Source organism: Flavobacterium sp. (genome assembly GCF_044348915.1).
GTDB lineage: Bacteria > Bacteroidota > Bacteroidia > Flavobacteriales > Flavobacteriaceae > Flavobacterium.
The window spans coordinates 1-53809 of record NZ_JBIKRX010000012.1; the positions used below are offsets into that span (position 1 = coordinate 1).

The window sequence follows — 53809 nt, forward strand, 5'->3', positions numbered from 1 at the left end:
CTGCATCTTCCTTAAATCGCTTGTTAAATGTTATTGAATTCACACCTATAAATTTCTCCCTTGTACTCATTTGACAAAGGTAATACTATTTTCGTTTTTGGGCGGCCTAAACGCCTATACCTATATTTAAATTATAAAGTAGTTTTGACAAACATAATAAATTTAAAGAAATTAAGAGTGCGTTTTCCCTTGAAAATCAGCTGAAAATGCGATAATTTAACACTAAATTGTACTATCACGTTGTAGTAAAAACGGCTTTAAAAAACAAACCCGATAAGTTTTTAAAGCCTATCGGGTTTAATTTATTTGAGTCAATCTGAAATCTGCAATCTAAAATCTGCAATCTATTCCTCCTCACGTTGTCCCATCATCATCAGGAACGATTTTAGGAATTCATCAATTTCGCCATTCATCACGCCGTCCACATTACTAGTTTCATAACCAGTGCGAACGTCTTTGACTAATTTATAGGGTTGCATTACATAATTTCGTATTTGAGAACCCCATTCGATTTTCATCTTCCCAGCCTCAATATCCGAGCGTTGTTCTTGTTGCTTTTTCAGCTCGATTTCATACAATTGCGATTTCAACATTTGCATTGCTCGATTTCTATTGTCATGTTGCGATCGCGTTTCCGAACATTGAATCTGAATTCCAGAAGGTTTGTGTACCAATTGTACTTTGGTCTCTACTTTATTTACGTTCTGACCACCAGCGCCGCTAGATCTAGCCGTTGTGATAACTATATCTGCAGGATTTATATCTATTTCTATGGTGTCGTCTACTAAAGGATAAACATAAACTGAAACAAATGAAGTATGTCTTTTGGCATTACTGTCAAATGGGGAGATGCGCACCAGTCGATGGACACCATTTTCACCTTTGAGGTAGCCAAAAGCATAATCTCCTTCGATTTCTAAAGTTACTGTTTTGATACCTGCCGCATCACCTTCCTGATAATTGAGTTCGCGTAATTTGTAGCCCGATTTTTCGGCCCACATCATATACATTCGCATCAACATCGAAGCCCAATCACAACTTTCGGTTCCTCCAGCTCCTGCTGTTATTTGCAGTACAGCACTCAAAGTATCACCTTCATCCGAAAGCATATTTTTGAATTCTATAGCTTCAATATGATTGTTAGTGATTTGATATTGGTCATCGAGTTCTTCTACAGTAAGTTCGCCTTCTCTGTAGAATTCGTAAGCCAATTGCAATTCATCAGTCATTTCGGCTGCTTTGTTGTAATCTTCAATCCATTTCTTTTTGGAACGAAGCGTTTTTACATACCCTTCGGCTTCCTTGGCATTGTTCCAAAAGTCGGGAGCCAAGGTTTTTTCTTCCTCGTTGGTAATCTCAATAAGTTTGGCATCAACGTCAAAGATACCTCCTCAACGCACCAAGGCGCTCCACAATACCTTTTATTTGTTCGGTAGTTGTCATAAATTATAGTAATTTTGTGGCACAAAAATAGAAAAAATATCGGTAGAGGCAAGTCTCGACTCGTCGCTAACATAAAATATAAAATTGCAATGCGAATAAATTTAGTCAGTGATACCGTAACTAAGCCAACGCAGGAAATGTTGCGGGCAATGTTTCGAGCAGAAGTAGGCGACGATGTCTATAAACAAGATCCAACAGTAATTGAGTTGGAAGCTAAAGTAGCCGAAATGTTTGGGATGGAAGCAGGACTTTTTTTTCCATCAGGAACAATGGCCAATCAAACGGCAATTAAACTGCATACGCAACCTGGCGAACAGCTAATAGCCGATAAATGGGCACACGTTTACAATTATGAAGGCGGAGGGGCATCCTTCAATAGTGGGGTTTCTTGCTGTTTGTTAGATGGAAATCGCGGAATGATTACTGCAGAACAAGTGGCTGGAGCGATTAATGATCCAGAATTCTACCATAGTCCGCTTACGAGTTTGGTTTGTGTCGAAAACACGACCAACAAAGGAGGAGGAGCTTGTTATGATTTTGAAGAGTTCAAGAAAATCCGAAAAGTTTGTGATGCTAATAATTTGAAATTCCATTTGGATGGGGCTAGGATTTGGAATGCTTTGGTGGCAACCAATGATGTTCCGCAGGAATACGGAAAATTATTCGATACTATTTCAGTTTGTTTGTCAAAAGGTTTGGGCGCGCCGATTGGATCCGTTTTGCTAGCTGATAAGGCCACGATTCACAGGGCTTTGCGAGTTCGGAAAATTCTTGGTGGCGGAATGCGTCAAGTGGGCTATTTGGCTGCTGCCGGAATTTTTGCATTAGATAATAATATCGATAGACTGGCTGAAGATCATAGACGTGCTAAGGAAATAGGAGCCGTTTTAGAAAAAAGAAATTGGGTTGCCAAAGTAGAGCCCATCGAAACGAATATCTTGATCTTTTCGTTGAATCCGCAAGTAAGTGAGGCAGTCGTGATGGAAAAATTACATCAAAAAGGAATTGCTATAAGTTCAATGGGTCACGGAAAATTGCGTATCGTCACGCATTTAGACTATCGTGAAGTGATGCATAGTTATGTTTTGGAAACCTTGGAAAAGTTGTAAATTACAAGTTCTACTAACCCATAACACTTAACCCTTAACGCTTAACTTTTTTTATTTAAACATTTCGTCCATTCCGGGAATCATTGGCATATCGACTTTGGCCACAGCATCCAATTCTGCTTGGTTTACTTTTGCCGCTTTTTCGATGGCTTTGTTTAGGGTTACAATCAAATAATCTTCTAATTGTTCTTTGTCTTCCAATAAAGAATCGGCTATAGATAAGGATTTTAATTTTCCGTTGGCGGTAAATGTTACCTTCAATGCTCCATCATTGCTTTGTTCGTCTATTAAAACCGAATCTAAACGTAATTTTGTTTCTTCTATTTTTCGTTGGGTTTCTTTCAATTTACCCATCATTCCCATTAAATCCATTTTTTTTAAATTTAGTTTTATACGATGCAAAATTAGTATATTGCAAGGTCTTATTTATTAAAGTTTTATTAAAATTTATAATCATTCTGAACTGACTTTGTGCTATTTTTGTAATGCATACTTCAAAAAAATAATTTTAAAAAATGTCTCAAAAAATTCAACCGCCAGTCGCCAAAATAATTCCGAAACTGATGGAGAAATTCGGTGATCTGAGAACAGATAATTATTATTGGTTGAATGATAGAGAAAACCCTGAAGTCATTGATTATCTGAAGAAAGAAAATGCCTATTACAAAAAAATGACGGCTCATACCAAGGCTTTTCAAAAAGAATTGTTTGAGGAAATGAAGAGCAGAATCAAGGAAGACGACGAATCGGTCCCTTATTTGTACAACGGCTATTACTATATTACCCGATTTGAAACGGGGAAAAATTATCCTATTTATTCTAGAAAAAAGGAAAGCCTTTCGGCCAAAGAAGAAATTTTGTTCGACTGCAATAAATTGGCAAAAGGACAATCTTATTTTCAATTAGGCGGTTTGAGTATCAGTCCAGACAATAAATTAGCTGTTTTTAGCACTGATGTCATTGGTCGAAGGATATATGATATTCAAGTGAAAGATTTAGAAACGGGTAAAATTTTAGCCGATAAAATTGAGAAAGTTTCGGGAAATGCGGTTTGGGCAAACGACAATAAAACTATTTTCTATTCAAGTCAGGATGAAACTACTTTGCGCTCAGATAAAATTTTCAAGCATAAATTAGGAAGCAAACAAGCGGACGATGTTTTGGTTTATTTCGAAAAGGATGAAACCTATAATGTTGAGGTAGCCAAATCCAAATCTAGAAAATATTTGGCCATTGAGTCAGGAAGTACAATGACAACCGAATACCAAATATTAGAAGCGGATAATCCCGATGGGAAATTTAGAGTTTTTCAGAAACGGGTTCGAGGTTTAGAATACAGCATCAATCATTACGGTGACAGTTTTTACATTATGACCAATGCGGATAAAGCCACTAATTTCAAGTTGATGAAAACCTTGGAAACCGCTACAGCAAAGGAGAATTGGACAGAGGTAGTAGCACACCGAGAGGATGTTTTATTGGAAGATATTGAAATTTTCAAGGATTTTCTTGTTGTAGAAGAGCGTTCCAATGGTTTGAATAAAATAAGAATTATGCCTTGGAGCGGAGAAGGCGAGTATTATTTGCCTTTCGAAAGTGAAACCTATACCGCTTACACTTCAACCAACGTTGATTTTAATACGGATATTTTACGGTATTCGTACCAATCAATGACCACACCATCTTCGGTTATTGATTTTAATATGAAGACCAAAACCAAAGAAATCAAGAAAGAGCAGCAAGTTTTAGGTGGGAAATTTGATAAAAATAATTACGAAGAGGAGCGTGTTTGGGCTACTGCCAAAGATGGTACAAAAGTGCCCATTTCGATGGTTTACAGAAAAGGATTGAAAAAAGATGGCAGTAACCCGTTATTGCTTTATGCTTATGGCTCTTACGGTCATTCAATGGATGCCACCTTTTCTACTACACGTTTGTCATTGTTAGATCGAGGTTTTGTTTTTGCTATAGCGCACATTCGCGGTGGGGAAGATTTAGGAAGACAATGGTACGAAGACGGCAAGCTTTTGAAGAAGAAAAATACATTTACCGATTTTATTGATTGCTCCCAATTTGTAATCGAACAAAAGTATACTTCGCCAGAACATTTATATGCCGAAGGAGGTTCTGCAGGTGGTTTATTGATGGGAGCAATTGTGAATTTAGCGCCAGAATTGTACAACGGAATTATAGCACAAGTCCCTTTTGTTGATGTAATTACCACAATGTTGGACGAAAGCATTCCACTTACAACAGGAGAATATGACGAATGGGGAAATCCAAATGTTAAAAAATATTACAAATATATGGCTTCATATTCGCCTTATGATAATGTGAAAGAACAGAAATACCCTAATATGTATGTTTCTACTGGCTTGCACGATTCGCAGGTTCAGTATTGGGAACCAGCGAAATGGGTGGCAAAATTGCGAAACCTAAAAGCAGATGATACTGTTTTATTTCTTGATACCAATATGGATGCTGGTCACGGAGGTGCTTCGGGTAGATTTGAAGCTATTAAGGAATTGGCAAAAGAATACAGTTTTTTATTAGATTTAGAGAAAATTGAAAAGTAATTAGAATATTTTTGTTAGATTTGCAAGGATTTAAGGTTGAATAAAAAAGAGTCCTTGATTAACTATTTTTTTATGAAAGAAGAAATTAATGCTTATAATAATATTTTAGAATTAATAGGCAACACCCCGCTCATTAAATTAAATAAAGTTACTGAAGATTTAAAAGGAAATTTTTACGCCAAAGTAGAAGCTTTTAATCCAGGTCATTCCACAAAAGATAGAATTGCTTTATTTATTATTGAAGAAGCTGAAAAAAGAGGAATCCTTAGTCCAGGCGACACAATCATAGAAACTACATCGGGAAATACAGGTTTTAGTCTAGCAATGGTTAGCATAATTAAGGGGTACAATTGTATTTTAGCTGTTACTTCAAAATCTTCCAAAGATAAAATTGATATGTTACGAGCCTTAGGAGCAAAAGTGTATGTTTGTCCTGCCCACGTTTCTGCTGATGATGAGCGTTCTTATTATAATGTAGCTAAGCGTTTGCACGAAGAAACAAAAGGTTCAGTTTATATCAATCAATATTTCAATCAATTGAATGTAGATGCACATTATAAATCTACAGGTCCGGAAATTTGGAACCAAACCAATGGTAAAATTACTCATCTAATTGCTTGCAGTGGAACTGGAGGAACTATTTCTGGGACGGCAAAATATTTGAAAGAAAAAAATCCAAATATTAGAATTTTAGGTGTTGATGCTTTTGGCTCTGTTTTGAAAAAATACCACGAAACTAAAGAATTTGATAGCGAAGAAATTTATCCTTACCGAATTGAAGGTTTAGGAAAAAACCTGATTCCTTCGGCTACAGATTTCGATGTTATCGACAAGTTTATGAAAGTTACCGATGAGGAGAGTGCGCATTCAACAAGAGAATTAGCCAAAAACGAAGGTCTATTTGTAGGTTATACTTCGGGAGCAGTTCTTCAAGCTATCAAGCAATATGCTGAAGAAGGTGAGTTTGACGCAACTAGTAATGTAATTGCAATTTTCCCTGACCACGGTTCTCGTTATATGAGCAAAGTATTTAGCGATGATTGGATGAATGAACAAGGTTTCTTTGATAGTATCAACGAAGAAGAAGCTCAAAAAATTGAATTCATAAAATAAATACAAGCATTAAGAAATGATAAAAGAGCCCTTTTGAAATCAAAAGGGCTTTTTTTGGCTTAAGGTTTTTAATACCAAGCATTATTATATTTTATCCAATCTAACCACTACGTTTGTCACGCTGTGAAGCGTCCCTGCTCTCGTGCATTGAGAATCCTACGGAGTGACAAATAGTCTTTTATTATTGGGCTATTTTATAACTGTTTCAAATCTAATTCAGCAGTTCTGGAGTATTGAGAATTAATTCTATTTTTTTGATAATGATTGTAATTTGATTCATTTGGGCTTCAATATTTCTAAAGAAGAGACTAATATCTCTATTTACCCAACTGTCAGAGATAACTCTAGCTCCAAGGCTAATTCTTAAAACTGCGCTTTCAATTTTAGTATCATATTTTACTTCTACAGCTTGTCCTATATGGCATTTTTGAGCAGCCAACCTAATAATTTCCAAGGGAGCAGCTTCAAATTGATTTGATAGATCAGAATTTAATAGGGTGTAGAGTTTTTTTACTTTGTCAACCGACAGTACTTCATTGTTTTTAAGAATAAAGAAAGGGAAAATGGTACGGATATTTCTAATACCGAATTCTTTACTAGAGTAACTATTGGTTTTGGTTTCGTTGCCATAAATTGGTTCCAAAAATGAGGCATCGTTTATCGAGTCTTCAACAAAATTGCAAAACATTTCAATACCCATATTTCGATACAGAATGGGAGTTTTATAATAGCGATCCATTTCAAACATAGCCGCATACCAACGCATATAGGAACCATAATTATAGCCATCAGATAAAGCATTTGAGCAAAACCAAGAAATGGGCCAATCCGAATGATTGTAGTATTGGGTTAAGCCTGCAGGTAAAGATTTCTTGACAGAATTAAGTACTTTGCTAACGTTTTTAGGGAGTAATAATGCACCAGAATAGGGAGGCCCTGTAAAGTATTTGCTGCCAGTTATGGTTACGCTATAGCCTTTGTTTAAATAATGTTGAATATCGCTTGGATCTAATCTCAGTTGCGATGCATCTACAATTATTTGTATGGATACCTTAGGGAGTTTATTCAGTTTTTTGATTAATTCGTCACTCGGTGATTGGTATCCTAATTTGGATTGATCCATCGTATGCAACACAATATGCCTGCCTTGTTCATTGGTTTTGTAAATGGCATCATAAACTTCCTCATCTAATTGTTGAGGGGATTTTAACGCGCCATTTTTATCTCTAAATGGGATTTTGATCAAATCGACATCCCTGAATCCTTCAATTCCATCTCCTTTTTTCACTGGGAAACTTAAAGCTGTCGTGTTTTCGAAATGACATCCTTTTAATGCCGATGCTACCCCGCTGCCCGTCTCATCCGAGGCTACCAAAACGTGTGTAATTTCTTTATCGGTAAAAATCTGAGTAATCGCAGCTATTTGCAAAGAAGAATCGGTTCCTGAGGGTGAAAAAATTATTTCAGATTCCTCACTAAGTTTGAATATTTTTTTAAGGTTGTTTTTTAATAATTCAGAGAATTCAATAGTGGCGTTTTTGAATCCATTTTTCAAACTGTTTCGGATTAGGATGCTTCTAACTTTATCCGTTTTGTCGAAAGCGAAATTAGAAACACTAGTTGCAGTCGACGAGGAAAATGTAAAAGCCTCCGGTCTCGGGAATGGACGGCAACCGTATTTGTTTAGCAAATCAATTTCGTCAATATTTAATCTAAGATCTCCACCGTCCATCAACAAATACTCGGTTGGTTTGGCCAGATTTTCAATAATGGTTTCCCAAGACTCATTAAACTCTTTGTTGGTGTTGTTTAATCCGTGTAATGATTTTAGCTCGGTATGGTTTACTATAGTTTCAATACTAAAAGTGGTATCGTTTTTAATTAAATTAATCAAAAAATAATCGAGGTTTTTTAATTTTTCTTTGTCATCCTTCGGTAATAACTTATAGAATATCTTAGTCACCTCAAATGCAGCCAAATCACAAATAGCAGTATTGTGCTTTTCACTATTTAAGGCTTTGTACCAAAGTTGCCATTCGATACCGTATCTTAAATAAACTAATGCTAATGCAGGTTTACTTAAAAACGATGTGCCAATTACGATAGATTTGTTGGGAACAATTTTAAAAATATCAGGTTCGGTTGTAGACGTGATGATTTTGATATTGTTTATTTTGGGTACTGTATTAAATCTCTTTAAAACACGAACCAAATAATTCACATTCTCTTTTTCAAACAAACTGGTTCTTTTGTATTGATTTTCAATAAGTATGTTATTTGTCATAAGCGTTTTAATTTATTGACTTTCATAGAATAAAGTCATTTCTAATGTAATTTTATTGACAATCAAATTTAAAGTTATTTTGTAAAGAAAGTAACTCGATTATCGTCTATTTACGCAATAATTATTGCCAGCGTGATGCGCCCATTTCATTTGATCAGCTTTCTGGTAACGGGGTCTAATTTCAAATATATGAGGAAGCTTCGTTTTGAGCATTTCGTACTCAATTAATACTACTTTCAGAGATCTTACCCTTTACAAAATCTAAAATTACAGTTAAAAAATCACTTGTGCAAGCTATTGTAAATCGGGTACGCGCATCATTTAATTTGTTCGTTGCCTTATCGTTGGGCAAGTAATTAAAGTTCCGCAGTTTTTTCTTATCTTACTTTAACAGGAAGATAATTGTGAAATCGCATACATTAAATAATTTGACGTAAGTAAATATAAAAAAAGCCTCTTTTTTGAAGAGACTTTTTATATTGCATTCTGAATGAGGATTACTCCTCCATAGTATGATATACGTTCATCACGTCATCATCTTCTTCCATTTTTTCGATTAGTTTTTCAACGTCGGCCATTTCAGCTTCGGTTAATTTTTTTGTGATTTGAGGAATTCGCTCAAAACCAGAAGAAAGAATTTCTATTTGTCTGTTTTCTAATTCTTTTTGAATGGTTCCAAAGCTATTAAAAGGAGCGTAAATTAAGATACCATCTTCGTCTTCAAAAACCTCTTCAGCTCCAAAATCGATTAATTCTAGTTCTAACTCTTCAGGATCAATTCCAGTAGCCGGAATACGGAAATTACAAGTATGGTCAAACATAAACTCAACAGAGCCTTGTGTTCCCAGTGTACCGTTGCATTTGTTGAAATAACTTCGAACATTGGCAACAGTTCTGTTATTGTTATCAGTTGCAGTTTCGATCAATAAGGCAATTCCGTGTGGTGCGTATCCTTCGAACAATACTTCTTTATAATTTGCTGTGTCTTTATCAGTTGCTTTCTTGATGGCGCGTTCAACATTATCTTTAGGCATATTCGCTGCCTTGGCATTTTGTATTACAGCTCTTAATCTAGAATTGGCGTCAGGATTTGGTCCACCTTCCTTAACGGCCATTACAATATCTTTTCCAATTCTGGTAAATGCTTTGGCCATTGCCGACCAACGTTTCATTTTTCTTCCTTTTCTGAACTCAAACGCTCTTCCCATTGCTAAATTTTAATTTTTGAACTGCAAAAATACAGTTATTAGTTATTTTTTCAAATGTTTTTTCATATTTATAACTCCCAAGAGATTGGCACCAACCGCAAGAAACCAAGTTTATTTTCCGTAATTAATTATGTCATTTAGGATATTAACGGCTTCCTCTATATAAGGATTGGTTTTGAGGTCTTTCATTTTATAATTATTTATTTCCTGCAGGTACTCGTCAGAATTCAATTTTACTTTATCGTAGGAATTGTTAGAAACAATACAGGGAGTTTCGGTCGCCGCGATCTTCTTTACTTTTTTCCACAGCGTGTCGATTTCGTGAACATCATTAAACACATTTTTAAAAGTGATTGGAAGAGGTGCTTTCGAACCAGAGTAAAGTGCATTGATTTCTTTATTTGTGGCAATAATTTCATTGAACAAGGCATTGTTTTTAGTTCGAGTACTGCTTTGGTCAATTATTTGGGGATAGTAATCTTTTCTAAACGGAGAAAATCTAGCTTTGGAATTAATTTGATCGTATTTCAAAGCCGTTTTGTAACTCGATTCACGAGGGCTAACACTGTCTAATAATATTGGAAAAGTAATATCTGGAATAATACCTTTTATTTGATTGCTATCGCCTGTAACTCGGTAGAATTTTTCCAATGATAATTTCACAAAATCTTGCTGATTATTATCCAAAGTCACTATTGTTTGCATAGATGCTTTTCCCAATGAGGTACTCCCTGCAACAATAGCGCGATTGTAATCTTGCATGGCACCAGTAAAAAACTCACTTGCCGAAGCTGAATTTCCATTTATCAAAATAATAATTGGACCATAATAAGCGCTTCCGCGATTGTAATCTTTCAGGATAGTTTGCTTTTTTCTGCTATTTACAATAACGGATAAGGGTCCATAATCGATTAATAAACCGGCCAATTTTATAGCTTCTTCCATCGAACCGCCGCCATTATCTCTAAGGTCTATGACTAAACCTTGAATTTTGTCTTGGTTGAGTTTTAAAACTTCGTTATACACATCGTTGGCGCAACCTTGAATGCTAAAGCCATCAAAATCGGAATAAAAATTTGGAATGTTGATGTATCCCGTTTTGATTCCTTTTTCGACTATGAAGCTGGTAACGGCATTTGCAGTAGCCTTCATTACTTGTTTTTTGAGAATGACATCCAGAATGTTTCCGTTTTTCTTTTGAATAGTCAACTCGATTTCCTCATTAGACTCCGAAAATATTAACTCACCAATTTTTTCCAATGAAGAGCAAGACACCAAATACGAGTCTCCATTTTTATTGGCTACTTTTAAAATTATATCTTCTTTGTCGAACTTCTTGGAACGAGCTGCTGGCCCTCCAGGTACTATTTCGTCTATAACAATTTCTTCTTTTTCGTTGAGCGTCACATTGAGCCCCAAGGACAAGCCGCTGGTGGTTAAATTTGACATAAAACTGGATCTGGCGTCCTGCGAAAAGTAATTGGTATGAGGGTCAAAATAAGTACAGAAAATATTCAATAAATCATTTTGAAGGCTAGAGCCAATACCGCTTTTACTTTCAAGAATATTGCTTATTTTGCAAATGTTATTGTCGAATATTTTTGCCTTTGCTATTTTTTCCAGTTTGAAAAAATTTTGGTTGAGAGAATCCAAATTGGGGCTTATTTTTGATATGTCCTCTAGAATATCAAACTTCATTCTTTTTTTCCAAACGCGCTCAAAATCCTTTGATTCTAATTCGAACGGAAACCGTTTTTTCGAAAATCTCACGGTGTCTTTGCCATTGTAATCTAGGACTTCAGGACGTATTTTTTCAAGAATATTTTTCTTTCTTTCTAAAGCAAATTGATACATCGAGACAAAATCATTCATAAATGAACAATCATTTTGGATAATATAATTATCGATATTGAGTCTGTGTTTGGAGAGTTTTTCGTATTCCGTTTTGGTAAATAAGTTTCTGTTATCGTCTAAGCCATCCATAAAACTGTCAAAAACATAGACCGATAAACTGTCGTCAACTGGTTTTGGATGGTAATGTTCACGTTGAATCAGGGTATTGATTTTGGAAAGTAATTCACAGGTTTTGGAGCTATTTTGAGCAAATAGAGAAAATGTCGATAAAAAGAGTAGGAATGAAAACTTTCTCATATGTGTGTCTATGAATACTATAAAAAACAAATATACCGCAGATTCGCAGATTTTTTTAGTCCGTTTTGTTGTTGTTTAATCTGCGAAATAGCGGTTGATTCCTAGCGGTATAGAATTATTATTTCTTATAAAAAGGCAATTTTACCAATTTGGCCGGAACGTCATTTTTTCTGATTCTGATAAAAATGGTACTATCAATGGCGCTGTTTTCGGTAGTAACGTAGCCTAAACCAATTCCAACATTCATAGAAGGCGACATTGTTCCAGATGTTACGATTCCAATGACATTACCAACCGCGTCCACTATTTCATAATCATGTCTTGGTACAGCGCGTTCTTGCATTTCGAAGGCAACTAATTTTCTTGAAACACCCGCTTCTTTTTGTTTTTTCAAGTTTTCGGAATTGGTAAATTCTTTCGTGAATTTAGTAATCCAACCCAATCCTGCTTCAAGAGGAGAAGTGGTATCGTTGATGTCGTTTCCATACAAACAAAATCCCATTTCTAAGCGCAAAGTATCACGGGCAGCCAGGCCAATTGGCTTTATTCCGAAAGCAGCTCCTGCTTCGAAAACTTTGTTCCAAATTTGTTCGACTTCGGCATTTTTGCAATAGATTTCAAAACCTCCTGAACCTGTATAACCTGTAGCTGAAATGATTACGTGCTCGATTCCTGCAAAATCCCCAACTTCAAAATGATAATAAGCGATTGCAGATAAATCGACTGAAGTCAACGCTTGCATTGCTTCGACTGCTTTTGGTCCTTGAATAGCCAATAGCGAATAGTCATCTGAAAGGTTTTTCATCTCAACACCCAAATCGTTCTGAGCAGAAATCCAATTCCAATCTTTGTCTATATTTGAAGCATTGACTACCAATAGATATTGTTCCTCTTTTATTTTGTAAACCAATAAATCATCTACAATACCGCCATCATTATTTGGTAAACAAGAATATTGTGCGAGGCCGATGGTCAAAGTCGCAGCATCGTTTGATGTTACTTTTTGAATCAAACCTAAAGCATTTGGTCCAGAAAGCAAGAATTCGCCCATATGGGAAACATCAAAAACACCTACAGCGTTGCGAACCACCTCGTGTTCTGCATTAACACCTTCATATAAAATCGGCATATTGTATCCGGCAAACGGAAGCATTTTTGCTCCCAAACTCTCGTGTATGTGCGTTAGCGCAGTATTTTTCATGGTCGATTGACATAAAATTATAAGTGGCTAATTTATTGATTATTTATGGAGTGACAAAGGTTTTTTGAGCGACTATTTTTTTATCGATAATTTTTATAGTTTGTTTGTGACTTTATTTATTCTAATCTGGATGAAGTATTTAACTATAAAATTAGTAAGATTTTTGAATTATTTTTTGTATTTTTAACGTACAAAATTGATTAAATGAAAGCCTTTATTTCCCTCGACAAAACTGAAATTCTAAGCAGATATAAACCCATAAATGAGCATACTCATAAAGGAATTCAAGGACATGCATTACTAATAGGAGGTAGTTACGGAAAAATAGGAGCAATGACCTTGGCTTCTAAAGCATGTTTGAAAACAGGTTGTGGATTAGTAACCGTTTTTTTGCCGCGTTGTGGCTATCGAATTTTGCAAATTTCCAATCCTGAAGTTATGGTTTTGACGGATATTGCAGTAAAATACATTTCTAAAATAATTTTTAATTTTGTTCCACAAGCCATCGGAATTGGACCTGGAATTGGGCAGGATATCGAAACTCATACAGCGATTCATCGGTTCATAAAAACCAATACAGTTCCGCTGGTGATTGATGCAGACGGATTGAATATTATGGCACAAAATAAAGAATGGCTGACTTTTTTACCTAAAAAAACTATTTTTACGCCACATCAAAAAGAATTGGAACGACTAATAGGGAAATGGGATTCTGAGGAAGATAAATTCGAAAGAACGATTGCCTTTTCAAAACAAAACAGTCTTATTGTGGTAATGAAAGGTGCGCCAACTTATATTATTGATGGCGATACTATTTATAAAAATACTACTGGAAATGCTGCTTTGGCCACAGCTGGAACTGGCGATGTATTGACAGGTATGATTACAAGTTTATTAGCGCAATCTTACGAGCCTATTGATGCTGCCATTATTGGAGTTTACCTTCATGGGTTAACTGCAGATATTGCTTTGCCAGAAATGGGTTATCAAGCTTTTATAGCTTCGGATATTGTCGATAATATTGGGAAAGCCTATTTGAGTTTGGAGAAGTAATGGTAGCTATTGAATTCTTTTTTCTAATACCATAAATTCCAAAGGTTCATTCGAAGTTTGACTAAAAACCTCGCTCACCGGAAAAGGTTCTCTCAGTCCAGTATCAACAAAGCCCTTGCGTTTGTACCACGAAATTAATTCTGCACGGACCGTAATTACCGTCATTACAATTTTATATAGCCCTAACGCCAAAGCAAAAACTTCAGCTTCTTGCATTAACTTTTTTCCAACACCGCTATTTTGCAACTCAGGAGAAACGGTCAGCATTCCTAAATACAGTTCATTTTCTTTTTCTTTCAATAAAACACAACCAATAATTTGATTGTTTTCCGTATATTTTAGAATAGTGTTTTTTGGGTCTTGGATAATTGCTCTTAACTCATCCTCGGTAGTTCTCTTTCCTTCTAAAATATTGGCTTCAGTAGTCCATCCTTTTTTTGATGATTCCCCACGATAAGCTGAATTAATTAGTTTATTTAATGCAGAAACGTCTTCGATAGTTGCTTTCGTAATCATAAAGTTACTAATTAAACGGTTTCTAAAAACGCCTTCAATTCCTCGTAAGTTTTGATTTTTACGCTTACTTTTTCTTTATTCAACACGCTTTCAATTTGAGTTGGAATCGGAAGTTTTACGTTTAATGCAGGTTCAACCACATCTAAAAATTTGATAGGATGTGCAGTTTCTAAGAAAATTCCAATGGCGTTTGGATGGTTTTTCAGTTCCTTTTTCAAGCCTAAATACCCAACAGCTCCGTGAGGTTCTGCGATATATCCATCGGTTTTGTAGATGGATTGCATTGCTTCCAAAGTTTCGGCATCGGTGTATGAAAATGAAGAGAAATCTTTTTTGAATTGTTCCACATCGTTGTTGTACATTTCTTGAATTCGGATGAAGTTACTTGGATTTCCTACGTCCATCGCATTCGAAATGGTTGCTTTGGAAGGTTTTGGATCGTAATTTCCTTTTTCTAAAAATCTTGGAACGGTATCATTAACATTTGTCGAAGCCACAAAATGTTCGATAGGTAATCCTAATTTTTTGGCAATAATTCCTGCACAGATATTCCCAAAATTCCCACTTGGGCAAGAGAATACCAAAGGTTTGTTTTGTGATTTTAGTTGTTTGTACGCAAAGAAAAAGTAAAACATTTGCGGCAACCAACGCGCAATGTTAATCGAATTGGCCGAAGTCAAATTGTGGTGTGCCAAACTTTCGTCTAAAAACGCTTTTTTGACCATATCTTGGCAATCGTCAAAAACACCATCTACTTCCAATGCTTTGATGTTTTGTCCCAAAGTGGTCAATTGTCTTTCTTGAATGTCGCTCACTTTGCCCGAAGGATAAAGAATCACTACTTCTACACCTTGAACCCCTAGAAAACCACTGGCAACCGCTCCTCCTGTATCGCCAGAAGTGGCAACTAAAACGGTGTTTTTATTGTCTTTTTTGTCTTTGTTGAAATAACCCAAACAGCGGGACATAAAACGAGCTCCCACGTCCTTGAACGCCATTGTAGGTCCGTGATACAATTCCAAGGCATAAATCCCTTCTTCTACTTTTACCGTTGGGAAATCGAAACATAAAGTTTCGGCTATGATTTGTTTCAAGGTTTCAGTTGGGATTTCGTCGCCTACAAATTGTTGAATGGCTTCGAAAGCAATAGCTTCGTTGCTCAGGTTTTCAATATTCTCGAAAAATTCAGGAGCTAAAGGCGTGATGGATTCTGGAAAATACAATCCTCTATCGGTGGCTAATCCTTGAATCACTGCTTCTTGGAAAGAAACTTGCGGGGCATTGTGGTTTAAACTGTAGTATTTCATTTTTTAAATTACGATTTACGATATTTGATATACGATATTGTAATTCTAACTTCGTATATCGTATTTCTAACTTCTTATATTCTATTTTATATTTATTCTTGTATCTTATTTTTTAAATCCATTCTGGAATGTAAAAACCGAATGATTTCTATTTCTTCTTTGTCAACGATACTATAAAAAATAATATGTTGTCCTGATTTGAATCCGTAAATTTCTGCTGAAATTTCAACATAATTTCTTCCTAAAAACTGATTTTCACTTAACTTTTGGCAATCCGAAAGTAATCCATAATAATATTTGTCTGCTTGGTCTTCTGACCAAACCTCGAATGTATAGTCCCAAATTTTTGATAAATCTTCAAAAGCCTTGTTGGTAAGATGAAATTTAGGCATCTCTTTTTTTAGCTTTTAAGGATTCTAAATGTTGTTTCGGATTAAAATTTTCGGCAATTCCGCTTTCAATTCCATCGTTAATCGCTTTTTTGAGAGCGGTTATTTTGTTCTCTTCTTCTTCTAACATCCTCAATCCAGCGCGAATCACTTCGCTTGCATTTTTGAATCTGCCTTCTGAAATTCGACCGTCAACAAATTCCTCAAAATAATCTCCTAAAGAAACTGATGTATTGCGTCCCATATCTTTATGTTTTTTTGCAAAGTTACCAAATTTTGGTAATTTTAGAAATAAATTTAGAATAATCTCTCTTAAGGAAATTATTTGGAAGCTTTATATTATGCTGACCCCATCCGGATTCACCTGCGACACGTGAATCTCATAGGGCAAATTCATTTCTTCATATACTGCACTCATTGCCTTGGCGATTTTCTCGGCGGTTTCTTTTCCTTTGCTTAGCGCAAATATAGAAGGGCCAGAACCAGATATTCCTGAACCCAAAGCGCCGTTTTCGTAAGCGGTCTTTTTAATTAAATCAAAACCTGGAATTAGCATACTGCGAATGGGTTCGATGATTTCGTCGTGTAACGAGCGTCCAATCAATTCGTAATCATTGGTGTACAATCCAGCGACTAATCCGCCTACATTTCCCCATTGGGTGATGGCACTTTTTAGAGAAACGGTTTGTTTTAGTACCGAACGTGCATCCGATGTTTTTAACTCAATTTGAGGGTGAACCACGGTCGCATATAATTCTGATGGGCTGTCAATTTTGATGATATCCAACGGATTTGAACTTCTTACCAAAGTAAAACCTCCCAATAGGCAAGGAGCAACATTATCAGCGTGAGCGTTTCCGCTCGCTAATTTTTCGCCTTGCATAGCAAATTTTACTAATTCTTTTCGGGTAAAAGGACGACCTAGTAATTCATTAATTCCGAAAACTGCTCCAGCAGAACTGGCTGCGCTGCTTCCGATTCCGCTTCCGGCTTTGATGTTTTTGTATATTTCAATTTCAAAACCAAATTCCGTTTCAACTTCCTCTAACATCGCCAAAGCAGCCACTCCAGAAACATTTTTTTCGGTTTCTAAAGGCAAATTAGCACCCACAATTTTGGTAATCCGAACTCCTTTTACATACGATTTTCGAATAATCATTTCGTCACCTGCAGTAGTCAAACACAATCCCAAAACATCAAATCCACAGGAAAGATTGGCAATGGTTGCAGGGCAAAATAGTTTTATTTCATTCATAGTTTTAATTTTCAGTAGAGACGTTGCGCTGCAACGTCTCTACAATGGTAATTATATATTTCCAATACGAATTACATCGGCAAAAATCCCCGAAGCTGTAACTGCAGCACCAGCCCCAGCACCTTTTATTAATAATGGTTGGTCGATATAACGGTCGGTGTAAAATTGAACAATATTATCCTTACCTTCTAAATTATAGAATGGACTTTCTTTTGGAATGAATTCCAATCCAACCTTAGCTTTTCCGTTTTCGAAAGTGGCAACAAATTTCAATCTGCTGTCTTTTGCTTTCGCTTCGATCAAAAGGTTTTCGAAGTGGGATGCGTGTTTGATTAATGATTTGAAAAAATCTTCATTGTTTGTTGTGGCCATACATTCTGCCGGAAGAAAAGAATTGTTTTGAATGTCTTCAATTTCCATTTTGTATCCACTTTCGCGAATAAGAATCAATATTTTTCTTGCAACGTCCACACCGCTCAAATCGATTTTTGGATCTGGCTCTGTAAATCCTTGAACTCCTGCTTCTTTCACCACATCGTGGAATGAATTATTTTCGTCGAAATTATTGAAAATAAAGTTCAAACTTCCGGATAAAACTGCTTGAATTTTGTTCACTTTATCGCCTGAAGCGATTAGATGCTTCAAAGTATCAATAATCGGTAATCCTGCACCCACATTGGTTTCAAACAAGAAAGGAGCATTGTATTGACGGGATAGATTTTTTAATTTTTTGTAGTTGTCGTAAGCCGATGAACAAGCGATTTTATTACAAGTCACTACGGCAACATTTTGTTTTAAATATTGTTCGTAAGTTTCGGATACGGCTTGATTAGCTGTAATATCTACAAAAATACTGTTTCGCAAATTCAGAGCTTTCACTTTTGCAATAAAAGCCTCTTTATCGGCAGTTTCTCCATTTGATAAAAGTGCTTGCCATTCTTTCAATGGAATTCCATCTTCGTCAAAATACATTTTTCGAGAATTGGACACCGCAACAACTCTCAGGTTTATTTTGAGGTTTTCTTTTAGGAATTTCTTTTGTTGGTTGATTTGTTCGATGAATTTTTCGCCTACGTTTCCAACGCCCATCACGAACAAGTTCAATTGCTTGGTATTTTCCTCGAAGAAGTTTTCGTGAAGCGTGTTCAATGCTTTTTTCACATCTCTTTCGTTGATTACTGCCGAGATGTTTCTTTCGGAAGCTCCTTGGGCAATGGCACGGATGTTTACATTGTTTTTACCTAAAGTGCTGAACATTCTGCCGCTCAATCCTTGGTGGTTTTTCATATTTTCACCAACAAGAGCGATGATGCAAAGGTCTTTTTCGACAATGCACGGGTCAATTTTGTTTTGAGATATTTCTTGTTGGAACGCTTTATTAATCGAAATTTCGCCATTGTTGGCATCCGTATTTAAGATTCCAATACAAATCGAATGTTCCGATGAGGCTTGAGTAATAAAAATGATGTTGATGTTTTCCTGAGATAATACCTCGAACAATCTTTTTGAAACTCCAGCTACCCCAATCATTCCGGAACCTTCAAGAGTGATTAAGGTGATTTTGTCAATATGAGTAATTCCTTTTACGGGACTAGTGTGTGAATTGTCTTCGTTGGATATAAAAGTTCCAATAGCCTCTGGTTCGAAAGTATTTTTGATCCAAATCGGGATGCCTTTTTTGAAGACAGGTTGGATTGTTGGTGGATACAATACTTTCGCACCAAAATGAGACAACTCCATTGCTTCCTGATAGGAAATAGTAGCAATAGGTTGGGCTTGTTTTACGATTTTTGGATTGGCGGTAAACATTCCGTTTACGTCAGTCCAGATTTCTAATTCGGATGCGTTCAAAGCACCTGCCAAAATAGCTGCAGTATAATCGGAACCGCCACGGCCTAAAGTAGTTCCAATTCCATCTTCGGACGAAGCTATGAAACCAGGCATTACGACTATTTGCGCCTCATTTGAAGCAAAATAATCAGCAATTAATGCATTAGTGATTTCAAAATTTACTGCTGCTTTGCCAAAATTATTATTGGTTTTTATGAGTTCGCGGCTGTCTTTGTACCCTGCATTTTTATGGTTTTGCTTGAAGGCTTCGGCGATTATGTAAGAAGACAATAATTCACCAAAACTCAGAATAGTATCCGAAGTTCTTGGTGACAATTCACCTAAAAGGAAACATCCGTCTAATAATGTTTCAAGGTGATTGATGATTCTTTTGATGTGGCTTAGCAATCCACTTTGTTCGCTGACTGGTATTAATTCTTTGATGGCGTCTAAGTGTTTTTTCTCGATTTCGGCGACTATTTCTTTGTAACTTTCGTCGTTTGAGGCTGCTTTTTGAGAAGCAAGGACTAATAAATCGGTAACTTTGGTAAAAGCAGAAACGACTACGATTAGGTTTTCTTGGGCTGCTTTTTTGATAACTATATCTAATACTAATTTTATGTTTTGTGCATTGGCAACAGAAGTTCCGCCAAATTTTAATACTCTCATTTTATTGTTTTTATTTTAGAATGCAATTATTTTCTATACACCTATGAACTCTCTTCATTTAGAAAAAAGCAGGCAAACTGGATGATATGTAAAAATGTATACCCCTAAAGGGTAGTGGTAGTTGTAGTAGTGGTGAAAGTAACAGCAACGGCAGCTCCTATTGGAGTTGTTATCGAAGAATGATATGTTTTGTTGTTGTTTTTCATTTTGATTTTTCAAAAGTACTGATTTTAATAAAATAAAAACAAACTTTACTACTGTTTTTGCGAATATTTTAAAAAACCGATGCTTGAAAAATGAATATTAAAAATTTTACCGATTAAATCTTGTTTTTTAATATTGGTTTGTGGAATTTTGCGCCCTCATAAAGATTAAACAAAATGGATAATACACATTATATAAGCACTGAAATACTTTCCTTGAAAACGGTGGAAGAAATTATTTCGAGCAATAAATCCCTGGCATTATCCGACGAGGCCAAAGTCAATATCCAAAAATGTCGTGATTATCTTGATGCCAAAATGGAATCGCATTCGAAACCTATTTATGGTATTAATACTGGCTTTGGTTCGCTTTGCAATGTCAAAATTTCGAATGATAACTTGTCAAAATTACAAGAAAATCTAGTGAAATCGCATTCTTGCGGAACAGGGGAAGAAGTGCCTGCTGCAATTGTAAAATTGATGTTGTTGCTCAAAATACAATCCTTGAATTATGGGCATTCTGGAATTCAGTTGCAAACCGTAGAGCGTCTAGTCGATTTCTACAATAATGATATTTTACCGATTGTTTATACCCTTGGTTCACTTGGGGCTTCGGGCGATTTGGCTCCCTTGGCCCATTTGTCACTACCATTATTAGGTGAAGGCGAGGTGTTTTTTGAAGGAAAGAAAGTCCATTCTAGCGAGGTTTTAGAACATTTTGGTTGGAAGCCGATTGTTTTGAAGTCGAAGGAAGGTTTGGCTTTGCTCAATGGCACACAGTTTATGAGTGCTTATGGAGTTCATCTTTTGATAAAAGCTAATAAGTTTTCTTATTTAGCGGATTTGATTGGAGCTATTTCTCTAGAAGCTTTTGATGGACTGATTGAACCGTTCCACGAATTAATTCATTCTATTCGACCTCATAAAGGGCAAATTGTGACAGCACGCCGAATAAGCGATTTTCTTAAAGGCAGCAAAATTAGTAGTCAAACCAAAAAACATGTTCAGGATCCTTATTCCTTTAGATGTATTCCGCAAGTTCACGGTGCTTCAAAAGATGCTATAGATTATGTTAAGAATGTATTCAAAACCGAAATCAATTCGGTTACTGATAATCCTAACATCTTTATTGAAACCGACGAAATTATTTCGGGTGGAAATTTTCACGGGCAGCCTTTGGCTTTAGCTTTGGATTTTATAGCCATTGCTTTGGCAGAATTGGGTAGTATTTCAGAGCGAAGAACCTTTCAATTGATTTCGGGATTGCGGAATCTTCCAGCCTTTTTGGTTGATAATCCTGGTTTGAATTCGGGATTAATGATTCCTCAATATACCGCTGCTAGTATCGCTAGTCAAAATAAACAATTGGCTACTCCAGCAAGTGTGGATAGTATTGTTTCAAGCAATGGCCAAGAAGATCACGTGAGCATGGGGGCTAATGGCGCGACCAAAGCTTTACGCATTATGGATAATCTAGAACGCATTCTTGCAATCGAATTATTGAATGCTTCCCAAGCTATTGAATTCAGAAGACCCTTGAAATCGAGCGTGTTTATTGAAGAGTTTTTGAAATCCTATCGTCAGGAGGTTTCCTTCGTAAAAGAAGACCGAATTTTGCATTATGATATTGATAAGACAGTTCAGTTTTTGCATAGTTTTCAAGTAGAAGTAAATTGTTAACAATTACTTAACATTGGCGTAAAATAAAGAAGTAATTTTGTCCTTTAAAATTAATTAAACATTAACAAAATGTCAATAAATAGTATTTTCCAGTTTTTAGTTCCAAAAGATAAAAAATTCTTTCCTCTTTTTGAAGAAGCTTCTTCAAATTTAGTTCAATTGGCTTCGATTTTGCATGAAGCTGTAAATCTTCCTTTGAAGGAAAGAGACGAACTTTTTTTGAAAATTGACGAATTAGAACAAAGAGGTGAGGACATCACTCGACAAACTAATTTGGAATTAAGTAGAAATTTCATTACTCCGTTTGACAGAGAAGATATTCACTCATTAATTGTATCTATTGATAATGTAGCCGACAACCTCCACGGTGCAGCTAGTAGAATGCGTTTATATCAAGTAGGAAAAATCACTAAATCTATTCGAAAATTGACTGAGATCAATCTTGAAGCTTGTCAGCATATTGACAATGCTGTGAAGGAATTGAGAGATTTGAAAAAAATGAAAAATATTACAAGTGCTTGCGCTAGAATTAACAAGTTAGAGGCAAAATCTGATGATGTTTATAACAAAGCTGTTGCCGATATCTTCGAAAATGAAACTGATGCTAAAAATATCATCAAGTACAAAGAAGTATTGTTGGTATTAGAAACTGCAACCGATAAATGTAAAGGTGTAGCTAGTGTTTTAGAATCTATCACCGTAAAACATTCGTAACTAATTTAGAGATTAAGCATTTGAAAACAGAAGGTTTGTTTAGAATCATCTTGTTTAAAATTGATTAATTTTTCAATCTTTCAAATAAAATTATGGAATTTACGCTACTTATAGTCATCATCATTTTGGCTTTGATTTTTGATTACATCAATGGTTTTCACGATGCAGCAAATGCAATCGCTACCGTTGTTGCTACCAAAGTTCTTTCCCCTTTTCAAGCAGTAGTTTGGGCTGCTTTTTTTAATTTCTTGGCCTATTGGGTTTTTGGTTTTGGCGTAGCAGATACTGTTGCCAAAACCGCACATACGATGGATATTAATCTTGTGGTGATTCTTGCTGGGGTTATTGCTGCTATTTGTTGGAATTTATTGACGTGGTGGTTGGGAATTCCCTCGAGTTCTTCACATACTCTTATTGGTGGATTTGCTGGTGCTGCCTTAGCACACGCTATTGCAATGCACGGTTTTGGAGGTTATGTAACGGCAGATGGGACAACCGAACATTGGTATGATATAGTAAGTTGGTACAAGGCAGGAAAAGATGGAGGATTGCCATCAGGGGTTATTATCGTAATTGCCTTTATTGTTTTGGCACCTCTGGTTGGGGCTTTTGGATCCTATATGATTTCGATTTGGTTGTTGAATGCCTCTACTAAAAAAGTATTGCCAAAGGTCTTTACCATAGCCTTGATGATTGGAACTATATGGTTTGTGTATGAACAAATGGTCCCTTATGCTAAAATTGAAAAGCCTCGCTTTGACTCTCATTTGTGGAGCGTTGTATTCGAATCTCATAACATCAAATGGTTCTTAGTGGCCTTTATTATCCTATCTATTTCAACATTTGCATTGACTTTTAGTAGTTTGAGCTTGCATAAAGCAGATGCAGTTTTGAAAAAAATGCAATTGTTATCCTCAGCTGCTTTTAGTTTAGGACATGGGGGTAATGATTCTCAAAAAGTAATGGGTATCATTGCTGCTGCTGTTGCTGTTTATATTAATACTACAGCACAAACCCAAGAAAGTATGGCAGCTTGGTTGAATGTAGTTCTTCCAAATGATGATTTGGGTGTAAAAGGAGCGATGCCGGGTTGGATTCCATTGGCTTGTTATTCGGCGATTGCCGCTGGAACCTTAAGTGGGGGATGGAAAATTGTAAAAACAATGGGGTCAAAAATTACCAAAGTAAGCTCTTTTGAAGGTGTTGCTGCTGAAACTGCTGGTGCTTTGACACTTTATTTTACAGAGCATTTGAAAATTCCTGTAAGTACAACACACACGATTACGGGTTCGATTATTGGAGTTGGATTAACTAAGAGAGTTTCGGCTGTTCGTTGGGGAGTTACCGTGAGTTTATTGTGGGCTTGGGTTCTTACCATTCCTGTTTCGGCTTTATTGGCTGCGATAGTGTATTATATATTGAGTATTTTCTTGAGATAAGAAATTACTTTATCTAATAAATAAATCCTCTCATTTGCTTAATAAATGAGGGGATTTTTTATAATCTATTTTCGTTAGCCAACTTCACAATCAATTCGCCAAAAATGGTATTCGCCCACGCAAACCAATCGCGGGTATATTGTTTGGGGTCATTGCGGAAAAAGGATTCGTGGATGAATCCAGTATCTGCGTGAGTTTCTTGAATCATTCGAATACAATACTTTATTTCTTCGTTGTTTTTACTGGTCATGGCGCGCATGATATAGCTCAACGGCCAAATCATTTCTTTTCCAGTATGAGGTCCACCGACTCCTGAGTATTTGCCTTGAGCATAATAAGGATTGAGCGAACTTAAAACCAGTTTTCGGGTGTTTTGGTATACTTCACTATTCGGGTCAATATTTGCGATATAAGGAAGCGAAATCAAGCTAGGAACATTGGCGTCATCCATGTGCAGCACACTGCCGTATCCATCGATTTCATATGCAAAGACTTTTCCGAATTCAAAATGGTTAACAATAGCATATTTTTCAAGGGCAGCTTGAATTTCGTTGGCTAGCTCGTCACATTCCTTGGCAAAAAAATGATCTTTCAAAATTACCGTTGACATTTCGGCTAATTGGCGAAGAGAAACCACTGCAAAGTAATTGGAAGGGACTAAGAACGGAAACAACGTTCCATCGTCTGAAGGGCGAAACACGGAGCAGATTAATCCTATAGGTCGCACAGGATTTCCATAACCTTGACCTTGAGCAGTGTCATTTGGAGAATCTCCGGTACGGCGGAAGGAGTAGGGTACCGCATCGGTTTTGCGTTGTTGTTCTTTAAAAGTTTGCACGATTAATTTCATTGCTTTGGCCCAATCAGCATCGTATGGCTCCAAATTTCCAGAAATTTTCCAATATTCGTGCGCCAATCGGATGACATAACACAATGAATCTACTTCAAATTTTCGTTCGAAAACTCCGGGCTTCATTTCAGTTTTGTCATTTGTGTGTTCCGCTGAGAGTTCTGGTCCGTAGTTAAAAGCATTGGCATACGGATCAATCAAAACGCATTTGGTTTGGCGATTGACTACGCCAGCAATCAATAGGGAAAGCTTCTTATCTTTGGTTACAAGAGGGATATAAGGCCAAACTTGGGCCGAGGAATCGCGCAACCACATTGCATCGATATCACCAGTAATAACAAAAGTATCTGGCTTGCCTTCGAGCGAGTAGTGCTTGATTGTGGTATCTAAAGTGTTTGGAAAACAGTTTTCAAACATCCAAGCGAGTTCTGGATCCGCAATTTTTTTCTTGATAGAGAGGATAGTTTGCTCAACTGCTTCACTTACAAATTTTCGCTTTTGTAGCGGGGGTCTTTTCGAAATAAAATTCAAATTATCCTGTAATAGTGTATTTGAAAAAATAGAGTTCGTCAGAGACAAGGATGTTCCTAAAGTCACGAGACTGCCATTGATAATAAATTTTCGACGACTGACCATAATATTCGTTTTTGAGTTGAAACTGAAACAGTTTTATTTAGTAATCCTTTTTGTCCAATCTAGAATTTCTGCCAAAGCTTTTGGCGAAAAGGTTTGTTCTATTGTGGCATATTCGCCTGGAGCTCCTGTTTCGCATTCCTGAAATAAATGATTCAATCCAGGCAGCTCTTTAAAAGTTCCCTTTTTGTTCCCGCCTTTTTCTATTGCTTTTCTAATGGCGTCCAGATTTTCTTTTGGTGAGACTTGTAAATCTTTTTCTCCATTCAAGGCCAATACCGGACATTTTACTTTTTCGAGAGCGGGAGCGGGGTCGTATTTGATGAAGTAACTCATCCAAGGGTAGGCAATCTGATCGACTTGGAGTTTTACATAGGCGTCATTGCTCATTCCATTTGGAATTTTAGTGTCTGGATTTTCTTTTAGATTTTGATTAAGCGCTTGTGTTAAATCGATTTTAAGTTGTTCGATACTAGTCGATTTTTTTACAATTTCGAAGGCTTTTTTATTGCTTAGCTCGCTTTTTTGTAAATCCTCATTACTCATTCCGGCGGCTTTCCCTATCAATTTCTGTTGCAGCAAAAGCAATTGGTCTCCCGGCATACCAGGACCTGCAAGCAAAACGATAAAGGCCACATCTTTCGATTGGCTGGCAATCGTTGGGGCAATCAATCCACCTTCGCTGTGTCCGATTAAGCCGATTTTTTTTGGGTTGATTTCTTTTCTCGTTTTCAAATAGTCAATAGCAGCTTCGGCATCAGTAGCGAAATCCATACTTGTGGCTGTTTTGAAATTGCCTTTCGATAAAGCTGTTCCTCGGTCGTCGTAGCGGAGTACTGCTATTCCGTTTTTAGTTAGGTAATCTGCTAAAACAAGAAATGGTTTGTGCCCCATTAGTTCTTCGTCTCTGTTTTGTGGACCGCTTCCGCTAATCAAAACTACCACAGGATAAACTCCCTCTTTTTTGGGTAACGTAAGCGTTCCAGCTAATGTTATTCCCGCTTTTTTATTTTCGAAATTGAGGTCTTCGGAGTAATAGGCATAAGGTTTTACGGGTTCTTGCGGTCGCAGTACTTTCTCCTTTTCTATTTCTTGCCTTGATAAATTCATTGGAAAAGACATACCACTTTGTTTGAAATTGCCAGTTACAATGCCGTCACGGCCTAAAACACCTTCGTATGCAATTTGGAGAGTGCTCATTTCAATTTTCAAGTTTGAGTTTTGAAAACTTGTACTGCTAACCGGAAATCCTTTCGCTCCCTGGTCTGGGCTATCCATCGTGCAACTGTAGCCTGTCTCTGTTTTGCTGATATTGAAAACGACCCTCAACTGCATTCCTTGCACTTTCAAGAGTCCGTTCCATTGCCCTGTTATGTCTTGTCCGTAGTTGGTCAAGGATGCAAATCCGAGGATTAATAGCACTATTATTTTTTTCATTTGATAAAGTCTAGATGTTTATATTTTGAATTACTTTAAATTGATTATAAATTTAGAGCCTTTATCGATATAAAGGTATTCTGGTTTTTTTGTGTTACTAAAGTAAGAATAAAATAGGAACAAGGTAAAAAAGAGGACACTAAATCCTCTTACTTTCTAAAGTTATAGGGATGCTAAAAGCTTTAGGACTTTTTATTTAATCTAGTAGTTGCAGTTTTCTAAAGGCCTCCTTGGTGGAATGGAGTCTAATAATAGGAAATTCGTCCATATTGGTCTCTTGTTTTTCGACATTGGTGGCAAAAAAATAAACAGCATTCTTTGTTTCAAGGTATCCCACCAACCAACCATTATTGATATCATTTCTCATTCCCCAACCGGATTTTCCGCTTAGAGTATAACGTTCCGTTTTCTCAATTTGCATGACATCCTTCATTATAGTTACGGTTCTTTTCGAAATCGGTAGCTTTGAGAAATAGAATCTTTCTAAAAAGTCAATTTGTTGCATGGGGGAAATTCTAGATTTTCCTTCTAACCAAAAATTATCAATGGTCAAAGTGTCGAAAACCATGCCTTTGTAATTCAATTTTTTTAGATAAGATTGCATTCTTTTCATCCCAACTTTTCGTGCAATTTCTTGATAACAAGAAACGCAAGAAACTTGAAAGGCTTTCTTGAAAGTTAAATCTTCTTCCCATTTTTTAAATCTTCGTTTTTCGCCTTCCCATTTGAAAACGGCTGAATCACTTTGTACTACTCCCGTTTCAAGTGCAATAATTGAATTGGGAATCTTGAAGGTCGAAGCCGGAATAAATCCAGTTTTTGACCACGAAAAATCGTTAGAATAGTAGGTTTTATTTTTTACATCATAAATCAAAATGGCTCCCTTTACTAACAAACTGTCCAAAATGCTCCCAAGTTCAGTTTTAATGATCTCTTTGGGTTTAGTGTTTTGGCCATATAGTGTATAGTTAAGCAATACAAGTAGAGGCGCAAGGAGCAGTAGTTTTTTCATTTTGATGATGGTAATGTTCTGGAATCATAAAAGTTGAACATGAGGTGCAATTTCAGTATTTGAAAAAACTCGCTTTTCATTTAAACAAATATACAGAAATCTTCATTTAAGCTGCGTTTTTTTGTTTTGTAATTCTTGTGCTTGAATCTTCAAAAGAACTTCACATTGTTTAGGAAAAAAAAGCAAAGCCAGAGTAAAAACAAAAAGTTCTAAAGGAATCATTATGGCTGTCAAAATTCTTAACTTTGCATCAAAATCAAGTCAAATGAAAATAAATCTAAAAAACGGCATCGACAAGCTCCTTTTCGGAATGAAACAAAATGATGTTACAGCACTGTACGGAAAGCCTAACCGCAATTACAAAGACGAAGATGAAAATGTGATTTTTGCTTACAATGCACTGAAAATGCGCTTGACTTTTTATAAAGATGAAGAATTCAAGCTAGGTTATATCGTGGCTTCAAGTACTGCTCTAGAGTTATTTGGTAATAAAATTATTGGTAAAGAGATTAATGCGGCTAAGAAAGAATTGGCTACCAAAGGAATTACTAAATTCACTCAAGAGGAATTTGATACTTTCGAAAATTATTTCAACGAAGACAATTGGATTATCCTGCAAACCGAATTTGAGGAAGTAGTCAAATTTGAAATTGGTGCCATCATCAATGCTAAGGATGAATTTGAATGGAAATTTAAAAAATAGTTTTTAGTAATCAGTTTTCTTGTAGTCAGATCTTTATAAGAAAAAATCAAAGAAACAAAAAACCGACAAGTTCCAATTGCTTGTCGGGTTTATTTTTGTCATTGCTCAGATTTCTTATTTAGACTCAGCTTTATTGTCCATAATTTCTATTTCGAAAATTAAAGTTGCGTTTGGTGGAATTACACCGCCAGCACCTCTTTCGCCATAAGCAAGATTTGAGGGTAAATAGATAATGGCTTTATCTCCAAATGAAAGTAAACTCAAACCTTCTAAAAATCCGGGAATCATACCGTCTTTTTTTCCCGCTTCGAATGGGAATGCTTGGTAACCGTTTTGAGTATCTCGATTGGCGTCATATTTTCCGTAAGTTTTGCAAACATCAGAATAACTGCTATCAAAAAGATTTCCGTCTTCAAAATATCCGGCATAATTAAAATAGATTGTGGTTCCGTCTGCTGGTTTTACCCCTGTTCCTTTTTGGGTGATTTTATACGATAATCCTGATGGAGTAGTGGTAGCAGTAGCTTTTTCAGCAATCAAATACGCTTTTTTGGCAGCGATTACACTAGCATATTTTTCTTGATACGCTTTTTTTGCTTCAGCTTCGACTGCTGCTTGTTTTTTCTGATTTTCGGCATCAATTAGCGCTTGCTTTTTAGCATCGTCGGCTTTGTTGTTGTAATAATCAGTAAATACTTTTGGTGCATTGAAGGCTTTGGCTGCAGTACCTTTTCGTACGATGGTCACTTTCAAAATTACGTCGTCTTGAGCTATGGCATTTACTACGTCCATCCCTTGAGTTACGTGACCAAAAACCGTATGTTTTCCGTCTAGCCAAGGTGTTTCTTTATGCGTGATAAAGAACTGACTTCCGTTGGTTGCAGGTCCAGAATTAGCCATCGAAAGAATACCTCCTTTGTTGTGTTTCAAATCGGTGATTTCATCTTTGAAGGAATAGCCAGGGCCACCTGAGCCAGTGCCTGCTGGGTCTCCACCTTGAATCATAAAATCCTTAATCACTCGGTGAAATTTCAATCCATCGTAAAATGGTTTTCCTTTAAATTTGGCATCGGTAACAAAGGTATTTGTTCCTTCGGCTAGCGATATGAAATTGGCTACAGTAACAGGTGTTTTTTTGTATTCTAATTGCAACACAATAGGCCCTTTGCTAGTTGTAAGCGTGGCGAAAATTCCTTCGCCAGCTGCCGTAGTTGATGGAGTTGCTTTGGTGGTTGTAGTAGGCTTTTTGGTTGTAGTAGCTGGTTTTGCTGCCGTTGTAGCGGGCTTTTTGGTCGTTTGTGCGTGAAGGTTCAACATCCCCAAGAATAATAATACTAGAATTTTAGCTTTCATTTAAATCAATTTAATAATTATAAAATAGTTGTTCTTTTGCATCTCTAATTTCGTACCTCGTACTTCTAACTTCTAACTTCTAACTTCCTACCTAGTTTGGTATTTTCTCTAACAATTCGATTTCGAAAATGATATTGGTATTCGGTGGAATTACCTCACCAGCACCTGCTTCGCCATAACCCAATTTCGATGGGATAAAAATAACCGCCTTGTCTCCAAAAGACAATTGCTCAATTCCTTCGATAAAACCGGGTATCAAACCGTCTTTATTTCCATATTGAAAAGGAATTGGCTGATAGCCGCCTTGGGCAGCTCTGCTTTGGTCCAGTTTTCCATACAATTTTAAAACTTCTTGGATACTAGAGTCAAATAGACTTCCGTTTTCGAGATATCCAGCATAATTAATAAATACAGTGGCACCCGCTGCTGGTTTTTTACCTCCTGCTTTTTTGGTGATTGCATAGCGCAATCCTGTTGGAGTTAATTTGGCTTTTGCTCTCAAAGTTTCGAAATAAGCTACTTTTTGGTCGAAAACGGCCTGGTATTTCGCGTTTTCGGCTGCTTGGAGTGCCAATTTGTTTTTTTGATTTTCGGCTTCTACTTTATAATAATCTCGAAACACTTTTACTGCATCAAACTTTTTGGCAGCTTCCCCATTTCGGATGATGGTTACCTTTTCCATATAATCGTCTTGCTCGATTTTGTTGACCACATCCATTCCTTGCTCGACTACCTGACCAAAGATGGTGTGTTTTCCTTGTAGCCAAGGAGTTTCAACATGGGTGATAAAAAATTGACTGCTATTGGTAGCAGGTCCGTTATTGGCCATCGCCAATACACCGCCTTTGTCGAATCTCATATCGGTGATTTCGTCTTTGAACTTATAACCGGTATCTCCTGAGCCTGTTCCCAAAGGGTCTCCTCCCTGAATCATAAATTCGGGTATGACTCTGTGAAATTTCAAGCCGTCATAAAACGGTTTCTTTTTAAGATTTTCATTAGTGATGAATTCGTTTTTCCCTTCAGCCAATGTCACAAAATTGGCAACCGTAATTGGAGTTTTTTCATAATCCAATTGTACAATTATAGTTCCTTTGTTGGTTTCAATTTGGGCATACAATCCGTCTGGAAGGTTGTTTTTCTCCTCTTTGCAAGAGTAGAAAGTAGTAATTAATGCTAATGCTAATACAAAGCTTTTTTTCATTTCTAAATCTAATTGGTTAATGTATCTTTAATTTTATTTACAAGTTTGGTTTGAGTTTTAGGTGCTTCATTTGAAACGGGGGTTAATACGCCGGATTCCCTAAGCTGAATTTCTTTCTTGAAGGCTACTTCTGAAATAAAATTGTGCAGGGTTACTGTACAAACTAGTGGCTGATTAGGGCCAATTTTTTTATCGTCACCGTGATAACCGTAGGCAATATGCGAAGGAAAAAGGAAAATAACCTTCTCGTTTTTATGCATCAATTTGATACCTTCGCGAATTCCCGTCATGACGTTTTGCTTGTCGACAGCATAAGTTTGCGGTTTCAATTCGACTTCCGAATAGATTACATTGCCTTTCAAATCTTTCAATTCATAGTTGAAAAAGGCGACATCTCCTTTTTTGGGAGTAATGGTGTCAATATCGTTTTGAACAACATAGGTGTACCAATATCCTTTGGTCGATGCCATATATTTTACTTTAGGATTGCTCTTGATTAGCGAATCGATTTGTTCTTCCTCGGTAGCAATGAGTTTCTTGTTTCGCTCGGCCGATTTTTTCATAAAGGAACCCGAGGTATGCGAAATAGGTCTTCGGGCTTCTTGGCTTTGTTTGCAACTGAAAACCATAAAAGTGACCAGAATTACACATAGAATATTTTTTAGGTATTTCATACTGCTTATATTTTTAGTTTACGAACTAAATCTTCGAATTTTTGTACGGTTTCCTCCATCGATACTTCCGATTTTCCTCCCGCTGCATTGCGATGTCCACCGCCATCAAAATATTCTCTGGCAAAAAGATTCACATCGAAATCACCTTGGGAACGGAGCGAAATTTTTATGATTTTTTCCTCAGCATTCTCAATGAAAATGGCAGTAAAAACAATTCCTTGAATACTTAACCCATAATTGACAACGCCTTCGGTATCGCCTTTTATATAGTTGAATTGGTCTAACTCTTTTTGTGTAAGTGTAGTGTACGTAGTTTTATGCTCAGGAAAAATTTTCATATTCTGCAAGGCTCTTCCCAATAATTGCAATCTATCAAAAGAGCTATTGTCGAATAGTAAGGTAGGGATTTCGCTGTTTTCGACTCCCAAATCGATCAAATCAGCAATGATTCTATGAGTCGTTCCTGTAGTTTTCGGGAATCGAAACGAACCTGAATCGGTTAGGATTCCGGTATAAATACAAGTGCCAATAGTTTTATCGATCTGCGATTTTTTTCCGAGAGCATTTATGAAATGATATACCATTTCGCAAGTCGAACCATAGGCCACATCCGAAAAAGTCACGGCAGCATAGTCATCGGGCGATTGATGGTGATCTATCATTACGAATGGAGCTTTTAGGCTGTTCAGTACATTTTCCATTTCGCCTACGCGATGCAAAGCATTGAAGTCTAAAGTAAATACCAAATCGGCTTCCTCTAGTATTTTGGTGGAATTTTTCTTGTCTTTTTCGAAAATTTGAACATTTTCTGAACCCGGCATCCAAGCTAAAAAATCTGGAAATTGGTTGGGCGAAACCACCACTGGGAAATGGTTGTTTTTTAGTAAAAAATAATACAACCCAAGCGTAGAACCCATCGCATCTCCATCGGGATTTCGATGCGGAATAATTGCTATTTTTTTAGGTGTCGCTAATAAGGATTGTACTGCTAATATGTCTTGTTCGTTCATAGGTTGCGAATTTACATTTTTTTATACTAAACTCGAAAACAATTCAACATTTAACAAACTTTTACAATGGGAAAAGTTTAAATCACTTCAATACTAAAAATCTTGAAGATCTTTCCTTCTGAAGCGTTGGTATAACCTGTATTTTGAACCTTTTACTATTTGCGAATGATAAATACCAACGGAACCTGATGAATAATAAGCAACTATACAAGCAATGCCAATGTAAGTGCCGCTTTCTACACCAAACAATTCCATTCCCATTATAGTACACGCAATAGGGGTATGGGTCGCTCCTGAAAATACAGCAACAAATCCCATTCCGGCCAAAAGTGCAATCGGCAAGGGGATGACAATCGATAGCGCGCTGCCTAAGGTGGCGCCAATAAAAAATAACGGTGTCACTTCTCCACCTTTGAAACCTGCGCCAAGGGTGAATCCTGTAAAGAGAATTTTGAGCAGAAAATCATACCATGAGTTGGCAGAGTTGAAAGATTCGACTAATGTTGGTATTCCTAAACCAATGTATTTTGTATTTCCAATAAGGTATATTCCACCTACCAAAATAAGTCCTCCTAGAAACGGCCGTAAAGGTGTATCCTGAATGTATTTTGAAAATAATTTAGACCAAAGAAGAGTGCTTCTCGAAAACAACATGGCAGTTAATCCGAATGCAACTCCCGCGACAATTATCCAAGAAAAATGGATTAAACTGAGTTGTGGAACGATCGGAATATGATAATGGGTGTGTTGCACCTGCCATAATTCGACAGTGAAATAGGCGGTATAAGCTACAACAAACGATAACAGAATACTTTTGTATGTGATTTTGCTAAAATATAAAACTTCTAAAGCAAATAGGGCTCCTGCCAATGGCGTTCCAAAAACAGAGGCAAACCCCGCACTGATACCCAGAATGATGAGTGTTTTTCGGTCTGATTCATTCAGATTGAATGGTTTTTTGAATTGGTCTGCAATGGCACCACTCATTTGTACAGCCGTTCCTTCGCGACCCGCAGAGCCTCCAAAAAGATGCGTGATCAAAGTCCCAATAAGAACCAACGGCGCCATTTTGAGCGGAATGGTTTTTTGTGGTTTTTCGTATTCCTCAAGCAATAGATTATTGCCTTTTACTACTTCCTTGCCATAAAAATGATACATTAATCCTATGGCAAGACCTCCTATTGGCAATAGCCAAATAATCCAATTATGGTGTTCTCTAAATTGGGTAACCCACTCTAAAGAAACTAGAAAAAAAGCCGAGGCAGAACCAGAAAATGCACCAATCAAAACACAAATGAATAGCCATTTGGCAAAGAGAAGAAGGGTGTTTTTTAGGTTCATTTAAAGGAGCTGTGATTTTTAGCCACGAATTACACAAATTTGCACGAAAAATTAGCGGTCCAATTGCACAAACATTTAAAATTCATGATTATTCAATTTTGAAACAGATTGTAATTTGTGATAATTAGTGTAATTCGTGGCTTTTTTTTTGTTTAACTATCCAGCCACTACAGCCGTAAATTCTATTTCTACTAGATATTCGGGAGCTACTAATTTGCTCACTTCATAAAATCCAGTTGTCGGTTTAATGTCTTTAAAAAAGGTAGCATGCGCACGAGCAACATCTTCAAATGTAGTGATATCAGTTGTAAAAATTCGAGTGCGAATCACATCTTTCATCCCAACATTCAAGTCTTCTAATACTTTTTCGATTCTTTCAAGGATGTTTAGGGTTTGGGCAAAAGCATCATTAGCTTTTACTTTTTCGCCATCGACAATGGCAACAGTTCCTGATACTTCGATAAAGTTTCCTATGCGAACGGCACGACAATACCCCATTTTGTCTTCCCAAGGTGAACCGGTCAAGATGTTTTCTCTTTTCATTTTGATTGTTTTATAGTGTTGGTTTGATTTTGAAAGTGTTACTAGTATAACACTCCACTTTTATTTTGCGCTGCAATTTATAAAAAAATAGGATAAGAAATAGCTAATTTATGCTGAGGATTCAGGGATGTATCACTTAAAGCAATTTTTTTCTTTCTATTCTTTCTCTGGCCTCAATTAGGAGCAAGTGTATTTTTTCTTCAAACTGTTTTTTTGGAGGTAAGTCGGTCCAATATTCTGCAACCATAATTCCGTCTTTGTGCATTTCGAGTAGTTCAATTTGTTCTCTACTACTTTCGGCACAAAGAATTAGTCCAATTGGTGTATTTTCGCCGTCTTGTTTTTCATATTTGTCTAACCATTTAAGGTATAGTTCCATTTGACCTTTGTGTTTTGCTTGAAATTTGCCTAATTTTAATTCTATGGCAACCAATCTTTTCAGTTTTCGATGATAAAAAAGTAAGTCTAAATTAAAATCTTCGCCGTCGATAATCATTCTTTTTTGGCGTTCCACAAATGAAAAACCTTTGCCAAGTTCGAGGATAAAAGTTTCTAAATCGTGAAGTATGGCATTTTCTAAATCTTTTTCCAAGTAGCTATCTTGCAAACCTAATAAATCAAGAATGTAAGGATCTTTGAAGGTGTTGAATGGAATTTGAGTTGCTTCTACAATTTGAGCATCAGCAATGCTAGTTCTTTCGAATGTTTTTAAAGCGATTTGCCTTCTTAATTCTCTAATTCCAAATAAATTATTTGATGCGTTTTGTGCATAAAATAGTTTTGCTTCAATAGTTTTTAAAGGTAATAATTCTACAAAATGTGACCAACTCAATTGTCGTGACAGTGGCACGACAATTTGAAAATCGGTAAATTGTTCTGCAAACTGCATCATTCGTCTCAAATTCCTTAATTCAAAATTCTTCCCATATCGTTCTTTCAATTGTGTAGACACTGTCGACACAATTTGTTTTGAATATTCAGCGCGTTTGTTTTGTAGAATGTCTTGATTAATGCGATTGCCAATTTGCCAAAATAAAATAGTGACAGCGCTATTGACTTGAGAAGCTACTTGTTTTTTACTTTGTTCAATAAGTTGTGATAATTCGACAACCAAGTCTTGGTTCGAAAGAATTGAAATATTGGTATTATTCGCCATGATAAGTGATTTGTTTATTTACAAAATGGTGAAATTTCTATCTAGAATTAAGGAAACAAAATGGTTTATAAGACAAACCTACTAAAAATCAATGAATTCTGTACAGTGTGTAAAACACAGAAAATAATTTTATGTTATTTTTGTGACTTCGACTCGTTGATTTCAATTATTTTTGGACTTTCAAAATATTGATTTGTCAGTATTCATCACTTATGAAACAGATTTTTTTATTCCTTTTTAGTATCGTTTTTGCTTTCAATAGCTTTGGTCAAAGCGAATTTAATTCAAAATTCAAAGCCATTCCACCACAAAATATAAAGCCAAAACCCAAAAAAGAAACACTGCCTCCACCTACCGATTTGCCCAAGATTGTAGCTCCAAATGTGTTAGAAAACCCCAATATTCTCAATACCAAACCCAAGCCAAATAATTCATTCCAGATTGGAGTTCCCGAGAATACTTTTTCATTAACGCCCACTCAAAAATTTGTAAATCCTGGTGATTTTGTTCGAGATAGATTGAACAAGAAAGCCGATGACGAGAATCAGGTTGTGTTTCGTAGGAATCAGGATTTGGGAAGTTATAAAACCAATTCACTAACTGCAAAAGTTAGTTATCGTGATTATGGCGAAGTGGATGGCGACCAGATAAGAGTCTTACTCAACGATAAAACCATTGTGCCAGGCGTTTATTTAGATAGTGATTTTCAAGGGTTTGAAATTACATTGGTCGAGGGTTTTAACAAAATTGATTTCGAAGCACTCAACCAAGGTCGCTTGGGACCCAATACTGCCGAATTTCGAGTTTATGATGATAAAGGGAATCTTATTTCCGCCAGTCAATGGAATTTGGGTACTGGTTTTAAAGCCACTATAATTGTTACCAAAGAATAAAAAACTATTGTTTTAGAAGTGCATTGTACTGTTTATACAAAAAAATCAATACAATGATTATACTTTTTTTGATTTTGGATATAAAAATTCTATTAATTTTGGCCCTATACTATGGAATTGTTCCAGTGAAAAAGCTATGAAAAATTTTCTTTTTTTTGTTTTTATGATTAGTATTTCATCAAGCGCCTTTAGTCAGTTTGATTCTAATATTAAATTCAAATCCATACCACCAGCAAATACAAAACCAAAATCAAAGAAAGAGCTTCCGCCTCCATCTAATTTACCTAAATTAGTTTTGCCTAAAATCGTTGCGCCAAATGTTTTTACAGCAACGAATATATTTGGAACAAAACCCAAGCCGAGCACTGCATTTGAATTTGGAACAGCTGAAAATCAATTTTCGATGACTTTGAAAAACAAATTTGAGCACAAAATGGGCGATGTGTATCAAGAAAAAATGGCTAAAGATTTAGACAAAACTATGATTCGCGAAGGACTCAAAGAGGATACTAGTTTTTTGGATAGAAAGGATCGGGATTTAGGAGAATTTAAAACCAAATCTGATTTTTTACTTATTAATTACAGAGATTACATTCAAATCGATGGTGATTTAATTACTATTTATGTAAATGACAAATTGTTTCGCTCTCAATTGTTTTTGTATTCTCAAATGAGTCAAGTTAAAATTCCTTTAGCAGCAGGGATTAATAAAGTAGAGCTGGTTGTTGCAAGCACAGGAACTTCAGGTGGAAATACAGCTGAAATTCACGCCAGTGATGATGCTGGCAAGGCAATTACCGAGGAATATTGGAACAATTTGGCCTTGGGAACAAAAATTAAATTAATAGTGATTAAAGAGTAATTTATTTTTTTTTAATTTCGATTTTTCATTCCCAATTATAAAAAGTATTTTTGCCGCATGCAACACAACGTACTTATTTTAGATTTCGGATCGCAATACACACAACTTATTGCCCGACGCGTTCGCGAATTAAATATATTCTGCGAAATTTTTCCCTACAATCATTTTCCCGCTGATTTGTCAAGTTATAAAGCGGTAATCCTAGGTGGAAGCCCATTTTCTGTTCGCGGAGAAGATGCCCCACATCCTGATTTGTCTCAAATTAGAGGAAAATTACCCATGCTTGCCGTTTGCTATGGTGCCCAATATTTAGCCCATTTTAGTGGCGGTGAAGTAGCGGCATCCAATACCAGAGAATACGGAAGAGCAAATTTATCCTATATCAAAGATGACGAAGTTTTCTTCGAAGGCGTGGCCGAAAACAGCCAAGTTTGGATGAGTCATAGCGATAGTATCAAAGCCTTACCAACCAATGGAGTGAAGCTGGCAAGTACACACGATGTTGAATTTGCAGCTTATAAAATAGAAGGTGAAACGACTTATGCCATCCAATACCATCCCGAAGTTTTTCATTCGACCGATGGTGCAAAAATGTTGGAGAATTTTTTAGTAAAAATTGCTCATGTGCCTCAAAATTTCACGCCAAATGCTTTTGTTGAAGAGATTGTGGCTGAAATGAAAGAAAAACTGCAAGATGACAAAGTAGTGCTTGGACTTTCTGGAGGTGTCGATTCTACAGTAGCCGCAGTTTTATTGCACAAAGCCATTGGGAAAAACCTCTATTGTATATTCGTAAATAACGGTTTGCTTCGAAAAGATGAATTCCAAAGTGTTCTAGATCAATACGAAGGAATGGGACTAAATGTAAGAGGAGTAGATGCTTCGCAACGTTTTTATGACGCTCTCGCGGGAGTTTCTGAGCCAGAATTAAAAAGAAAAGCGATAGGAAACGCCTTTATTGAGGTTTTTGATGTTGAATCACACCGAATAGAAGATGTTAAATGGTTGGCGCAAGGAACTATTTATCCTGACGTAATCGAGTCTGTTTCAGTAAAAGGTCCATCGGCAACGATCAAATCGCACCATAATGTGGGTGGTTTGCCAGATTATATGAAATTAAAAGTGGTGGAACCTTTGCGAATGCTTTTCAAAGATGAAGTGCGTAGAGTAGGAGCAACACTAGGAATTGACCCAGAATTATTAGGAAGGCATCCTTTCCCTGGTCCTGGATTATCGATTCGTATTTTAGGAGATATCACTCTTGAGAAAGTTCGTATCCTGCAAGAAGTAGACAAAGTTTTTATCGACGGATTGAAATCTTGGGGATTGTACGATCAAGTTTGGCAAGCGGGAGCAATTTTACTGCCTGTGAATAGCGTTGGAGTAATGGGCGATGAGCGTACTTACGAAAAAGTAGTAGCACTTAGAGCAGTACAATCTACCGACGGAATGACTGCGGATTGGGTGCATTTGCCTTATGAATTCTTGATGAAAGTCTCTAACGATATTATCAATAAAGTGAAAGGTGTGAATAGAGTAGTGTATGACATTAGTTCTAAACCGCCTGCAACTATTGAGTGGGAATAGAAAATAAGAATCGTTTTCGAACGATATTTATGTAAATTATATAAAAAACGGTATCAGATTTTGGAATAAAATTTGATACCGTTTTGCTATCTTTGAAAAACTAATTTTTTTACAATTACAAAAGGATGAAATATTTTATAACAGCGTGTTTGGTTACTTTGGTTTTTTCTTTCAACAGTTTTTCTCAAGAAAAAAACACTACTCATAAAGTGGAAAAGGGAGAAACTATAGCCCAAATTGCGCAAAAATACAATGTCACTCCTTTTGATATTTATCAATTAAACCCCGATGCGCAAAGTGGTTTAAAACCTAATAGTGTTTTACTGATTCCCAAAAAAGGAGATAGCAAGAAACCCAATTCTAAAGTTATAACGCATAAAGTAGAACCTAAAGAGACTTTATATGGCATCGAAAATAAATACGGTGTTTCAGATGAAGACTTGAAGAAAGTGAATCCCGATCTAGTGAAATTAGGACTGCAAATAGGTCAGATTCTAGTTATTCCTTCAGGTGCAAATGCTAAGTCAGTAGTCACAACTTCGGAAAAAGTAGTCTATCACGAAGTGCTTCCCAAAGAAACCAAATATTCTATTGCCAAACAATATGGAATCACTATTGAAGAAATAGAAAAGCGCAATCCCGAGGTTATTGCCAATTTGCCCATTGGTTACCAGCTGGTGATAAAAGGGAATCCTCCAAAATCTGATAAAGTAGTACCAACAACTTCCAAAAAAGATACAGTACAACCCATTCATTCCAATCCAATTCTTCCGCAGGAAGTTGAAGTGAAAAAAACATATACTTCATTGTCGAAAAACTCGAATGATAGAAAAAAATTGGTTTTGCTTTTGCCTTTTAACTTGACTAAAATTGAAGGTGATACCGTAAATTCTACAACAATGCGTTTGAAAAAAGACAAGTTTTTAAATATGACCTTGGATTTTTATTCAGGTGCTTTAATGGCAATAGATTCGGCTAGAAGCATCGGAATTCCTGTAGATGTTAGCATTTTTGACTCACAAGAAACCAAAAGCAGTTCAAATATTGCTACCATTCATCAGCAAAATGATTTAGAAACTGCCGATGCTGTTATTGGTCCTTTTTATCAAAACAATGTCGAGAAAACGGCCGCTTTATTGAGTGATAAAAATGTTGCCGTGATTTCTCCTTTGTCAAAAGATATCGGAAATTCGTTTCCCAATTTGTACCAAACCATTCCGACCGCCGAAGCTTTAAAGAGAGCCGTTTTCGTGTATATGATGGCAAAAGGAGGAAACATTATTGCAGTTGTCGATAAGAAAAAAGAGTCGGCCCGACAATTCATACAGCAGAATTATCCAGAAGTTAAATTTGCTGCTTTGCTTGAAAATGGGAGTTTATCTGCTGAAAGTTTCAAAGGTTTGCTTGTCAAAGGCAAAATGAATTATGTGGTTTTAGCCTCCGAAAATACAGGAATGGTCAAGTGGACTATGGCCACTATGATGAGTGTTATGGCTACTTATAATGTGGAGTTGGTGATTATGGAACCCAACGAAACCTTAGATACCGATGAAATTAATTTTACGAATCTGACCAAATTGAAATTGATGTATCCATCAATATCTCGGGAGAACGAATCAATTGAAGCACTGATTTTCGAAAAAGAATACCGCAAGAAAAACAAGATTGCCCCTAGTACCTATGCCACACGTGGTTTTGATGTGACTTTTGATACCATGATGCGATTGACTCAAGAAAAAGTGTATCAAGATACAGCCGATGAATTTGCAACAGAGCAAGTGGACAACAAGTTTGAATATTATAAAAAAGCAGACGGCGGATACACTAATAGAGGGATTTACATCCTGTATTATGACACTGATTTGATTATAAAAGAAGCTAATTGAGTATTAAGAATTAAGTATCAAGTATTAAGACTAGTAAAATCTAAAGCCCATAAACCCAGAAACCCATAACTCATAACTCAAAACATGACATCAAAAGTAACTTATTTAGGGGATTTAAGAACCTCTTCGATACATTTACAATCGGGCAGCGAAATCATTTCGGATGCGCCATTAGATAATAACGGAAAAGGAGAAGCTTTTTCACCAACGGATACCGTTGCCAATGCTTTGGCCAGTTGTATGATGACCGTAATGGGAATCAAAGCACGAGATTTAGCTGTTGATTTCACAGGTGCTACCGCTGCTGTGACTAAAATTATGCAAGCCGAACCGCGAAGAATTGCAGCTATCGAAATTGTTTTTGATATGAACCTGGCGGCAGACGAGAAAACGAAAACCATCCTTGAACGAACCGCAATGACTTGCCCAGTTTTCCTGAGTTTGAACCCGGAAATCGAGAAAAGGATTAGTTTTAATTGGAAATAAATCAGTGTTCAGTCCGCAGTATTTAGTTTGCAGACTGTCCTTTATACTTTAAACTTGCAACAAGACCAAAAACAGCTCATCAAATTAGCTCATACTAAAATGCCTTTTGGCAAGTATGAAGGTCGATATCTCATCGATTTACCGGAATATTATGTGGTTTGGTATTCCAACAAAGGTTTTCCAAAAGGAGAGCTTGGACAGCAGTTACAATTGATTTACGAATTGAAACTTAACGGACTCGAAGAGTTGATTCGGAATATTAAAAAACGGTATCCTAAACCTTAACAGGTTTGTGGTTTATTGTTGTTTTAAGTGTTAATTTCCAAATCTCGAATGTAATCTCCGTATTCCCAATAGAACATTTCTAAAGCATTCATTTTCTTGTAGAAAAAATCAAAAATGGCATCCCAATGAGCTCTGTTACTGATGCTTAGTTGTAACTTTTCGACCCAGACCCTGCTGATAGTTTTGCCACTTTCGAGCGTGAAATTTTTCTCAAAAACCAAATCTTTGACAAATTCGTCCTCTAAAATACTTTTTAAGGATTCCAATTTTTCGAAATAGACAATACGTTTGTCGTCGTTTCGATGTTCAATATCAATTATAACCTGAGCTTTTTTGTTGTCGGCAAAAAATTTAAACGAAAAGTCTTTGATTTTTGTGTCGTACAAAATCCATTTTCGAGGGTATTTTTCGGCAAATTCTATCCAAAATTCCCGTTTCAACCGTTGCGCTTCTTCTTTGCTATACATTTTTTGGTTTAAAGTTTATTGTTCGTAGTTCCCCGTTTATGAAATTGCCATTGCGATTGAATTTTGCAATTGTTACTTGTTCCTTATTTATTTTTAGACTATATTTATAACAGTTTCAAAGGTGCAAAAATAGGTTTTGATTATGGATTTTCAAGAATTTTTAAAATATGTTCCAAAATTTTTAGAAGTTGCACTTCCAGCCCGTGAAGCGCATTTCAAAATGGTTCCTATTGAAAGATTGGAAAGCCTGAAAAATCAGAATTTAGGCAGTTTCAATCCTAAAACCGCCGCTGTGATGATGTTGTTGTATCCTAAAAAAGGAAAAACTCATTTGGTGCTCATAGTTCGGAATTCGTATGAAGGCATTCATTCGGCGCAAATAGCATTGCCCGGAGGGAAATATGAACCCATAGATGTAAATTATTGGAACACTGCATTGCGTGAAACACACGAAGAAATTGGAATTCATCCCGATAATATTGAAATAATAAGGGAATTTACCCATTTGTATATTCAGGCAAGTAATTTTTTAGTCTATCCATTTTTAGGTGTTTGCAAGGAAGAAATTGTTTTTATTCCTGATCAAATTGAAGTGGCCCAAATTATTGAATTGCCAATTGCTGATTTTTTGAAAGATGATTTAATTGTAAGTACTACAATGTCAACTTCTTATGCTAAAAACATAGAAATTCCAGCCTTTAAAATTAAAGAACACATCGTTTGGGGGGCTACAGCGATGATGTTGAGCGAGTTGAAAGAAGTACTAAAAAAAATACTATAATTTATATTTTTCGTATGTTTGTCCTTCAAAAATATAAATTACACATTTTTTTATGGGATTATTGAAGAGAAATCCTTTTGGACACATTCTTGTTGTGAAACGATTTTTAATTCACGTTTTTGCAGTTTTAACTCATAGGCGGTATCGCGGATTTAATAGTTTACAAATAGAAGGTTCCGAAATAATAACAACCTTACCAGAGACAAGCGTACTTTTTATATCGAATCATCAAACCTATTTTGCTGATGTTGTTGCCATGTTTCATGTTTTTAACGCCAGTTTGAGTGGTCGTGAAGATTCTATCAAAAACCTTGGTTACATCTGGAAACCTAAACTCAACATTTACTATGTTGCTGCCAAGGAGACTATGCAGGCTGGATTATTGCCTAGAATTTTGTCCTATATTGGAGCTATTACTGTAGAAAGAACTTGGAGAGCCAAAGGAAAAGATGTGACCGAGAAAAGAGATGTAAATCCTAATGATACCGAAAACATTAAAATTGCTCTGAATGACGGTTGGGTGATTACCTTCCCTCAAGGCACTACCAAATCCTTCAAACCGGTTCGGAAGGGGACAGCGCACATTATCAAGCAACATCGACCAATTGTAGTTCCAATTGTAATTGATGGTTTCCGTCGTTCATTCGATAAAAAAGGATTGCGGATGAAAAAGAAAGATATTCTTCAATCGTTTATCATTAAAGAGCCTCTGCAAATTGATTATGACAACGATACGATCGAAGAAATTGTGGAAAAAATAGAATATGCTATCGAGCAGCATCCGTCCTTCTTGAAAGTGATTCCTGTAGAAGAATTGAAGGCAGCCGAAGAATTGAATCGATTAAGGCAATGGGAATATTAAAAAAAAGAGTTCGCCTCGGCGAACTCTTTTTTTATAAATCTATTTTTTTCAATTCACTATAATTGTGTTTTAGTTTACTCAAGAACCTGCCGTACAATAATTTGTAGAACAACCAGATAATGCCCATTATCAATAGAGCCACAATTAGTATAGTAAGACAATTGGCTTCTAAAACTGCGTTACCCTCATTTCCTAATTGATTGCTACTTGAATTAAAACCTGCATTAAATCCTTCTATACCACTCAATGCACCTGTGATTCCTCCAATAATAATATTCCAGTAAATATAGTAGGTTACTATTTTCCGGGTTTTTAGGATGTGTTTTATGAGTGTTTTCGAAGAATTTAAAACCGATATCGACTTAAAATTTTTATAAAACAAATAGATAAATACAACAATTACAACGTAGTTAAACTTCTCTAAATAGTTGATGTAGGGATGCAAACGCATAAACTCATCATATTTTGGATCATTTAATAAAAATGAAATACCATTTAATACAACGAATTCAATAATGCTCACAATCAAAATCCACTTTACTATCGAAGACGATTTTTGGTGCAACATAGTATAGATTTCTGCTTCGGAAACTTGTTCGAAGTTTTTTTCTTTTTGCCAATCTTTTTTTAATAAATCCAGCTCTTTCATTTGCAGATTTTTATTGTTTTTTTCGGTCAAATGTAATTCGCAAACTTCTTTAGTTTTTGACAACCAAATCTATCTTTTGCTCATTTCATATTCCTTAAGGATTTAGTATTTTTTTTAATTTTCCTTTTATTCTATTCATTTTTACCCTTGCATTCACCTCGCTTATTCCCAAAGTTTCTGATATTTCGCCATAATCTTTATCTTCAAGGTACATATAAACCAAAGCTTTTTCGATATCATTCAGCTGATAAACCGCTTTGTACATCAGTTTCAGGCGTTCTTCTTCCTCATAATTATAATCCTCGTTGCTTATAAAATATTGCTGAGATTCATAGTCCACTGTCTTGACCGATCGAGTGCTTTTCCGGTATAAAGTGATGGCTGTATTCAACGCGACTCGATAAGCCCAAGTCGAAAATTTACTATCACCTCGAAACTTCGGATAAGCCTTCCATAGCTGAATCGTGATTTCCTGAAATAAATCCTTATGCGCGTCCTCACCATTCGTATATAACCTACAAATCTTGTGGATTATATTCTGATTGGTCTTCAATTGCTGCACAAATGATTGTTCTAAACTATCGCTCATATTTACGTTAGTGGCCAAAACCTGTTTTTTGTTACAAATTAATTGTTTTTTTTAGGAGCAGAACTTTTTAGGATTTCAAGAAACAGTCGTCCCGCTATCATTCCAATCTGTCATTGCGAGGAACGAAGCAATCTCACGCTTTGAATGGTTCGTTCCTAGCAATGAAAGGATTTCCCCTTCAAACAAAGTTCACTGAACTCCTATTAAAATAAAAGTCAAGTGAAGTAATCGGGGCTATGCTAGAACTTTTAGTTTTTCAAAAGTCTTTTTCCTTATAATAATTCACCATCAAATTCACGAATTTGCTATAACTTTCCATTCCGTCTTTTTGTTGGTTCATTTTTAAGAAATTGTCATAGAAATAATGAAAACCTTTATCTATAATCGTGTCGTATTCTTTCCAGAAATCCTCAGTTTCTTTATAATTTTTCAAAATTCCAGGATGAACAGTTTTCAATAATTGGTCAAAGACTTTTTCATCTCGAGCATACCAATTGTTAAGGCAATACCTCAAAGCAGTGCTGTATCCCGAATACTGAAAATATAAATCCTCATTTTTTACTGTAGCCAGAAACCCAATAAAATTGCATTCACTTTCGCTGGCAAAACCTATCTGATGCGCCATTTCGTGGCAAGTAGTCATCGGGGAATTGTACATTGGCATCACATAATTCACTTGCGCTTCATTGGTAAACGGATTCAAATAGCCACCAAAACCCATATAAGTTAGCGGTAAACTAAATAGCGATTTCTTGACACTTTGATTCGTGTATTCAAAATAGGCATATTCACTCCAGAGTACTCTATAGCCATTCAAACTCCTTTCGAAAACCTGTGTATGAGTATAAGGAAAGGGTACTTTCAGACTGTCGTTTTTGGTAATTTTCAGTTGGACTTCATTGGTTTTAGCAATCAGTTTTTTAGTAAAAGTCAGCAAATCCGCATCGTTGTAATCGCGTTCTATTTTCATTTTCTCGAATAGCGGTTGACGGTAGTAATTCATCGCCCACAAAAAATGAAATAGAAAATACGCTATCGAAAATACGCTTACTACTTTTAAAATATTATATTTCCATTCCAGTCTCCACGTTTTTCGCGCTTTCCAAATCGATTTTAGTAGTAATATAATCAGAATTCCGTAGATAATATCTCCGACCGAAAAAGGGATTTTCCCTAGTACAATTCTCGAGGTTTTCGAAATAATCACAAACAGTCCATTGCTGTAAAGTCGTTCGACGAGTTCAGGGAAAAAGGCAATGATTTTTATAAAAACAATCTGAAATAGAAGAAATAAGGGTAGAATATAGTTGCGCTGCATTAATTTTCTTTTGGCGTTAAATTTAATCAATAATCAAGAAGTAGTATTTCTTTTTTGTAAATTTGTGAAGCTAAATTGCCTTTTTAGAAATTTAAACATTTCAAAAAATCTATGTCAAGAGAAGAACTTATTAACGAAACTGTCGAAAAATTGAGACAACTTTCTGATTCCAGAATTCAGGAAGTGTCCGATTATGTGAGTTTTTTGGCGTGCAAAATCGATGATAAAATCATCTCCGAAGGAATTAAAACACTCGCCTCAACTTCCAAATCATTTGAATTTCTTCAAAATGAAGAAGAACTTTATCAAGTGAGTGACATAAAAGAACAATATCAATGAAAAAAGGAGATATTGTTCTTCTTTCTTTTCCATTTACCGATTTGAAAGGCAAGAAAATAAGACCAGCTTTGGTTTTAGTCGTTTCAGATTTGGATGTAATTGTGGCTTTTATTACTACTCAATTCAAATGGCAAAATCCTTTTGATATCCTTTTAGAACCAAATGATTCCAATGGTTTAAAGAAAACTTCTTTACTTCGTTTGTCAAAAATCACTACAATCGACAAAGATTTAATTCTCGGAAAGTTAGGAGAATTGGGTTCGTTCGAAATGCAAAACATAAACGCAAGTCTAATTGAGATTTTGAATTTATAACGTTTTAAATTTGTGTCAAAATAAAAAGTAATACAATAATAATATACCATGAGCCAAGAAATAAGAAACATAGAACCTAAAGCCCTTTGGAACAAATTTGCCGATTTAAACGCTGTTCCTCGTCCATCAAAAAAAGAAGATCGCGTTATCGAATTTATGAAGAACTTCGGAAAATCGTTGGGTTTAGAAACTTTTGAAGACGAAATCCGAAACGTGATTATTCGCAAACCAGCAACTCTAGGGATGGAAAATCGCAAACCTATTGTCTTACAAGGACATCTCGATATGGTGCATCAAAAAAATGCGGATACCGTTTTCGATTTCGACACCCAAGGAATCGATATGTATGTAGATGGCGACTGGGTTCGTGCTCGCGGAACCACACTTGGCGCTGATAATGGTCTTGGAGTGGCGATGATTATGGCAATTTTAGAATCCAACGAAATCAAGCATCCTGCTATAGAAGCTTTGTTTACCATTGATGAAGAGACCGGAATGACAGGAGCTTTGAATCTGAAAGGCGGTATCTTGAAAGGTGAAATTCTCTTGAATATGGACACCGAAGAGGATGACGAAATTGACATTGGTTGTGCCGGAGGAATTGATGTGACAGCTAGCCGTAGTTATCAGGAAGAGGAAACTCCTGAAGATTCTGTAGGTTACACAATCACAGTTAAAGGCTTGAACGGGGGACATTCCGGTATGGATATTCATAAAGGTTTGGGTAATGCCAACAAAATAATGAACCGTTTATTGTTTGATGGTTTTGAGAATTTTGGACTGCAAATTGCTGAAATCAATGGCGGTAGTTTGCGCAATGCAATTCCGAGAGAAAGCGTAGCAAAAGTAATTGTTGCCGGAATGTATGACGAAGCGTATGTTTTTGATATGCAGGAAATCATCAACGACATCAAAACCGAATACAAAACTACCGAACCCAACCTAACTATCGAAATTGTGAAAAGCGATTTGCCTAAAAAAGTGATGGATTTGGGCGTTCAAGAAGGAATTCTGCGTTCGATTTATGCTGCACATAACGGAGTTTATAGAATGTCAGCCGATATGGAAGATTTGGTTGAAACCTCGAATAATATTGCTCGAGTGATCATCAAAGAAGGTGAAATTGTAATTCTAAATTTAACCCGTTCATCAGTAGAAACTTCAAAGTTTGATTTAGCAAATGCTTTGCGATCCGCCTTTGAATTATGCGGTTGCGAAGTGAATTTTACTGGTTCTTATCCAGGTTGGACACCTAATGTAAAATCTGAGATTTTAGATTTATTGGTTAAAATTTACGAGAAACAAAACAACGAAAAGCCAAAAGTAGTGGCTTGTCACGCCGGTTTAGAATGTGGCATTCTAGGAACGAATTATCCAGATATGGATATGATTTCTTTTGGACCAACTATTCAGGGAGCGCACTCGCCTGACGAAAGAGCTTCAATACAATCTTCTCAAAAATTCTGGAAATTTGTATTGGAAATTCTGGAAAATATCCCTGTTAAGCAGTAGGCAGTGGTCAGTTTCTAGAGTTCAGCAAAAAAGTGATAAAAAAATAGTGTTCAGTATCAATACGAAACTGAACACTATAAGCTGAACACTGAACACTTACCTTAGTCTCTTTTAGGACTATTTTTTTTTGCTCTTTTCTCCTCTTTTTTTTCCTTGGCGGTTTTAAGAGGTTCTTTTTTTACGTTTTTCTTTGCGTCTTGACTCTTTGCCATATTATATAATTTTAAAGGTTATTTTTTCGATAATTTCAATAAGTAAATATAGCGAATATTTTTTATATGAATAAGCTTTCAGTTGTTTTTCATATTTTGAATTGCATAAAAAATCCTCAACTTTTTGCAAGTTGAGGATTAGTTTTTATTGATGGATTTGTTATTTTTTTAAAAACAGAATTAAACCCAAAAGGCTGACTATTAAAACAACCAAAGCAGCCAAAACCATTGTCAAATCGCGTATGTTTTTGCCTGCCCAATCCATAAATAAAAATTTGTGGAAAATGGCAAAAGAATAGCCCTCGATTATATCCGATTTTTCAGTAACAGATGCCAGTCTTGAAGTGGCAGTTTCAATAAAGTAAGTTGTGTTTTCGGGTGTATCAAAAGCCAATTTTATAACTGGCAAACGTTTGTTGACAAAACCATATTCTCTACTATTGAATTCTGTTAAAACTTTGGTTTCTAGTAAGGCGGCATCTTCTAAACTTGTTTTTTCGGTTGTAACGTCATCCATTTCGCAACAAGCAGCTTTTGGACCTCCATCACTGAAATAGTAAGCCAGGAATTTGGCGTATTCCACATCAAGGTTTGGAACAACTTTGTTTGTCGCTGCGTTGATATAAAGGATTTCTGATTTTGGATTTTCCTTTTTGCCCCATTTGGATTTTGAATCAGTTTTTGGAGTTGCGTATTTGCTTTTGGCTAAAGTCAATTGGCATCGATAGTAAATGCTGTCATTTAAGGCAATGATGCTCGTATTTTCCAATCGGTTCCAGTCTAAATCAATGGCATTATTTGGTGTTTGGATGTCTTTGGATTCAAAAACAGGTTCGTACACCATTTTATCTAAGGTATAAGGTTCCCATTTTGTTGTAGCGTGATAAGCCCCGCTAAAGGCAAAGGTCAAAGTAAACAATGAAACCCAGATTCCGATTTGGCGGTGGTATTTTCGGACTCCTTTCTTGGGATTCAAACTATCTGTTTTTCTGAATTGTTTCCAAAACAGACCATAAATTACAATTCCACTTATGGCAGAAAAAAAGATGATGGAAAGAAATAAAAACATCACAACAATGCGAATGCTATTGTTGCTAATCCAATCGATGAAAGCCCAATTGTGGAAAGTGTCGAAAAACCAGATAAAAGCTTGTCTTGATTTTGGGTTAAATGTTGCTAGCTTGCTCGAAGCCGTTTCTACATAAACTTCCATTGCATCCGGGCGATTGAAGGTGGTTTTGTAAACGGGCAAGTAGCGGTTGACGTATTTGTATTGCGAAGTGAATTCGGTTAGAATATCGGTTTTGACAATGGTGCTTTTTTGGTCATCTAAGAAATAACGGGACAGCCAATTAGCGTACTTTTGGTCTCCATTTTCCAGTTTCTTGGCATCCAAAGCATTGAAATATACCAGTTCGTCTTTCGTGGTTTTTACTTGATAATAAGTCGAATTGTCAAACGAAACAATCCTGAAATTCTTTAACTCGGGTATCTTGTTTTTTTGCAATACTTCCTGGATGGAGAGCGTTAATTGGGATTTGTCTATTGGTTTTGCTACTAGAAATTCATTAGCAATAGTAGGCTTGAAAAAATGCGCCATAAACGGATGCATTAATCCTGACAAGGTCCAGAAAATAACCGGAATTATGGTAATAATTCCAATAATACGATGCCAAGCATATATTTTTTGCTTGATTTTTTTAACAAACTTCGAATCCTTCTTTTTTGAAGTGTTGACTTCTTTTGGTGTGTTGTTCATTTTTTCTTGTTTTTTAGCCCCGGTAGTAGCGGCATCCTTTTGTGGCGGTGTTCGCCACAAAAGATACAGCGGATGACAGGATTAGCTCCTAATTCTTATTTTCTTAATGAAAAATTATATTGTAAGCCTACCAAAAATGTTCTTGGTGCAGCAGCCGTATAAGTGGGTTGCGAGCTGCTTAAATTTCCTCTCGAAACATTGTAAGCATATAATTTGTCGGTAATGTTGATGATGTTTCCATAGATTTCAATTCCTTTCCATTCGTAACCAGCTCGGAAATTAAAAATGTCGTAACCAGCATATTTAATGGTGTTGATTTGGTCTTGGTAATAACTTCCCACAGATTGCCATTCAACAGAAGTTCTGAATTTAGGCAACCAATTTGGGTAATAACTGATTTCGGAATTGCCGGACCATCTAGGTGCTTGAGGCATTTCTTTTCCGTCCAGATTTTTCAAAACATCGGTTGGATAATCTGAAACTTTGAAATCGATGTAAGTATGTTCGGCAACAGTACCTCCAAAACGGATGTTTACTTGGTTGGCAAGTAGTTTGTAATTACCACCAAATTCCACTCCTTTGTGTCTGGTTTCTCCAACAGAACGGAAATCGGTTGAGTTGTCGGGCAAACGAACACTTAACAATTCGTTTTTACCTTCCATATAATACACAGCATAATCGAAGTTTAATTTTCCGCCCAATAAAGCAAACCAACCACCAATTTCGTAATTATTGAAAGTTGCCGGTTCGAGGTTGTAATAAAACTGAGCGGGTTTTCCTGTAGTTCCGCCAGTTCCAGCTTTAGCTCTAAAAATCGAAGTGATTCCTGGAGGAGCAAATCCTTGGGCATAATTGGCATAAATTCCAGTAAATTGAACTGGATTGTAGTTGGCACCAAATTTAAAAGTAGGTTTGTCGTATATTTTTGTTCCAGTTGAATTGTCGATAGCATTGTTGTAATTGACTTTCAAATTGTCATAACGTGCTCCTGCTGTTACGACCAATTTTTCGTAAGGGTTGATGCTCACTTGTGCATAACCGGCAGTGTTGAAAATATCGGCTGTATAGTTGGATAGTTTTACATCTGGACGTTCGGCAGTGATTTCATAGTAATTCACGGTTTGTTTTCCAGGAGTTCCTGGATTAAGATAGGCTTTCATTTCAAGCAGGTAAGCCCAATAGGTAACAGGGGAATAATCATAAAGTGCTCCACAGACGATTTTGGTGTTTAAAAAATCAAATTTTTGGGTGTGTTGCGTAATGGCACCATAACTTTTGAAGTTATTGGAGTTCACTTCTCCTTTTGCCGTTGTCGGGTTTACAGTAGGGCTCCATCGGATTCCGTAAGACGGATTTTGTCCCAGTTTGTTGTCTCGGTGATAAACGGTAATGTAACTGGCGGTATTATCATTCCAGTCGTGTTCCAAGGTCAATCGTGTTCTCAAGGCATCTGATTTTCTATACGTGAAATCAGTGGTGCTTTTGTAAGTTCTATTGTAAAATGCAGCCTCATTTACGCTTCCGCTCATATCCGAATAGTATTTTCCCCACATTGTATTACTGATTAGTCGAGTTTTTGAGTTGATGTTGTAATCAATTCTCGCATTGAAGTTATCTTTGTTATAATCAGAGAATGTCATCCAGCCATTTTCCTGTAAGCTGGAAATTCCTGCAATATGAAAACCGATTTTACCAATAGTAGCTCCACCGGCAGCTTGGATTCGTTTGTAACCCCATTGGTCAGCCTGCATTCCAAACTTGAATTCTGGATTAATAGAAGGTTTTAACGAAATTAAATTGATGGTTCCGCCAACTGCCTCCGGGCCATACAATGAAGAGGCAGGACCTTTGATTACCTCAATACTTTGAAGATTGAATTGGTTGATTTCCAATAAGGCATTGTGGTTGAAAATTCCCATAGGGCGAATAGGCAAGCCGTCTTCCAGATACAAATAATAGGCATTGGTTGTCATCGGTTGGCGAATGGACATTGAGTGTTGTTCATTGCCTAGATTCACCATCAATACTCCCGGAGTTTTGTTGATGATTTCATAAGCTGCTACAGCTTTAGTTTCGTCAATTGTTTTTGCAGTCAATTTGCTGACAGCCACTGGAGTTTCTTTACGTAATGAGGCTGAACGATTGGCAGTTACAAATACTTCTTGTAAATTTTCAACTTTCGTACTGTCTTGAACAGCTTTAGTATTTTTTTTCTTAGAATTGTTTTGCGCAATGGCGACTTGCCCTAATAGTAATAAGGTAAGGAATATTTTTTTCATTTTGTTTATATAAATTTAGAATAATAACAAGTATTTCATTGGCTTTAAGCCAATGAAAAATGGCTTTTCAAAAAGAATTGAAAAGAGAATTAAAAATTTATATAAAATAGGTGGGAGGTCGAAAGTTAGATTTACTTATCGAAATTGGTTTTTCAGTCGAATGGAAAACTAATAATTGAGAAGAATAGGATTTGAAAGTTTGGGCTAAATCATTTCCAAAAAGGGGTTTGATATAAATGAGCTCCAATTTTTCTTTCAAAATAGTATTCATTTTTCGTTCGTTCTCATCAAATTGCTTTAAGGTCTTACGAAGTTCACAACGCCCGTTACAGCTGTTATTAGCTATTTTTCTCTGAATACAAATTGTTTTGGCAATTTCGTCTTGCTGTATTTTGAACTTAGTAAATAGAATGATATTCCCAAAAGACGGGAGTAATAGAATTGCAGAAAGTACTATGACAAAAAACTGTTTCAGACTATTTTGGTTTTGAAAGCGCAAAAATAGTATTTTTAATAAGACAAATTTGTCTTGTTTAAAAAAAACAGAATAGGTATAGGCGTTTAGGCCGCCCAAAAACGAAAATAGTATTACCTTTGTCAAATGAGTACAAGGGAGAAATTTATAGGTGTGAATTCAATAACATTTAACAAGCGATTTAAGGAAGATGCAGAC

The 53809-nt window shown here is 36.2% G+C and carries 48 protein-coding genes; 19 read left to right on the forward strand and 29 right to left on the reverse strand.

Annotated features, from left to right (window positions below):
• Positions 1 to 344: 344 nt before the first annotated feature.
• Positions 345 to 1443 (reverse strand): peptide chain release factor 2 gene (gene prfB, locus ACIQ1E_RS03590; protein WP_396168762.1). Its coding sequence is split into 2 segments (ribosomal slippage): positions 345 to 1379 and positions 1381 to 1443, totalling 1098 coding nucleotides; the frame shifts between segments, so codons are not numbered across the junction.
• Between the two features lie 89 nt (positions 1444 to 1532).
• Here prfB and ACIQ1E_RS03595 point away from each other — a divergent pair.
• Positions 1533 to 2552, forward strand: a complete 1020-nt coding sequence (locus tag ACIQ1E_RS03595; RefSeq protein ID WP_396168764.1) for a threonine aldolase family protein — start codon at positions 1533 to 1535, stop codon at positions 2550 to 2552.
• 51 nt (positions 2553 to 2603) lie between these two features.
• Here ACIQ1E_RS03595 and ACIQ1E_RS03600 read toward each other — a convergent pair whose 3' ends face one another.
• Positions 2604 to 2924 (reverse strand): YbaB/EbfC family nucleoid-associated protein, encoded by a 321-nt coding sequence (locus ACIQ1E_RS03600; RefSeq protein WP_396168765.1) that lies wholly within the window; start codon positions 2922 to 2924, stop codon positions 2604 to 2606.
• 143 nt (positions 2925 to 3067) lie between these two features.
• Here ACIQ1E_RS03600 and ACIQ1E_RS03605 point away from each other — a divergent pair, with 143 nt between their 5' ends.
• Positions 3068 to 5128, forward strand: coding sequence for a S9 family peptidase (locus ACIQ1E_RS03605; RefSeq protein WP_396168767.1), 2061 nt, complete (start codon positions 3068 to 3070; stop codon positions 5126 to 5128).
• A 72-nt stretch (positions 5129 to 5200) separates the two neighbouring features.
• Positions 5201 to 6241, forward strand: a complete 1041-nt coding sequence (locus ACIQ1E_RS03610; RefSeq protein WP_396168768.1) for a PLP-dependent cysteine synthase family protein — start codon at positions 5201 to 5203, stop codon at positions 6239 to 6241.
• 211 nt (positions 6242 to 6452) lie between these two features.
• Here the strand turns inward: ACIQ1E_RS03610 and ACIQ1E_RS03615 are convergent, their stop codons facing one another.
• From ACIQ1E_RS03615 to gcvT, 4 genes are all read right to left on the reverse strand, one after another.
• Positions 6453 to 8525: a hypothetical protein gene (locus tag ACIQ1E_RS03615; RefSeq protein ID WP_396168770.1), complete on the reverse strand. Its 2073-nt coding sequence runs from the start codon at positions 8523 to 8525 to the stop codon at positions 6453 to 6455.
• Positions 8526 to 9022: 497 nt separating this feature from the next.
• The gene (locus tag ACIQ1E_RS03620; protein WP_396168771.1) at positions 9023 to 9733 is read right to left on the reverse strand and encodes a YebC/PmpR family DNA-binding transcriptional regulator; all 711 of its coding nucleotides are present in this window, start codon (positions 9731 to 9733) and stop codon (positions 9023 to 9025) included.
• 111 nt (positions 9734 to 9844) lie between these two features.
• A complete protein-coding gene (locus tag ACIQ1E_RS03625; RefSeq protein ID WP_396168773.1) occupies positions 9845 to 11884 on the reverse strand; it encodes a carboxy terminal-processing peptidase in 2040 nt (679 codons plus the stop codon).
• A 118-nt stretch (positions 11885 to 12002) separates the two neighbouring features.
• Complete coding sequence (gcvT, locus tag ACIQ1E_RS03630; RefSeq protein WP_396168775.1) at positions 12003 to 13085, reverse strand: glycine cleavage system aminomethyltransferase GcvT; 1083 nt, start codon at positions 13083 to 13085, stop codon at positions 12003 to 12005.
• Positions 13086 to 13289: 204 nt separating this feature from the next.
• Here gcvT and ACIQ1E_RS03635 point away from each other — a divergent pair, with 204 nt between their 5' ends.
• On the forward strand, positions 13290 to 14138 hold the full coding sequence (locus ACIQ1E_RS03635; RefSeq protein ID WP_396168777.1) for an NAD(P)H-hydrate dehydratase: 849 nt from the start codon (positions 13290 to 13292) through the stop codon (positions 14136 to 14138).
• Positions 14139 to 14144: 6 nt separating this feature from the next.
• Here the strand turns inward: ACIQ1E_RS03635 and ACIQ1E_RS03640 are convergent, their stop codons facing one another.
• The 6 genes from ACIQ1E_RS03640 to thrA form a co-directional block, all read right to left on the reverse strand.
• Positions 14145 to 14654 carry a GNAT family N-acetyltransferase gene (locus tag ACIQ1E_RS03640; protein WP_396168778.1) on the reverse strand — a complete coding sequence of 170 codons (510 nt, stop codon included), beginning with the start codon at positions 14652 to 14654 and terminating at the stop codon, positions 14145 to 14147.
• Positions 14655 to 14665: 11 nt separating this feature from the next.
• Positions 14666 to 15961 carry a threonine synthase gene (gene thrC / locus ACIQ1E_RS03645; protein WP_396168780.1) on the reverse strand — a complete coding sequence of 432 codons (1296 nt, stop codon included), beginning with the start codon at positions 15959 to 15961 and terminating at the stop codon, positions 14666 to 14668.
• 92 nt (positions 15962 to 16053) lie between these two features.
• Complete coding sequence (locus ACIQ1E_RS03650) at positions 16054 to 16353, reverse strand: type II toxin-antitoxin system RelE/ParE family toxin (RefSeq protein ID WP_396168782.1); 300 nt, start codon at positions 16351 to 16353, stop codon at positions 16054 to 16056.
• A complete protein-coding gene (locus ACIQ1E_RS03655; protein ID WP_396168784.1) occupies positions 16346 to 16594 on the reverse strand; it encodes a type II toxin-antitoxin system ParD family antitoxin in 249 nt (82 codons plus the stop codon). Before ACIQ1E_RS03655 ends, ACIQ1E_RS03650 begins: the two co-directional genes overlap by 8 nt.
• Positions 16595 to 16684: 90 nt before the next feature.
• Positions 16685 to 17605, reverse strand: a complete 921-nt coding sequence (locus ACIQ1E_RS03660; protein WP_396168786.1) for a homoserine kinase — start codon at positions 17603 to 17605, stop codon at positions 16685 to 16687.
• A gap of 51 nt (positions 17606 to 17656) precedes the next feature.
• On the reverse strand, positions 17657 to 20104 hold the full coding sequence (gene thrA / locus ACIQ1E_RS03665; protein WP_396168788.1) for a bifunctional aspartate kinase/homoserine dehydrogenase I: 2448 nt from the start codon (positions 20102 to 20104) through the stop codon (positions 17657 to 17659).
• Positions 20105 to 20484: 380 nt separating this feature from the next.
• On the opposite strand from thrA, the gene hutH reads away from it, so the two are divergent.
• The 3 genes from hutH (at position 20485) to ACIQ1E_RS03680 (ending at position 24140) form a co-directional block, all read left to right on the forward strand.
• Positions 20485 to 21987 (forward strand): histidine ammonia-lyase, encoded by a 1503-nt coding sequence (gene hutH / locus ACIQ1E_RS03670; RefSeq protein WP_396168789.1) that lies wholly within the window; start codon positions 20485 to 20487, stop codon positions 21985 to 21987.
• A 69-nt stretch (positions 21988 to 22056) separates the two neighbouring features.
• Positions 22057 to 22701, forward strand: a complete 645-nt coding sequence (locus ACIQ1E_RS03675; protein ID WP_396168790.1) for a DUF47 domain-containing protein — start codon at positions 22057 to 22059, stop codon at positions 22699 to 22701.
• Positions 22702 to 22793: 92 nt separating this feature from the next.
• Positions 22794 to 24140, forward strand: coding sequence for an anion permease (locus ACIQ1E_RS03680; RefSeq protein WP_396168792.1), 1347 nt, complete (start codon positions 22794 to 22796; stop codon positions 24138 to 24140).
• A 58-nt stretch (positions 24141 to 24198) separates the two neighbouring features.
• Here ACIQ1E_RS03680 and ACIQ1E_RS03685 read toward each other — a convergent pair whose 3' ends face one another.
• From ACIQ1E_RS03685 to blaOXA, 3 genes are all read right to left on the reverse strand, one after another.
• The gene (locus ACIQ1E_RS03685) at positions 24199 to 25626 is read right to left on the reverse strand and encodes a glycoside hydrolase family 125 protein (protein ID WP_396168793.1); all 1428 of its coding nucleotides are present in this window, start codon (positions 25624 to 25626) and stop codon (positions 24199 to 24201) included.
• Between the two features lie 33 nt (positions 25627 to 25659).
• Positions 25660 to 27060, reverse strand: a complete 1401-nt coding sequence (locus ACIQ1E_RS03690) for an alpha/beta hydrolase family protein (RefSeq protein WP_396168794.1) — start codon at positions 27058 to 27060, stop codon at positions 25660 to 25662.
• Positions 27061 to 27256: 196 nt separating this feature from the next.
• Positions 27257 to 28072, reverse strand: coding sequence for a class D beta-lactamase (blaOXA, locus tag ACIQ1E_RS03695; RefSeq protein WP_396168795.1), 816 nt, complete (start codon positions 28070 to 28072; stop codon positions 27257 to 27259).
• Positions 28073 to 28337: 265 nt separating this feature from the next.
• Here blaOXA and ACIQ1E_RS03700 point away from each other — a divergent pair, with 265 nt between their 5' ends.
• Positions 28338 to 28775 carry a hypothetical protein gene (locus tag ACIQ1E_RS03700; protein WP_396168797.1) on the forward strand — a complete coding sequence of 146 codons (438 nt, stop codon included), beginning with the start codon at positions 28338 to 28340 and terminating at the stop codon, positions 28773 to 28775.
• A 114-nt stretch (positions 28776 to 28889) separates the two neighbouring features.
• Here ACIQ1E_RS03700 and ACIQ1E_RS03705 read toward each other — a convergent pair whose 3' ends face one another.
• The 7 genes from ACIQ1E_RS03705 to ACIQ1E_RS03735 form a co-directional block, all read right to left on the reverse strand.
• Positions 28890 to 30128, reverse strand: coding sequence for a peptidylprolyl isomerase (locus tag ACIQ1E_RS03705; RefSeq protein WP_396168798.1), 1239 nt, complete (start codon positions 30126 to 30128; stop codon positions 28890 to 28892).
• Between the two features lie 91 nt (positions 30129 to 30219).
• Positions 30220 to 31332 (reverse strand): peptidylprolyl isomerase, encoded by a 1113-nt coding sequence (locus ACIQ1E_RS03710; protein ID WP_396168800.1) that lies wholly within the window; start codon positions 31330 to 31332, stop codon positions 30220 to 30222.
• An 8-nt stretch (positions 31333 to 31340) separates the two neighbouring features.
• On the reverse strand, positions 31341 to 32006 hold the full coding sequence (gene gldI, locus ACIQ1E_RS03715) for a gliding motility-associated peptidyl-prolyl isomerase GldI (RefSeq protein WP_396168801.1): 666 nt from the start codon (positions 32004 to 32006) through the stop codon (positions 31341 to 31343).
• A gap of 5 nt (positions 32007 to 32011) precedes the next feature.
• On the reverse strand, positions 32012 to 33016 hold the full coding sequence (locus ACIQ1E_RS03720; RefSeq protein WP_396168803.1) for a bifunctional oligoribonuclease/PAP phosphatase NrnA: 1005 nt from the start codon (positions 33014 to 33016) through the stop codon (positions 32012 to 32014).
• A 93-nt stretch (positions 33017 to 33109) separates the two neighbouring features.
• The gene (locus tag ACIQ1E_RS03725) at positions 33110 to 34357 is read right to left on the reverse strand and encodes a voltage-gated chloride channel family protein (RefSeq protein ID WP_396168805.1); all 1248 of its coding nucleotides are present in this window, start codon (positions 34355 to 34357) and stop codon (positions 33110 to 33112) included.
• Between the two features lie 156 nt (positions 34358 to 34513).
• The gene (locus tag ACIQ1E_RS03730) at positions 34514 to 34900 is read right to left on the reverse strand and encodes a RidA family protein (protein WP_396168806.1); all 387 of its coding nucleotides are present in this window, start codon (positions 34898 to 34900) and stop codon (positions 34514 to 34516) included.
• Between the two features lie 136 nt (positions 34901 to 35036).
• Entirely contained in the window at positions 35037 to 36056 is a 1020-nt protein-coding gene (locus ACIQ1E_RS03735; protein WP_396168808.1) for a YhcG family protein, read from the reverse strand.
• Positions 36057 to 36268: 212 nt separating this feature from the next.
• Between ACIQ1E_RS03735 and ACIQ1E_RS03740 the strand changes: the two genes are divergently transcribed.
• The 6 genes from ACIQ1E_RS03740 to ACIQ1E_RS03765 all read left to right on the forward strand — a co-directional run bounded on the left by ACIQ1E_RS03740 (position 36269) and on the right by ACIQ1E_RS03765 (position 42055).
• Positions 36269 to 36949: a hypothetical protein gene (locus ACIQ1E_RS03740; protein WP_396168810.1), complete on the forward strand. Its 681-nt coding sequence runs from the start codon at positions 36269 to 36271 to the stop codon at positions 36947 to 36949.
• 136 nt (positions 36950 to 37085) lie between these two features.
• Positions 37086 to 37811 (forward strand): hypothetical protein, encoded by a 726-nt coding sequence (locus ACIQ1E_RS03745; RefSeq protein WP_396168812.1) that lies wholly within the window; start codon positions 37086 to 37088, stop codon positions 37809 to 37811.
• 57 nt (positions 37812 to 37868) lie between these two features.
• Positions 37869 to 39398 carry a glutamine-hydrolyzing GMP synthase gene (gene guaA, locus ACIQ1E_RS03750; protein ID WP_396168814.1) on the forward strand — a complete coding sequence of 510 codons (1530 nt, stop codon included), beginning with the start codon at positions 37869 to 37871 and terminating at the stop codon, positions 39396 to 39398.
• 125 nt (positions 39399 to 39523) lie between these two features.
• Positions 39524 to 41284: a LysM peptidoglycan-binding domain-containing protein gene (locus tag ACIQ1E_RS03755; RefSeq protein WP_396168816.1), complete on the forward strand. Its 1761-nt coding sequence runs from the start codon at positions 39524 to 39526 to the stop codon at positions 41282 to 41284.
• A gap of 84 nt (positions 41285 to 41368) precedes the next feature.
• The gene (locus ACIQ1E_RS03760; RefSeq protein ID WP_396168818.1) at positions 41369 to 41770 is read left to right on the forward strand and encodes an OsmC family protein; all 402 of its coding nucleotides are present in this window, start codon (positions 41369 to 41371) and stop codon (positions 41768 to 41770) included.
• 54 nt (positions 41771 to 41824) lie between these two features.
• The gene (locus tag ACIQ1E_RS03765; RefSeq protein ID WP_396168819.1) at positions 41825 to 42055 is read left to right on the forward strand and encodes a DUF3820 family protein; all 231 of its coding nucleotides are present in this window, start codon (positions 41825 to 41827) and stop codon (positions 42053 to 42055) included.
• 23 nt (positions 42056 to 42078) lie between these two features.
• Here ACIQ1E_RS03765 and ACIQ1E_RS03770 read toward each other — a convergent pair whose 3' ends face one another.
• Entirely contained in the window at positions 42079 to 42522 is a 444-nt protein-coding gene (locus tag ACIQ1E_RS03770) for a DUF4268 domain-containing protein (RefSeq protein WP_396168820.1), read from the reverse strand.
• Between the two features lie 142 nt (positions 42523 to 42664).
• Here ACIQ1E_RS03770 and ACIQ1E_RS03775 point away from each other — a divergent pair, with 142 nt between their 5' ends.
• Both ACIQ1E_RS03775 and ACIQ1E_RS03780 read left to right on the forward strand, forming a co-directional pair.
• Positions 42665 to 43303 carry an NUDIX hydrolase gene (locus tag ACIQ1E_RS03775; protein ID WP_396168822.1) on the forward strand — a complete coding sequence of 213 codons (639 nt, stop codon included), beginning with the start codon at positions 42665 to 42667 and terminating at the stop codon, positions 43301 to 43303.
• A gap of 52 nt (positions 43304 to 43355) precedes the next feature.
• Entirely contained in the window at positions 43356 to 44165 is an 810-nt protein-coding gene (locus ACIQ1E_RS03780; RefSeq protein WP_396168824.1) for a lysophospholipid acyltransferase family protein, read from the forward strand.
• A 31-nt stretch (positions 44166 to 44196) separates the two neighbouring features.
• On the opposite strand, the gene ACIQ1E_RS03785 is transcribed toward ACIQ1E_RS03780, so the two are convergent.
• The 3 genes from ACIQ1E_RS03785 to ACIQ1E_RS03795 all read right to left on the reverse strand — a co-directional run bounded on the left by ACIQ1E_RS03785 (position 44197) and on the right by ACIQ1E_RS03795 (position 46721).
• Complete coding sequence (locus ACIQ1E_RS03785; protein WP_396168826.1) at positions 44197 to 44877, reverse strand: hypothetical protein; 681 nt, start codon at positions 44875 to 44877, stop codon at positions 44197 to 44199.
• 31 nt (positions 44878 to 44908) lie between these two features.
• Positions 44909 to 45403, reverse strand: a complete 495-nt coding sequence (locus ACIQ1E_RS03790; RefSeq protein ID WP_396168840.1) for an RNA polymerase sigma factor — start codon at positions 45401 to 45403, stop codon at positions 44909 to 44911.
• Positions 45404 to 45659: 256 nt separating this feature from the next.
• A complete protein-coding gene (locus ACIQ1E_RS03795; RefSeq protein WP_396168828.1) occupies positions 45660 to 46721 on the reverse strand; it encodes a DUF3810 domain-containing protein in 1062 nt (353 codons plus the stop codon).
• A 111-nt stretch (positions 46722 to 46832) separates the two neighbouring features.
• Here ACIQ1E_RS03795 and ACIQ1E_RS03800 point away from each other — a divergent pair, with 111 nt between their 5' ends.
• Genes ACIQ1E_RS03800 through ACIQ1E_RS03810 form a run of 3 tightly spaced genes read left to right on the forward strand, consistent with a single transcriptional unit; the run spans position 46833 to position 48886 of the window.
• Positions 46833 to 47060, forward strand: coding sequence for a hypothetical protein (locus ACIQ1E_RS03800; protein ID WP_396168830.1), 228 nt, complete (start codon positions 46833 to 46835; stop codon positions 47058 to 47060).
• Complete coding sequence (locus tag ACIQ1E_RS03805) at positions 47057 to 47374, forward strand: type II toxin-antitoxin system PemK/MazF family toxin (protein ID WP_396168832.1); 318 nt, start codon at positions 47057 to 47059, stop codon at positions 47372 to 47374. Before ACIQ1E_RS03800 ends, ACIQ1E_RS03805 begins: the two co-directional genes overlap by 4 nt.
• Positions 47375 to 47422: 48 nt before the next feature.
• On the forward strand, positions 47423 to 48886 hold the full coding sequence (locus tag ACIQ1E_RS03810) for an aminoacyl-histidine dipeptidase (RefSeq protein WP_396168834.1): 1464 nt from the start codon (positions 47423 to 47425) through the stop codon (positions 48884 to 48886).
• A gap of 372 nt (positions 48887 to 49258) precedes the next feature.
• On the opposite strand, the gene ACIQ1E_RS03815 is transcribed toward ACIQ1E_RS03810, so the two are convergent.
• From ACIQ1E_RS03815 to ACIQ1E_RS03825, 3 genes are all read right to left on the reverse strand, one after another.
• Positions 49259 to 50857, reverse strand: coding sequence for a PepSY-associated TM helix domain-containing protein (locus ACIQ1E_RS03815; protein WP_396168836.1), 1599 nt, complete (start codon positions 50855 to 50857; stop codon positions 49259 to 49261).
• A gap of 95 nt (positions 50858 to 50952) precedes the next feature.
• A complete protein-coding gene (locus tag ACIQ1E_RS03820) occupies positions 50953 to 53136 on the reverse strand; it encodes a TonB-dependent receptor (protein WP_396168837.1) in 2184 nt (727 codons plus the stop codon).
• A gap of 97 nt (positions 53137 to 53233) precedes the next feature.
• Complete coding sequence (locus tag ACIQ1E_RS03825) at positions 53234 to 53635, reverse strand: hypothetical protein (RefSeq protein ID WP_396168839.1); 402 nt, start codon at positions 53633 to 53635, stop codon at positions 53234 to 53236.
• Between the last annotated feature and the right edge of the window lie 174 nt (positions 53636 to 53809).

What these genes read in the sequence shown, in the direction of transcription:
- ACIQ1E_RS03790 (WP_396168840.1), bottom strand. Translation starts at nt 45,403, where the DNA reads ATGAGCGATAGTTTAGAACAATCATTTGTGCAGCAATTGAAGACCAAT.
- ACIQ1E_RS03625 (WP_396168773.1), bottom strand. Translation starts at nt 11,884, where the DNA reads ATGAGAAAGTTTTCATTCCTACTCTTTTTATCGACATTTTCTCTATTT.
- ACIQ1E_RS03725 (WP_396168805.1), bottom strand. Translation starts at nt 34,357, where the DNA reads ATGAACCTAAAAAACACCCTTCTTCTCTTTGCCAAATGGCTATTCATT.
- ACIQ1E_RS03755 (WP_396168816.1), top strand. Translation starts at nt 39,524, where the DNA reads ATGAAATATTTTATAACAGCGTGTTTGGTTACTTTGGTTTTTTCTTTC.
- ACIQ1E_RS03660 (WP_396168786.1), bottom strand. Translation starts at nt 17,605, where the DNA reads ATGAATGAAATAAAACTATTTTGCCCTGCAACCATTGCCAATCTTTCC.
- ACIQ1E_RS03615 (WP_396168770.1), bottom strand. Translation starts at nt 8,525, where the DNA reads ATGACAAATAACATACTTATTGAAAATCAATACAAAAGAACCAGTTTG.
- ACIQ1E_RS03655 (WP_396168784.1), bottom strand. Translation starts at nt 16,594, where the DNA reads ATGGGACGCAATACATCAGTTTCTTTAGGAGATTATTTTGAGGAATTT.
- ACIQ1E_RS03795 (WP_396168828.1), bottom strand. Translation starts at nt 46,721, where the DNA reads ATGCAGCGCAACTATATTCTACCCTTATTTCTTCTATTTCAGATTGTT.
- ACIQ1E_RS03800 (WP_396168830.1), top strand. Translation starts at nt 46,833, where the DNA reads ATGTCAAGAGAAGAACTTATTAACGAAACTGTCGAAAAATTGAGACAA.
- ACIQ1E_RS03620 (WP_396168771.1), bottom strand. Translation starts at nt 9,733, where the DNA reads ATGGGAAGAGCGTTTGAGTTCAGAAAAGGAAGAAAAATGAAACGTTGG.
- ACIQ1E_RS03610 (WP_396168768.1), top strand. Translation starts at nt 5,201, where the DNA reads ATGAAAGAAGAAATTAATGCTTATAATAATATTTTAGAATTAATAGGC.
- guaA (WP_396168814.1), top strand. Translation starts at nt 37,869, where the DNA reads ATGCAACACAACGTACTTATTTTAGATTTCGGATCGCAATACACACAA.
- thrA (WP_396168788.1), bottom strand. Translation starts at nt 20,104, where the DNA reads ATGAGAGTATTAAAATTTGGCGGAACTTCTGTTGCCAATGCACAAAAC.
- ACIQ1E_RS03735 (WP_396168808.1), bottom strand. Translation starts at nt 36,056, where the DNA reads ATGGCGAATAATACCAATATTTCAATTCTTTCGAACCAAGACTTGGTT.
- ACIQ1E_RS03720 (WP_396168803.1), bottom strand. Translation starts at nt 33,016, where the DNA reads ATGAACGAACAAGACATATTAGCAGTACAATCCTTATTAGCGACACCT.
- ACIQ1E_RS03595 (WP_396168764.1), top strand. Translation starts at nt 1,533, where the DNA reads ATGCGAATAAATTTAGTCAGTGATACCGTAACTAAGCCAACGCAGGAA.
- ACIQ1E_RS03805 (WP_396168832.1), top strand. Translation starts at nt 47,057, where the DNA reads ATGAAAAAAGGAGATATTGTTCTTCTTTCTTTTCCATTTACCGATTTG.
- ACIQ1E_RS03710 (WP_396168800.1), bottom strand. Translation starts at nt 31,332, where the DNA reads ATGAAAAAAAGCTTTGTATTAGCATTAGCATTAATTACTACTTTCTAC.
- thrC (WP_396168780.1), bottom strand. Translation starts at nt 15,961, where the DNA reads ATGAAATACTACAGTTTAAACCACAATGCCCCGCAAGTTTCTTTCCAA.
- ACIQ1E_RS03705 (WP_396168798.1), bottom strand. Translation starts at nt 30,128, where the DNA reads ATGAAAGCTAAAATTCTAGTATTATTATTCTTGGGGATGTTGAACCTT.
- ACIQ1E_RS03820 (WP_396168837.1), bottom strand. Translation starts at nt 53,136, where the DNA reads ATGAAAAAAATATTCCTTACCTTATTACTATTAGGGCAAGTCGCCATT.
- ACIQ1E_RS03740 (WP_396168810.1), top strand. Translation starts at nt 36,269, where the DNA reads ATGAAACAGATTTTTTTATTCCTTTTTAGTATCGTTTTTGCTTTCAAT.
- ACIQ1E_RS03815 (WP_396168836.1), bottom strand. Translation starts at nt 50,857, where the DNA reads ATGAACAACACACCAAAAGAAGTCAACACTTCAAAAAAGAAGGATTCG.
- ACIQ1E_RS03635 (WP_396168777.1), top strand. Translation starts at nt 13,290, where the DNA reads ATGAAAGCCTTTATTTCCCTCGACAAAACTGAAATTCTAAGCAGATAT.
- ACIQ1E_RS03775 (WP_396168822.1), top strand. Translation starts at nt 42,665, where the DNA reads ATGGATTTTCAAGAATTTTTAAAATATGTTCCAAAATTTTTAGAAGTT.
- ACIQ1E_RS03685 (WP_396168793.1), bottom strand. Translation starts at nt 25,626, where the DNA reads ATGGTCAGTCGTCGAAAATTTATTATCAATGGCAGTCTCGTGACTTTA.
- ACIQ1E_RS03680 (WP_396168792.1), top strand. Translation starts at nt 22,794, where the DNA reads ATGGAATTTACGCTACTTATAGTCATCATCATTTTGGCTTTGATTTTT.
- ACIQ1E_RS03690 (WP_396168794.1), bottom strand. Translation starts at nt 27,060, where the DNA reads ATGAAAAAAATAATAGTGCTATTAATCCTCGGATTTGCATCCTTGACC.
- ACIQ1E_RS03810 (WP_396168834.1), top strand. Translation starts at nt 47,423, where the DNA reads ATGAGCCAAGAAATAAGAAACATAGAACCTAAAGCCCTTTGGAACAAA.
- ACIQ1E_RS03730 (WP_396168806.1), bottom strand. Translation starts at nt 34,900, where the DNA reads ATGAAAAGAGAAAACATCTTGACCGGTTCACCTTGGGAAGACAAAATG.
- gcvT (WP_396168775.1), bottom strand. Translation starts at nt 13,085, where the DNA reads ATGAAAAATACTGCGCTAACGCACATACACGAGAGTTTGGGAGCAAAA.
- ACIQ1E_RS03760 (WP_396168818.1), top strand. Translation starts at nt 41,369, where the DNA reads ATGACATCAAAAGTAACTTATTTAGGGGATTTAAGAACCTCTTCGATA.
- hutH (WP_396168789.1), top strand. Translation starts at nt 20,485, where the DNA reads ATGGATAATACACATTATATAAGCACTGAAATACTTTCCTTGAAAACG.
- ACIQ1E_RS03700 (WP_396168797.1), top strand. Translation starts at nt 28,338, where the DNA reads ATGAAAATAAATCTAAAAAACGGCATCGACAAGCTCCTTTTCGGAATG.
- ACIQ1E_RS03745 (WP_396168812.1), top strand. Translation starts at nt 37,086, where the DNA reads ATGAAAAATTTTCTTTTTTTTGTTTTTATGATTAGTATTTCATCAAGC.
- gldI (WP_396168801.1), bottom strand. Translation starts at nt 32,006, where the DNA reads ATGAAATACCTAAAAAATATTCTATGTGTAATTCTGGTCACTTTTATG.
- ACIQ1E_RS03600 (WP_396168765.1), bottom strand. Translation starts at nt 2,924, where the DNA reads ATGGATTTAATGGGAATGATGGGTAAATTGAAAGAAACCCAACGAAAA.
- ACIQ1E_RS03780 (WP_396168824.1), top strand. Translation starts at nt 43,356, where the DNA reads ATGGGATTATTGAAGAGAAATCCTTTTGGACACATTCTTGTTGTGAAA.
- ACIQ1E_RS03650 (WP_396168782.1), bottom strand. Translation starts at nt 16,353, where the DNA reads ATGCCTAAATTTCATCTTACCAACAAGGCTTTTGAAGATTTATCAAAA.
- blaOXA (WP_396168795.1), bottom strand. Translation starts at nt 28,072, where the DNA reads ATGAAAAAACTACTGCTCCTTGCGCCTCTACTTGTATTGCTTAACTAT.
- ACIQ1E_RS03770 (WP_396168820.1), bottom strand. Translation starts at nt 42,522, where the DNA reads ATGTATAGCAAAGAAGAAGCGCAACGGTTGAAACGGGAATTTTGGATA.
- ACIQ1E_RS03640 (WP_396168778.1), bottom strand. Translation starts at nt 14,654, where the DNA reads ATGATTACGAAAGCAACTATCGAAGACGTTTCTGCATTAAATAAACTA.
- ACIQ1E_RS03605 (WP_396168767.1), top strand. Translation starts at nt 3,068, where the DNA reads ATGTCTCAAAAAATTCAACCGCCAGTCGCCAAAATAATTCCGAAACTG.
- ACIQ1E_RS03675 (WP_396168790.1), top strand. Translation starts at nt 22,057, where the DNA reads ATGTCAATAAATAGTATTTTCCAGTTTTTAGTTCCAAAAGATAAAAAA.